The following is a 51,924-nucleotide window of genomic DNA, read 5'->3' on the forward strand; positions in this document are numbered from 1 at the left end:
AAACTCAGCTGGTGTTGCTAATGCACCAGCTGAGCCTAAACACACTGGCGCGGGTGCGGCTTAACCAGCTTCAGCCTGAAGCCAGATCGGTACGCGGTGCCGAGGCGACCGTTCAGGCACCCTTGACGTTTGATATTCCTGTGCGCCTAGACGGCCATTTATACCCGGCCCATATCGAGATCGAAGAATACGCGGATGAAGATAGCCCCCCGGAGGGCAGCAGTGAAACTGTGCGGGTATGGCAGGTTAATTTAACGCTCGAACCGCCCGGGATAGGTGAATTTTTTGTGCGATTGCGCCTGCGCGCCGAAAAGCTCAGCGTAGTTTTTTGGTCAGAGCAACCACAGGCGCTCGCAAAAGCCGAGGCCTCTTTCACTGGCATTCGTAACGCACTGGCAAAACACGATATCGATGTGCGCGATGTGCAGTTCCATCAGGGGGTGCCCCCTCACAAGGGCAACCAGCTGAGTTACCACTTAGTGGATATAACAACCTAAGTGAGCATTAAGAGCCTAAGCGGCTATGTTTGGAAATAAATGATGAGCGATGAATTTACCGACGCCGAGCTGCAAAAAGCCGTAGCCCTGTATTACGATGGCACCAGTGCACCGGTTATTAGTGCCACTGGCACAGGTGAGATTGCGCAGCAAATTATCGACCTCGCCGAGGCCCACGAGGTGCCGCTTTGCGATAATGCTACCCTGGTGGATTTTTTGATCACCCTGGAGTTGGGCGATGCAATATCAGAGAAGCTTTATCTGGCCATTGCCCACATCATTGCTTTTGCCTACGATTTACGGGGGATAATCCCGGAGGAGGCAACGCCCGCAGACGCCAACGACACTAACCCCGCTACTTAATGGCTTTAAACATCTCGATGGTTTCGGCGCGCGACGCTTTTAGATCCACCATCGGTGCCGGGTACTGAGCACAAGTTCCCGCCGGGTTATGAATTTTTTTACCTGTCACCGCTTGCAGCTCGGGGACAAACCGGCGAATAAACTCGCCCTCTGGGTCAAAACGCTCTGACTGGGTTTGCGGGTTCATAATCCTAAAATAAGGCGCCGCATCGGTGCCGGTAGAGGCACTCCACTGCCAGCCACCGTTGTTGGAGCAAAAATCGGCATCGATCAACTGCTCCATAAAATAACGCTCGCCCAAGCGCCAGTCGATGCGTAAATTCTTGGTCAGAAACATAGCGGTAATCATGCGTAAACGGTTATGCATCCAACCGGTTTGGTTGAGCTGACGCATCGCCGCATCGATGATGGGAATTCCGGTTTGTCCTTCACACCAACGGGCAAAATCCTTCTGATCCGTGCGCCAGGCAAAACCTTCGGTATAATTTTGCATGGGCTTGTGACGACTGAGCGCCGGAAACGCCGCGATGATATGCATATAAAAATCACGCCAAATCAGCTCGCCCACCCAACATGCGGCGCCCTCATCCTCCTGCCAGCTTCCCGGCGAGGCATCCCGTGCCGCGATAAAACACTGCTTAGGTGACAACACGCCAATGGCAAGATACGGCGACACCTTGGCCGTGCCCTTCACCGCCGGGTAATCCCGCTGTTGCTGATACTGCGCTATTCGCTCGCGGCAAAAGTCAGCCAAAATATCGTCCGCCGCCTGCTCACCAATAGGCCACAGCGGGGCCATGGCTTTTTCCAGCGGCGCATCCCAACACCCCTTAAAAACTTTTTGTATCTGTGCCTGGATGTCCGGGGGCAATTGCACCGGTGGCACAGCGGGCTTCATATCTGTTTCATAACTGGTAAACGCAACCGCTTTGATTTGGTCGCGCCAGGCGCGGGCAAAGGGTGTGTAAACTTTATAGGGCGTATCTTGAGCGGTGGTAACCATGCCCGGAGGCACCAGCGATCGGTCGTGATAGCGCTTGCAATTGATGCCGTCAGCCTCAAGCTGAGACACCACGGCTTTATCCCGGCGCAATTCATTGAGCGGGTATTCGGCGTTAAACACGAGCTTAGTAACACCCTGTTGTCGGCAAAGCTTGCTCAGAGTAGACGGAATGTCGCGGGCCCGCTTTACCCGCAACACCGTAAAGCTACGCCCCGCGTTGATAAATGCCTGCTGCAGCAGCTGTAGATGTTGCTGGATAAACCATAGCTGACGCGGGTTAATAGGATGTTCGTCAATAAACTGCTCGCACAGGATATAGCAGCCCATTAAATCGCCGGTGCAATGTTTTAAACCGTGATAAAGCGCGGGGTTATCCATCACGCGCAAGTCGTTTCGAAACCACATTAACGTGTTCATAGCAGCCAAATATTGTGTGTTGCACTCAGACAATAGCGTTACCGCGCAGGGCGCTACTCTTCATTGGTGTTGCGCAGCCCCAGCGTCTCGGGGTGTGGCGACCAAAATGTTTGTTGCTGTAAATAAGGGTCGTCCACTTTGCGCAAATGGTGTTTAAGCAGGGTCAGCGGCACCACAAGGGGAACCATGCCGGTGCGGTAATGCTCGATAAGCTCACCGATCTCGGCTTTCTCATCGGCGCTGGTGGTATTTTTTAAATAGCCGCGTAAGTGCATTAAGGCATTGGTATTGCCCTTGCGAGTCACTTTTTGCGCTAACGCCGTCATAAACAGCTCAAAAAAAGTGTCGCAGATTTGTGCGATGGGGGCCGCTTTTAAATTGGCGAGTACCGGGCCAATGCTCCGATAGGCCTGTAGGTCATGAGCCATTACCTGATATTTGTAGCGCGAATAAAAATCCAGTAATCGCTTGGCGCTTGGCGCACTGGCGACATTGGTGCGCCAGTCATGGTAAGCATACACCCGGGTAATAAAGTTTTCGCGCAAGCGGGCGTCGTTTAAGCGGCCCGCCTCTTCGACGGGTAATAGCGGAAACTCGCGGGTGATCACCTCGGCAAAGGCGCCGCGGCCATCGTTATCCACTAACTGACCGCTATTGTTGTAACGCTTTACCGAAAACACGCCACAGCTGGGCGATTTTTGCATAAAAATATAACCGCACAGCGGTTCTATTTGCGGTAGCACCCGCTCGGCATAGTCGGCCAGAGGCTCGGTAACATCCAGCGTGGTATCGCGGGTTCCCCGCACTAGAGTGCCCTGCTCACCGGCCACCAACCTAATGGGTTGACGCGGCGTGCCCAAACCAATAGCCACCTCCGGGCAAAGGGATAAAAACTCGAAATATTGACTGAGCTGGTCAGTCACATAACGTGAGCGCTTGTGGCCACCGTCAAAGCGGACCCGCTCGCCCATTAAACACTGGCTGACACCGACTGGAATTTTTTTGTTCATGGCGTAATTACGAGCCGGCGCGGCGAGCGGATCACCGCACTGGCAGGTAAAATTTCCTAATAGGAGGGAAGGTGCATAGTGCTAAACAGCTCATCCAGCTCTGCCCGGGAATGACAGCTGTAGGCTTGATCGACCACTTCACGGGTAAGGTGCGGGGCAAACTGCTGAATAAAATCGTACATAAAGCCCCGAATAAAGGTGCCCCGGCGAAAGCCAATTTTGGTAACACTGGCATCAAACAGATGATCGGCATCCAGAGCCACCAAGTCATTGTCGGCGGACTCCTCGAAAGCCATTTTGGCAATAATACCAATACCCAAACCAAGCCGAACGTAGGTTTTAATCACATCCGCATCGGCGGCGGTAAACACCACTTTAGGCGCAAGCCCTTTGCTGATAAAGGCTTCATCCAATTTAGAGCGGCCGGTAAAACCAAATACGTACGTCACAATCGGGTGCTTGGCCACCTCTTCCAGCGTTAACTCAGAAAGTTGCGCTAAGGGGTGGTTGCGGGGTACGACAATGCAGCGGTTCCAGCGGTAACACGGCATCATCACCAAATCGCTGAACAGCTCGAGAGCTTCAGTGGCGATCGCAAAGTCTACCGTACCGTCGGCGGCCATTTCAGAGATTTGCATCGGTGTCCCCTGGTGCATATGCAAAGAGACATCCGGGTACTGCCCAATAAACTCTTCAATAACGCGAGGTAGCGCATAGCGGGCCTGAGTGTGCGTTGTGGCGATAGACAGGCTGCCTTTGCGCTCATTGCTAAACTCCTGCGCTACCTGCTTGATGCTTTCTACTTTGCGTAAAATTTCACCAGCTGTCTTTAAAATCGCCTCGCCCGCCGGCGTAATACGCGTTAGATGTTTACCACTTCGGGAGAAGATTTCGACCCCAAGCTCATCTTCTAATAGCCGTATTTGCTTACTGATACCCGGCTGAGAGGTGTACAGGCTCTGCGCAGTCGCGGACACATTAAGGTCGTGGTGTGCTACTTCCCAAATGTATCGCAGTTGTTGCAGCTTCATAAGCCCTCCAAATGGCCAATCTATCTAGTGTTATAAAAATATAGTTGATTATTCACGTCAAGAATAGCTGATTTTCTTGAGAGCACCAAAAAAACCACCTGTAGAGGCCATAGTTGTGACCCTTTTGGATTATTACGCTTTGCCCGGCCGACTAAATTCCGGGGTATTGGCGATGCCGTGGGGCACGTGGCCGGTGGCTACATGCTCGCTGGCCGAGTCGATATGAGCCAGCTGATCATCAAAAAACACATCGGCACCGTAAGCCTTTAAGAACTCACCTTTGGGCAACCCCCCAAGAAACAGTGATTCGTCGATACGGATTTTCCAGGCCCGCAAAGTGCGAATCACCCGCTCGTGGGCGGGGGCCGACCGGGCAGTGACTAACGCCGTGCGAATGGGGCAATCTTTTGATTCGGCAAACTCGACCTGTAGTTTATGCAGCGCATCGAGAAAAGACTTAAAGGGCCCGCCGGTAAGTGGGGTCTTGGCGGCCGCTTTTTCACTTTCGGTAAAAGCACTTAAACCCTGGCGCTTAAAAATTTGCTCGGCCTCATCAGAAAACAGCACGGCATCGCCATCAAAGGCAAAGCGCAGCTCGTTGTTATTATCCGAGCGGTGCTTGGGCGCCATCAAAGTCGCCGCCGCAATGCCGTGGGATAGTGCACTGCGCACATCCTCGGCCTCGGTGGACAAAAACAAGTGGCAGCCAAAGGCCGCGGCGTAGCGATAAGGGCTTAAACCACTGCAAAAAGCCGCACGAGTGATATTCAGTTTGTAGTGCTCAATCGAGTTAAATACCCGCAACCCTGTGTCGCCGCTGTTGCGCGACAGCAAAATCACCTCGACTTTAGGCTCGCCGGGTAAATTTTCATTGAGACGCAAGAGCTTTTGCACCATGGGGAAGGCGTCGCCCGGCTCTAGCAGCTCGTCTTCGTGCTCAATTTGGTACTGGGCGTAGGCCTCGAGCCCGTCATTTACAAAGACTTGGTGACTGGCGTCGAGGTTAAACAGCGCCCGTGATGAAATCGCAATTACCAGTTTGTTGCCAAATCCGCTTGCCATAGGTGTCTCTCAGTTACGATTGCGCCGCTATCAGGTGTACTTTGGGTGCCTGCGCCAGTGAGCGGCCAAACAACGCTTTAATGGCCGCCCGCTAAGGGGCAAATGCCCCGCTATAGCTGCTTTCTAGCAATACAGTACACCGCTTAGAGTGTGGCGCCGCCGCCAGGCAAAAGCAAGATGGGGGCGCCGCCGCCGTTATAAGCTCTTTGTGACAATCTCGTAGCTGTCGCCCGAGAGCCCGGGTGCGGCCTGAATTCGCGCCAACTGGGCCCGCATCGCTTGCCCGCGCACCTCGCTGTAACGGCGCCAGCGCGTAAGCGGTGTAATCAGGCGCGCCGCTATTTGCGGATTTTTGGCGTCCAGTGCAATCACTTGATCGGCTAAAAAGCGGTAGCCGGCCGAGGGATCATCGAGCAACCCGGCGTGAAAGTTAATGGGGTTTGCCATGCAAAACGCACCGATAACCGCACGAATTTTATTGGGGTTGGCGCCATCGTACGCCGGGTGTTCAAGTAACGCTTTAACCCGCAGTAACGCGTTGGGGCGCGGGTCGCGCGCTTGCAATGACAACCACTGGTTGACCACCAAAGCCTCGTTTTGCCACTTGTTGTAAAACTCAGCCAGTGCCCGCTCGGCGTGCTCGGCGACTTGAGCCGACTCGGAGTAAAGCAGCGCACTTAGGGCGTTCACTTCATCGGTCATGTTATTGGCGTTACTAAACTGCGCCAATGCGTATGCGATATCGGCTTCAGCCGGCTCCAGCAGTAGGTAGCCAAGCGCGGTATTTTTTAAGCTGCGCGCGGCAATGGCGTCGGCATCGGCGCGGTAAGGCTGAGTGTTGTCATAACGCTTTAGCACCGCTCTAAAAGCATCACCCAACTCGCGGGCAATGGTTTTTGCCAACAGCCGGCGGGCGGTATAAATCGCCTCGACATCAACCACCTCGTATTGCTCGGCGATATAATCCTGCGAGGGCAAGGTCAGCATAAGCGCAACCATTGCCTGATCCAACTCCGCGTTGCCAAGTAGCTCGCGGTAACTGTCAATCAACATTGGATCAACGCTAAAGCTCTCGAGGCTACCGCGCTGGTATGCCACGATGGCATCATCAAGCACCGCCAGAGCTAAGTTTTGTGAGGCTTCCCAGCGATTAAAACCATCGCTGTCGCGCTGAATAAGCTCGGCCAGATCCTGCCGGCTGTAGGCAAAACTAAGTTTAACCGGTGCCGAGAACCCGCGTAACAACGACGGCACCGGGTGCTCTGGTACATCATTAAAGACAAAAGTTTGCTCCGCCTCGGTTAACTCCAGCACTTTGTGGGTGTTGTCCTCTGGCAAATCGGTTAGCTCTTCGCCCTCAAGTTTTAAAGCCAGCTCGCCGGCGCTGCCAAGTAAACCCATTGCAATGGGGATATGAAATGGCTTTTTATCTGAGCACTCGGGCGTGGGCGGCGTGCTTTGACTAAAGGTTAAGCTGTATTGCCGGGTATCCTCGTGATAGTGGTCTGTGACCTTAACCCGGGGGGTGCCCGCCTGATCGTACCAGCGCTTAAACGGCGTTAAGTCGCGGCCAGAGACATCGGCCATGGCCTGTACAAAATCCTCGGTGGTTACCGCTTGGCCGTCGTGGCGCTCAAAGTATAAGTCGGTGGCTTTGCGAAACTCGACTGGCCCCAGTAAGTTGGCCAGCATGCGCACAACTTCGGCGCCCTTCTCGTAAATGGTGACGGTATAAAAGTTAGAAATTTCAATAAAACTGGCCGGGCGTATGGGGTGCGCCATGGGGCCGGCATCCTCGGCAAACTGATAGGCGCGCAGTAGGCTCACGTCCTCTACCCGCTTAACCGTGCTAGAGCCCATGTCGGCTGAAAAACAAGCGTCACGGTAAACCGTAAAACCCTCTTTTAAGCTCAACTGGAACCAGTCGCGGCACGTAACCCGGTTGCCCGACCAGTTGTGAAAGTATTCGTGCGCAACGACGCCTTCGACCCGCTGAAAGCCCGCGTCAGTGGTTGTTTCTGGCTTGGCTAACACGCACGAGGTATTGAAAATATTGAGCCCTTTGTTTTCCATCGCGCCCATATTGAAATCGTCGACCGCGACAATCATAAAAATATCTAAATCGTATTCGCGGCCATATACTTTTTCATCCCACGCCATCGAGTGTTTTAGCGAGCTCATGGCGTGATCGCATTTGTCGAGATCTTTAGGCTCGACAAATATCTCCAGTGCCACACGGCGCCCGGATTGCGTTATAAACTCGTCTTGAATGGATGCTAAATCGCCGGCCACCAACGCAAACAGGTAGGCCGGTTTTTTAAACGGATCGTGCCAGGTGGCAAAATGGCGCCCGCCTTCCAGGGTGCCGCTATCGACCCGGTTACCATTAGAGAGCAACACCGGGCAACTTGCCCGGTCGGCAATAATGGTTGTGGTGAAATCACTCATCACATCGGGACGATCGAGAAAATAAGTGATTTTACGAAAGCCTTCGGCCTCGCATTGGGTGCAGTAAATGCTGCGCGATTTATACAGCCCCTCAAGCGACGTGTTTTGCTTAGGGTAAATATTCACTTCTGTTTGCAGGGTAAAAGACGCAGGCGGGTTAAGCAGTGTCAGCCCCTTGTCATCCACCCGATACTGATCGGCACTTAAGGTTCGGTCATTGATGGCAACACTGACAAGCTCCAGCGCTTCGCCGTGTAAAAACAGCTGCTCGCTAGTCGGCCCCTGCCGCTCCAGTGACAAACTACTGCTGACCCGTGTGGCTTGCTCGCCAATATCCACGCGCAGCTGGGTTTTCTCAATACGATAACCGGGAGGCTGATAATCTTTTAAGTAAACCGTATGTGGCGCGTCGGCCTGTTGCTCGTCGCTGGTCTGTGAGCTGACGGGTGCGTTCATAAAAACCTCGATCTCTGGTGCGCTGTATAGGTGGATCGGCGCCGTGACTATTGGCTGATATCAAGCTGCACTTGATAGCCGGAAAATTTTCTAACGTTAAATACCTGATCGCCAAACATAAGATACTGCCCTTTAATACCGGTTAAACGACCGGATACCACAGGTTGTTTATCAAGATTCAGCGATTTTACTTTAAGCGGGTACTCGGCCACCGGGTAGTTAATAACTTTAACTGGCTCGGCTTCGGTGTCATCCGTTATCACTGTCACCGAATCGCTGCCGTGCTGCGCCTTTAAGCTCGCAACATAGGGTTCGGCCAGCGTCGTAAGTTCGGTAGCCAAGCGGGTTAAATCTATATCGTCAGGGGTACCTTTTAGCATTGCCTGCCAGCGTGTTTTATCGCCAATATGGGGTTTTAGGTGTGACTCTATAAGGCCCGCTAATTGCCGCGTGGCCACCCGATAAACCGGTAGCGCCCAGCTGGCGCCCTGGTCAATCCAACGCGTGGGCACCTGGCTGGCGCGGGTAATACCCACTTTAGGGTCGGACGAATTAGCCAGGTACACCACGTGGTCGTTAAAGCAAAAACCTTGAGCCCACTCGGGCTCGCGACAGGTGCCCTGATCATAGTGGCATTTTTCAGGGCTAACCATGCAAATATCGCACGATGCCGAGCGGGTAAAACACGGGTAGCAATGCCCCTGAGAAAAACTTTTTTTGGTTTTGCGATCACACAACACGCAAAATATATCGCCGCTGGCGGTCAGGGTTATCTGATGATTCAGCAAGTCACTTAAGGGAATACGGCTGTCGCCCAGCTCTAGCTCGTAATGAGCGCGTCCCTCGCTGTCGAGCCGGGTGTGCATCTTTTTCAGTGAGCCGGTTAGCGATACGTTAGTCATAGACGAGCCTATTGCCATTTGAGTGGCGCTTCGGCATCGTGCCCGTCGCTGTTAGCGCCATCACTGCCACAATGCTGATGAGGCTTGGGTGGGATATAACCGGTGTGAGCGTCGGCCGGTAAATGTTGATGCTCGTACGAGATAACCGCCTGCATACACAGTTCGCGTTGCTCGGCTGTTAAGCGGTTGCCGTCAGGCCATTTGCCAATTTCTACCGCCAGCTTTAAGCGCTCATAAATATCCGGGGTAATACTCTGTAATAGTTGCTGCAAATTATTCATAAATCTTGCCTACTCAATCAAAAGCTCGCCCGGCCCGGGCGCAATAATCAGTGTCGAACAAACCCTGCTCGTTTTGCCGCGACAAAGGCCCCGGCGACCAACATGCCTGCGAGCAAACCACCCAGGTGCGCGCCGTTGGCGATACCACCGGCCATAAAAAAATCGATAACGCCGCTCATGCACAGCAACAGCCAGGCGAGCATAAAAATAATAATACCTTTAGGTACGGCCAGCACGGGGTGTGGGTCGAGCCACTGACGAATCCAAATATAGCCTACCAGGGCGTACACTACGCCCGACATGCCGCCAAAAATACTGATTTGGTCGGCCCAAAAGTACTGTGCCAAATTGCTCACTGCGGCGGTCATTAAGAAAAATACCGTGAAGTTGAGCGCGCCGACGACATACTCGATACGGCGCCCTAGATCCCACATCCAGAGACTGTTAAAAACGATATGAAACACCCCAAAATGTAAAAACGCCGGGCTCACCAGACGCCAGTATTCGTGCCGGGCAAGCGCCTCTGACAATGGCTGCCAGCGATACCCACCGGGTACGCTCTCGAGGGGAAAGAAGGTTAGGTACCCCAGCCACGACTGTAACATTTGCGTGCTCACCACCGCGTAGCCCAATACACTCAGAGCGATTAAGGCCAGGGTCACCGGAGTGCGCAGCGCCGGGAGCGTTTTGGGTTGGACCGGCTGTGCCGCCTCCAGCTGCGCCTGTGTTACTGGCGCCAATTCGCCACTGCGCCACTCGGCCACCAGCTGGGTAACGGGCTCCAGTAAGCGCGCATCCGGCACTTGCAACGACTGTTCACCACGCACCTCGACAATACGGTGCGGAACGTCTCGGGCACGCAGGGCGCGCGCCAGCTCTGACAAGTCATCGTTAAGGGGAAAAACACTTACAATATTCCAGGACACAGACTTCATCCGTTTCAGCCAATCAGGTTGGCGTATATGTGGGGTCGATCGGGCCTCAGATCAACCGTGATTGGGTTAGGGGTCGACATACACCCAGGCAAAATTTTGCGGTTTGATAATGCCTGAAGCATCCGTACGGTAGGCGACCAGGCGGCCAAACCGGACAGCGCTATAGTCGAGGCAGACCACGTTGCTCGCAACCGCAGCGGGCTTACCGGATAACCAGTAGTGCCCCACAAACAGTGGCGGTTGCTGACTATCATACACCACCAGTTGTGATCTCAGGGCCGGATCTATCGGCAGCCGGGCGACCTCAACCGGCAGCGCGTCGGGTTGAAACTCCAAATCGGCAAATGTGGCGGGGTTATCGACCCAAAACTTTGCTCTAAAGCTTCGCCGCCGGTAGCCCTCGGCACTAAACATGCGGCAGTGCTCGGGCAGTGCCACCTCAAAACCCGAGGTTAACCGCTTAACGGCGCGCGCCTCCGGGCAGGCCGGGTCTGCCATGGCGTTAAGTTCAGCGGCGCTTAGTTGTGCACGGCCACGGGCCGATATTATCGCCTCGTCCCAACAGGCATGCACCACCCGGTAGGCGCCAAAATCAAGATACAGGGGCAGCGTCTGCAGCCAGCGCAAATGATCTTGCCACTCATCGGGGTAGGCGGCAAACTGCGCCAGAGTTTCGGCGATAACTTGCGTGTTCCTGGGGGTATGCGGGCGCAGGTAATTGCCCGGGGCGTTGGGGTGCGGCGTGCAGTAGCACAGGGCGTGAATTTCGTGATTGCCCAAAATCATCCGCGCGCTGCCAGCCTCAACCATCGCGCGCACCAGCTGTAACGCCTCGCGAATACGTGGGCCACGGTCGATAATATCGCCCACAAAAACCGCTATCCGTTCGGGATGGCGAAATATACCCCGCTGTTTTTGGTATCCCAGCTGTATTAATAACCGCGTCAGAGTGTGCTCGCAGCCGTGAACATCACCAATAATATCCAACCGATCAAACAAACGCGCACCCGCGGGCTGACAGTCTAAAGTCATGATTTGTCCAGCAGGTGTCCCCCCCAGCCCAGCTTGGAGCGGCACCGCTCGTAAAAGTTGTGGTTGAGCGGGTGCAGCAACTGCAGGGTCTGAGGCTTCTTACTGATTATAATTTCATCGCCACCGGCGACCGCATCGTGTGTTTGGCCATCGCAGGTTACGTGGGGAACAGCCGTGTTGCCCTCGCCTACCAGTATCTTAATAATGCTGTCGCCCGCCACCACCATCGGCCGGCTGCTGAGCGTGTGGGGGTTCATGGGGACCAGCACAATGGCGTCAAGCTTAGGGTGCATAATAGGGCCGCCGCCGCTTAAGGCGTAAGCCGTTGACCCCGTCGGGGTCGATACAATCATGCCGTCGGAGCGCTGGCTGGTGACAAAGTAGTCGTCCACATAGAGCTCAAACTCGATCATGCGAATAAACTCGCCCGGGTGCAGTACCACATCGTTTAGCGCATCGCCGGTGGTTACCGGGTGGCCATTGCGCGACACCTGCATATCGAGCAAAAAGCGCTGCTCCATGACGTACTGACCGTCGAGAACCTCGCCCATTTTTTGCTCGATCGCGTCGGGAACGATATCGGTCAAAAAGCCCAGACGGCCACGGTTAACCCCCAGCAGCGGCACATCGTACTGAACCAGGTCCCGGGCGCCACTTAGCAAGCTGCCGTCACCGCCCACCACAATGGCCAGATCGCAACTGCTGCCCAAATCGTCCATATCGGCCACACGAATATCGGGCCCACTATAGCCACCACCGAGCAGCGCTGCGGTTTGCTCTTCAATAATCACCCGCACATCACGCGTGGCAAGGTAGCGCACCAAACGCTCAACGCTGTAACGGGCGCGGTCATTATCGAGCTTACCGATAAGGCCAATCGTCGAAAACTGTGTCATCATTTGCTCCTGTCAGGCCACCGGGGCAACCTGTGCGTGCCTGACTCCGTTGCAAGACCCAGGACACCGTTTTGTTTTTTGCTGACGCCATTATGCCCAAGCGCCTTCTAAAGGCCAATGATCAAGCTACTACAAGCTACTTAAGGGGAACCTCATATCGACCCGTTGCGACAATTTTGCTGGCAGTTACGCCACCGCTGCGTGCGTGATTTGGCCTTTAGTTTGTACAGCGAGTCACTCTTACACGCGATAGCAGACTCTCCGGCCACGCCCTACTCGCTACACTTTGACGCTAGCGCCAAAGCCTGGCTCACCGAGTTGGATAAAGAGCCCACAGCGTTATTAGCGCACTTGGCGCAGCGCACCAGCACCCGGCTGGGTCTGTATTTTGAAGCCCTGTGGTCGTTTTATTGGCGTTACATCAGTAGCCACCGCTTACTGGCGCACAACCTGCAGCTTAACCGTCAGGGTAAAACCCTGGGAGCGCTGGATTTTGTCATTGAACGCAGCGACGGGGCGCTGGTGCACATTGAAGCTGCAGCCAAGTTTTATTTGGCCAACCCCGCAAGATCGGGTCAAACCGATATCCGCTCTCCGTGGCAATCGGCCTGCTATGACTGGATTGGGCCCAATGCGAATGACCGCCTCGCCTGGAAGCTTGAGCATATGCGCCGGCATCAACTGCCGTTAAGCACCACGCCCGAGGCTTTAACCGCGCTGCAGAAGAAGCCGGGAAAGCCACCTGTGGTGCACTCACAGTTTTTATTGCGCGGCTGCCTGTTTTGGCCTGCGGTTACGCCCCCGGCGTTAGACGCCCAGGCCGTTTTGCCAGGTGACGACATTAGCCGTCTGGCCAATACCGGGCGGTGGTGGCATTTAGCCGATTTTTTAACGCAGAAGTCGCTGCCCGGTTGCGATGGGTTTACGCTATTGCCGCGCAATCACTGGTTGTCGCCGGCGTGCTACCCTAGCGCTGTCGTGCCCTTGAGCCTTGGCGGGCTTAAGCAGGCGCTGTTGGCGCAGATAACCCAGCGCCGCCAGGGGGTGATGGCAGTCGGCCTGCAACGCAGGGGCGAGCAATGGTGCGAATCTTACCGCCTGTTTGTCGTACCGAATCACTGGCCCGGAGCGGCCCGACCAGCACGCAGCACATAATTTTTATCGCTCTCGAGTGCAACGGGGGTATTGTGACTAAAAAGTTGCGCACAATCGCTGAGACACTTTACCCGGATGCCGTCTTCCTGCAGCAGGTGGGTCGCGGCCTCGGCCCGCCGCCCACTGCTGCAATACAAAACGTAATCGAGCGTGGGCGATAATAACCGCGCCTTTATGGCCAGCAGATGAAGCGGCAGATTGACCGAACCTGGGTAGTGCCCGGCGCTGTACTCAGGCTCGCTACGCACATCCACCACAACCGGCTCATCTCCGAGCTCAGAGAGCGCTGCCAGAGTAATCCGGGGCACATCCGGCGCCCGCAATAAGCGGTAAAAATCCTGCTTTGGCAGGCACATCAATACGCCCTTGCTGGTCATAGTGACAGATGCATTGCGCGGCGCATCGTTGACCAGTGCATCTTCACCAAAGCAGCGACCGGCGTGAATGTTGGCTATATGCCGGGTGCTATTATTGTCCTGCCGGGCGACCTCGGCACTGCCCTCTTTAATAAAGTAACACTGCTCGCCCACTTCCCCCTGGCGAATGATGCATTCGCCAGGCTCGACCAAGCGCACCTGCATATGCTCAAAAATAACTTTGACGTTAATGGGTGGCACCTTAAAAAACAGATTCGAGTGCAGCACCTGCATCATCCACTCAACATCCTCGTCCATATCGCGGTCACGGGCGATTTTGGTGTGTAAATAATCGGCCACCTGACTCCAGCAGAGCAACTTGTCCATTTGCGCCGCGTCAAGCGATAACAGCGCGCAGTCACTAAGCGCCGTAACATCGTGCTCGCGGGGCTCGTTTGGTGCAATCGCGGCCGTGCTATCGCGCCCTTTTAGGGTAATAGATGTGCCGCTGGCATTATCCAGCGCTAAATCGCCAAACAGCAGAAAATAACTGCGTCCATCCATGGTGCCGCGGCGCCAAACATTTTGCCCGGCATACAGGTATTGCATTTGCGCGCTGGCCAGCAGCACCTCTAAATGCGCCTCACTCATGTACTTCAGGGGCGTCAAAGAGCGGGTGTAGGCTAAATCGATCTCGGGATGGCTTGCAGAAAATAAGTTTGCGCTAGACATACATAGGTCCGAACGTTACACCGCACAACGCGCAGTGGTGGTATTTATTGTTGTATTGGGCTGTTGCCTAAAAGCTCGTCTGCCCTGCACGCCGCCAGTATGGATCGCCACCACTTTTGCTCCCCGGCGCCAGTAGCCCAGCCCAGCGAGCTGATTAACAGCCCATAGCATTTTAAGTGTGTAAACCGGGTCAATCAGGACATTATTGTTGTACTCGAACTCTTGCCAAAATGCCAGCATTGCGGCACTTAAGGGGCGCCCATAGCCTTTACCACAAAACCCCCAAAGCATTTTCCAACCGGGTTGCTGGCCCCGTCCGTTGCGGTACAAGCTGTCGCCTGCGGCGCCTTTTAACACACTGACACCAAGGGCCTGGGCGCACCCACCTAAACCTTGGGTAACGCCCGCCAAGGTGCTGCCCGTTCCCACCGCCATCACTACATCGTCCACGCCGCTGGCAAAACGCTCCCGTACCGCCCACCCCATATAGCTCGCGCCCCGCTCGCCCAAGGCATTGGCGCCCCCCTCGGGTAGAAAGTATTCATTGGGTTGGGTGCTAACCTGTCGCGTTTGGCACAGCTCCCGGTAGGCACTGTGGCCCACATACTCAATGCTCGCGCCGACGGCTTGTAAATCGTTTAGAGTGGGAGTTTCGGCCATGCTTGCGTATCCGCGCACCAATACCCGCAATTTGAGCCCCTGCTGTTTGGCAACCAGCGCCAAAGCATGAAGATGATTGGAGTGAGCCCCGCCCAGACTCACCAGTGTGTCGCAGCCGGCTGCACGCGCCGCCTCCAGGTTGAAGTAAAGCTTGTAAAACTTATTGCCCCCCGGCAGCGTATCGTCCCGCCGAAGCAGCAGCGCGACACCGGCGGCGGCACAGTTAGGCAAATAAAGTGGTTGGTACCCGACACCAAGAGCCTGTTGCAACAGCCCGGGACTCAGATCAGAGCGATCTTGCACGCTAACCTCGCTGCAAAGCCAGAGATGTGCTAATGGAGCGATGCTCGGCGCAGCGGTTAGACTCGCCATCGTGAAAATCACTGGGTTGCAGCACCCGGGGGACACCTACCCCGCACTCTTCGCCCTCGGCATCGGTCGCGGTGCAATAAGGCGATTTTGAATGATCGAGCCACAAGCGGTAGTGTGGCTCGCTCAAGCCGCACAGCTGCGCGACATAAGCGTCGGGGTTGGCTATGTAATCGGCAACTCCAGCGGCGGGCAACGTGGTTTGGCCGACACCCGGCGCAAATACGACAAAATTAATGCCGGCTTTTTGCAAAGGCGTCAAAATTTGTGTGGCGCCCTGCTCCAGCAAGCTTTCATGTTCGGTGCGCAACAGCTCAAGCTCTTCGCGTACAGCGGCCTCTTGTTGTTGCCGATAGTAGAGCTCAACCTCGCGCATATCCAACCGCTCTTGCAGCTCCTCGCGGGCCTCGGCCAAGGCTGCTTCGAGCCGACCATCGAACTCCGCTTCAAGCTCCCGTACCTGAGTGGCTTCATCCAGTTGGGCGCTGTTTAATTTGTGTTGGTAGTACTCGCGCAGGCCGTTTAGCCGACTCTCTTGCATGGCGAGCTGTTGTTGCAACTCGGCGTTTTCGGCCTGGGCCGAGGCAAGAGACTGCGCTTGCGCCTCTAACGCTTGTTGATACTCGCCAAGCCGCTCCTGGTGATCGCGCTTAAGCTCATCGAGCTTTAAGTTCATGCGGCTGCGCACCGTATTAATGTGCAAGCGCTGCTCTTTAAGGGTGTGCGCCAATCGCGTACGCATCGCTTGCGCGTATTCACGCTCCAGTGCGGCCTTCAGCTCAGACGCGGCCAGCTCTGAAGCCATCCCCCCCACCCCCGACTCTTCGGGCTCCGGATCCGGCTCGGGAAATATAAGCCCCAGGGTATTGCTGGCCACGGCTTTTTTCATCAACACAAAGCTGTTGCGGCCCGGCTCCATAATCGGGTCCCACAGGTTGTTTTTTTGCCACGCCACGGGACACTGACTGTAACAGGCCAGCGCAATCGGCCCCGCGCCCAGGTCGGGGCCGCGGCTCGCCGCTTCGGCTAACTGCTGAAAGGGAACATTCCAGCGCTTGACGATCATCCCCTTGGGGTCAAAATCGACATAAAAGAAAACACAGGTGGTAATGCGAAAGCTGGAGTTGATGCGCACGTACACGGCTTGCGCGCGGCAGCCGGAAAACTCTTGCATGGGAACGAAGCCGTCCATAACCGCTTCAAACTCTGGGTACTGCAACTGACGATCGATACGTCCATCAGCAAAGACAATCACTGCTTCAAGATCTGTATCGCTCTTGCTACCCATATAGTCCCCTGTGGATGGCGCGTTATTTTGCCCAATAGGCTTATATTGCCATAAGTATTGCGCTTAATAGCATCTAATGCCAAAAGTATAGGGGGAGTCAAAAAAGAAGTCAGTAAAAACGGAAGGAATATACAAATGAAGGGGAAATGTGAGAGTTAGTTCAGGTTTTTAGCCCTGCCGGCCCAAACGGACAATACCCGAGCCTGCGCCCGGATTGTCCGTCTTTAGACCTCGAAGTAGTCCTCACCGAACTCTTCGTCACAATCGTCGATTGGCTGCTCTAGCAGCTCCTCTAAATAGTCTTGCATCTTAATTACCTCTTTTCATAACACATTAGTGTGCTGTTTTCAGACATTACGCCGAGCACTTGGTTCGGCTAAGTTCAGAGTCCCACAGCTATATGACAATTATGTGATGATTTAAAAGGAAAAAAGCGGCTATCAAAGTCGTTGCGGACGGCTCTAGCGGCTATATCGCTTCACAGGTTCATCGTCCCGTCCGCTTACATGGCCCAATGCTGCAGGCATAAAAAAAGCCCCTCAAAGAGGAGCTTCTTTAAATAGTGGCGGACCGGATGGGAAACATTCGGGCCATCCTTGGCCCTTACCCTACGGGCAGCTCAAATTGGCTATCCTCGGAAATTGCTCCTGCATTGCTCTACCTCCTGCATCCATGCAGTCGTGCCAATTTGTCGAACACCGCTTCGCGGGTTCATCGTCCTGTCCACCTAAATGGCCCAATGTTGCAGACATAAAAAAAGCCCCTCAGGTGAGGAGCTTCTTTAAATAGTGGCGGACCGGACGGGACTCGAACCCGCGACCTCCGGCGTGACAGGCCGGCATTCTAACCAACTGAACTACCGGTCCGCAAAACTAACCCGGTTTGAACGCTTACTTAAATGGTGGGTGGTACAGGGATCGAACCTGTGACCCTCGCCTTGTAAGGGCGATGCTCTCCCAGCTGAGCTAACCACCCGCGTCGTTCAGAAGCTGCGCATTCTACTGGATCCGCGATTGGTGTCAAACTATTTTTCAAAATTCTTTTCTAAGTGTCTATTTTGCATACACTTTTTTCGATCTTTGTGCAGTTTGCACAAGCCTTGGCCAAGGTTTTTGAGCCAAGTGGGCATCGGGCTGTAACCTAAATTGAGGTGCCCGCATAAAAACACCAATAGAATTTCAGCTCGCCAGCCAATGGCGGGGGGTATAGCCTGCCTGGTGACGCTGTTGGTGCAAGGCTGTTGGTGCTAGACTTTTGGCCACACTTTTATGTATTGGATTTATCCCGGCATGACACCAGCCCGCTACCAGCACCACCCCGCCCTGCGTCATCTGCCGGCGGGAGTAACTTTACTGTTTTGCCTTAGCTGGCCCAGCCAGGCACTGGCGGCGGCGCCGTTATCGGAAAAAAACTGGCTGCTGATTATCATCATTATTCTCTTGGGGCTGCAGTCGGCCTTGATTATTGGTTTACAGCGCAGCCGACTCAACAATAAGCACGCCCGTCACGCGCTGTATCAGTCCCAAAAAGAGTTAGAAGCCAAAGTGCGCGACCGCACCGAGTCACTGCACCTGACTAACGATCAACTCTATGAGGAGATTGGCCGTCATGAAGCCACCGAGCTGCTGCTGCGCGAGACTCAGGAGTACCTACACAGCATTATTAACTCCATGCCTTCCGTGATTATTGGCGTCACCCACAAAGGCTTTGTCACCCACTGGAACGCCGCCGCCGAAGAGAAAACCGGTATCGGCTCGGCATCTGCACTGGGTGAGCACCTGCGCGATGTGTACCCGAGCTTACCCGTTGACGGCGACATCATCAGTGAAACCATTGAGGCGGGAGATCCCTACTTAAGCCAAAATATTCAGGAAACTTATGCCGGTGAGCTGCACTACAGCGATTTAACTATCTACCCGCTCATTGCCGCTCAGGCGATAGGCGCGGTGATCCGCATCGACGATGTAACCCTTAGGGTGCGGGTCGAGAACATGATGATCCAGAACGAAAAAATGCTCTCACTGGGTGAGCTCGCGGCGGGCATGGCGCACGAGATCAACAACCCGCTAAGTACTATTCTGCACGGTGTGCAAAATATCTATCGCCGCATATCACCGACACTGGCCGCCAACCAGACAGCGGCAGAGCGACACGACCTCACCTTAGATCAGGTTATCGGGTATTTGGATGACCGTCATATAAGCCAGTTTTTGGAGGATATCCGCGAGGCAGGTGAGCGCTCTGCGGATATCGTTACCAACATGCTGGATTTTTCTCGCACCAGCTCGCAAACTCAACGGCCGTTCGATTTAGGGCACGTTGTGCGACACGGTATAGAGCTGCTGGCCGCCGAGCGCGCCAACTTACCCGCCATAGAGTTGGATATTGACCCCTTACTGCCGCAAATTTATGGCAGCGCGGCAGAAATTCAACAGGTCTTGTTAAACTTAATCCGCAATGCCGCGCAAGCGCTCGGTGAGCACAGTAACGGGCCGCCAGTTATTTGCGTTAAAGTCAGCCAAACGGATAAACACGCGATAGTCACCGTCGATGACAATGGCGCGGGCATGGCAGATGAGGTTTCACGACATATTTTTGAGCCTTTTTTCACAACTAAAGAAATCGGTCAAGGTACCGGGCTGGGGCTTTCGGTATCCTACTTTATTGTTACCGAGCATCATGGCGGCAGCATCGATGTAGACTCGGTTCCCGGCGAGGGGACCCGCTTTACCATCAAGCTGCCGAAAGTCGCCGCCGATAAAAATTCGCCGGGCCCGCCGAGCTTGCACTAACCCATTGCAGTCATCCGGCGTGGCTAAAGCCTAGATAAAAGAGAAATTTTGCCTATGAACACTCCCCTTTCAATCGCAATGCGGGGCAAGCGTCTTGCTAGCACAGCTTTAGTTAGCCCCTTACTTCTCGTTTTGGGGTTAACCGCCTGCCAAACCACCGAGGTTATCCCGCCCACTGACGCCGAAGTAAAACAGCTGGCTCACGACATTGAGGCGGCTGCCGTGGCTGATATGATCGTGATGAACCGCTGTGGCGCGCTGGGAGGGCCCACCGGTGCTTATGCCAGCGCCGCCCGGGAGACATGGCAATTTAACAACCAAAATCTGATTATCGATGCCGAGCGCCTGTTAAACAGCCAGCGAAATGATCAGATTATTATTGATGCCATGCCCTACTCGCTGGCGGCCATCGCCCGGGTGCACGACTTATCGCTCAGCGCCGATGAGCGCCTGAACCTTGCCGGTCGCAGCCCCAACGGGCAAAAAACCGTCTGCGAGCGCGAGCTTAGCCAGCTAGAAACTCAAAGTTACGCCGCGCAGTTTGACTTAGCGACACTACAGGCTTTGGGCGAACGAGCCGAGTCTGCCCCGGACAGCGAGACCAGCGCGGCCGATATTTTGACCCGCTGGACTCACTGGCCCAAGCCCGGCCGTAGCTATATCTCGCTAACCGAATCTGCCAAGGCACAATGCCCGCAGCAATCGCGTATAATCACGCTGGAAAACAACTGGCCCACAGAGCGCTACGCAGTGTATTGCGCTGGCACGCCCCAGAACTTAGTGCAATGTGACTGGGGAGCCTGTGAGGCCGCACCCAACGAACTACCCGAGCGCCAATAGCGCTCGGTCAGCTTGAGACTGCGCATGACCGACCCACGCTTTAGCCCAGAAAACTATCAACAACAACTGCTCGATAAAACTCAGCATATTAAAACCCTGTTTGCCGCCTGCAACATTCCGGCTCCAGAGGTTTTTAGCTCACCTGCCACAGGGTTTCGCATGCGCGCGGAGTTTAAAATTTGGCACGAAGGCGATGAGTCGTACTACGCCATGTACCGTCAGGGTGAATACAAAACACCTTACCGCATTACCGAGTTTCCCCAGGCGCACGACAATATTCGCCGACTAATGCCGCTGCTGCTTGACGAGATTAATAGCAACGAGCTGTTGCGGCGCAAACTGTTTCAGGTTGAGTTTTTAACGACGCTCAAGGGCGAAACATTAATCACCCTGATATACCACAAAAAACTCGATGACACATGGCAGGCCGAGGCTGAAGCATTACGCGCGCGGCTTGGGGTTTTTATGATCGGCCGCAGCCGCAAACAAAAATTAGTGCTGGGGCAGGATTTTGTCACAGAGACCCTTGAGGTAAACGGCCGCCCGTACCACTACCAACAAATCGAAAGCAGCTTTACCCAACCCAATGCGCGGGTGTGCGAAAAAATGCTGGGCTGGGCAGTGCAGCATACGACACCTTGCACGGGTGACTTAGTCGAGCTGTATTGTGGCAACGGCAACTTCACTATCCCCCTGGCGGCTAATTTCAATCGGGTGATGGCCACTGAACTGGCAAAATCTTCGGTCCACTCTGCCCGTTACAATATGGCATTAAACAAAGTCGACAACATTGATATCGCCCGAATGTCCAGCGAGGAGTTTTCGGCCGCGCTCGACAAACAGCGCAGTTTTCGCCGCTTAAAAGATATCGATTTAGACAGTTTTAACTTCAGCACCATTTTTGTCGACCCACCACGGGCCGGGCTCGACCCTCACACCACAGCTATTACTCAGGGCTACCAGACCATCATCTACATCTCTTGCAACCCAGAGACCTTGCATCGTGATTTACAGACGATCACCCACACTCATGATGTGGCGGCATTTGCGCTGTTTGATCAGTTTCCGTTTACACACCATATTGAGTGCGGCGCGATACTTAAAAAGCGCAGCCAGGCTTAAAATGCCTGTCCGCGAATTCGCTCGGCGGCGGCAAGCACAAACGCACTGTAGGTTTGTTCGTGCTTTAAACGCTCTTTCTCAAATTTACGCCGCTCGGCCAGCGGCAGTTTGTTCCACTGCGCCAAAATCGGGATATGCGCGGTAGCGTCGCGCAACTGATAAAACGCCGAATACTCGTCGCGCACCTCGTCGCTAACGCCCAGCGAATCGAGCAACACTGAGATACGGATACTGGCCTCGGTTAGGGTTAAATCGTCGCGCCCTACGGATGCGGCAATGACCTGAATACTGGTATTAACTCGCTCGCGCTGAGCCTTAGAGTCTGCCGTCAACTTATCGAGCTGTGCTTTTTGCCTCTGGCGCAAGAGGCGCAACTGCCATAAATAGTAGCCTGCCACGGCACACAGCACCGCGATAATAACCACAGCCAATATCAGCAAAATCGTTGTAACCGAGCTACTCATTTTCATCCCCTGTTTGCGAATCATCATCGGCCAGCTCAAGCAGTGGCGAGTCGATGTTTTTTTTGGTTTTGGCACCCAATTTGCGAATATTATCAACCCGCTTTAGCAGATTGCCGCGCCCGGTTGCGAGACGTTTATGGGCGGTTTGGTAAGCATCTTGCGTTTTATTTAGCTGAGCGCCGATTGACTCCAACGCCTCGAGCAACAATACAAACTGATCGTGCAGCGAGCCCGCCTCTGTGGCGATTCGCTCCGCGTTTTTATTTTGTTTCTCGTAACGCCATACGTTATCAACCGTGCGCAGTATCGCCAGCAGCGTCGATGGGCTGGCAAGAATAATATGACGATCGTAAGCTTCTTTATACAAATTACCGTCATACTGCATGGCAAGCATAAAGGCCGCTTCAATCGGAATAAAAATAAAAACAAAATCGAGCGCTTTAATACCGGGCAAACGCTCGTAATCTTTTGCGCTTAGACCTTTAATGTGAGCGCGCAACGATTGAATGTGCTTATTTAGATGCAACTGCTTTTCAGCCTCATCATCACTGCTACAGTAGCGCTCGTAATCCGTTAACGAGACTTTCGCATCAATGACAATATCTTTGCCCTCAGGCAAGTGCACCACAACATCCGGCATCCGGCGGCTTCCGTCTCCCGCCGACAAGTTTACCTGTGTGTCGTATTCGCGCCCTTTTTGCAGCCCGGATTGCTCGAGCAAGCGCTCCAGAACTATCTCGCCCCAGCCGCCCTGAGCTTTATTACTGCCCTTTAAAGCCCGGGCTAAATTCACCGCGTCTTCGCCAATTTTATGCGCCTGCTTCTGCAGCTCGAAAATCTGCCCGGACAAACGGCTTCGCTCGGCGTTTTCTTTTTCGTAAACGTCCTCAACCTTTTTACGAAACTCTTGCAGCTGGGTTTTAAAAGGACTTAACGTGCCCTCTAACATGCCTTGGCTAGCGGCGCTAAACTGCTCGCTTTTACGTTCAAACAATTTATTTGCCGTGAGCTCAAACTCTTGTTTTAGCTCCGCTTTAGTGCGCTCCAGAAACCGGCTCTGCTGCTCCAGCGATTCACGCTCTGAGGCCAGTTGAGTTTGCAATTGAGTGCGCTCCTGACTCAGCTCAATAATCCGGGCTTCTTGCTCACTAACGCGCCGGTTAAGTTGCTCAAAATGGCTGAGGCGCTCTTGCAATCGGGCCGCTTGCTCCAGCGCCTGGTGGCGCGTTTGCTCTAGCTGTTGGCCGCGCTCGCGCCACTGGGTCAGCTCTTGCTCTTTGGCGGCTAATTCACGTTCGCAGCTGTGAACTTTATGACCCCATTCGCTCTCAGCCAGCGCCATGGCGTGTTGTAACCCGGCGTTTTGCGATTCAAGCGCGCGCAACTGCCTCGCAAGTGGTCTTTTAACAGCCACATAAGCAATCAACAGCGTGACACAAACCGTAACGAAAGCGACCAGTGCGGGAACCAGCGGCTGAGCGCTGGCGAAGAATTCAGACATCATTGAATTTAATTCTCGCCTTGAGATATATGACCCGGTGGCCATTACTGAGTTTGAGTGGTCGGCAACGGTATTCGCCCTCTTCACCCGGAAGGGAGAATATCGCTATACTATCAACAACCTATAGGTTGCCCCGCGCTCTGGCCGAACATTATTTAAGCACGGCAGAGATAACGCATGGCGGCAATTTATCATACTCAGATCGCCAGGACGCAGGTAAGCATTAGCACATGAGCCGTTCAGCAGACGACAGACCCAGTACCGGCAGCTCCGGCCGTTCGCCTGAGGCCAGCGGCCTCAGCCGTCAAGTGCGACGCCTGTGCGCCGATGGCTACCGGCTGTACGACAGTGGTGAATATCGCCTCGCACTGCGCTCATTCTACCAAGCTTGGTTGATAATCCCCAAACCACAAACGCAATACCCGGAGGCCGGTTGGGTACTAACCGCCATTGGCGATGGCTACTTTCGGCTCGGGCAATATGAACCGGGCGCCGAGTCTTTGCAGTCGGCCCTGTGCTGCCCCACCGCCGAGCAAAGCCCTTTTGTGCAGTTGCGTCTTGGGCAATGCCTATGGGAGCTAGGACGCCACGCCGAAGCGCGCAAGTGCCTCTACCACGCCTATCAATGCCAGGCCGGCTCACTGTTTGACAACGAGTTACCACGCTATCGCCAGGCCATCGAAGACCTTTTGCCACATGATTGATACGCCGCCAACGGCCGCGCCTCACATTGTCATTTTTGATTCCGGTGTGGGGGGGCTAAGCATTTTACAGGCGGCCCGGCAACAACTGCCCCACGGCCGGTTTAGTTACCTATCTGACAACGGCGGCTTTCCCTACGGCAACAAGCCTGCCCATCACGTCATTGATCGCGCCTGTCGGGTGCTCGAGTCGTTTGCCGCCGAGGTGGATGATGTCGACGTTTATGTGATCGCGTGCAACACCGCCAGCACCCTGGCCCTGCCGCGACTACGGCGACACTTTACCCGCCCGGTGGTGGGGGTTGTGCCCGCCATTAAGCCGGCCGCCGAACTCAGCCGCAATAAATATATTGGCTTGCTGGCAACGCCCGGTACGGTTAAGCGCAGCTACACCAAGCGCCTGATTGAGGAATTTGCCAGTGATTGCCATGTGGTAAGTGTTGGCTCGTCGGCGCTGGTCGAACTTGCCGAGCGCAAACTGCGCCAGGAATATATTAGCCCTGAGCAGTTGCAGCCCATACTGGCGCCGCTTATAACGCTTAGCAGCAGCAACCCAACACCAGCGCGACTGGATACCTTAGTGCTTGCCTGCACCCACTTTCCGTTACTGGCGGACGAAATAGCGCAAGCCTTGAGCCCCCGGGTGCAACTGGTGGATTCCGGCCTGGCTATCGCCCGCAGAATTGCGTATTGGACCGAGCGAATTCAACCGCTGGCGAGCCTGCCAACACAGCCCACCTATGCCTGGTTTACCAGAGCCGACAGTAGCACTGAGTCACTATCGGACACGCTCGCGCTGTTTGGCTTTGACGAAATCAGACTGCTGCATATCCCGACACCCTAGGGCTTAAGCGTTAGCGTCATCAAAAAGCAGGGCCATTAAGTGATCGGCCGGCACGGGCCGGCTGTACAAAAAGCCCTGCCCAAAATGACAACCGCATTCGGTTAAAAAGCGATGTTGCTGGTCGGTCTCGACGCCCTCGACCACCACTTTGTAGCGCAGTGAATTAGCCATCGCGACAATCAGCGAGGTAATAGCCCTATCCTCTTCATCATCCGGCAAGTCTTTAACAAAACTGCGATCGACTTTAAGGCTATTAATGGGTAACCGCTTAAGATAACTTAACGACGAATAGCCGGTACCAAAATCATCAATGGCGAGCGAACAGCCTTTAAGACGAAGCTTTTCCAGACGCGGAATAACGTTTTCCGAATCCTCCATCAGGGTGCTCTCGGTGACCTCAAGCACCAAGCTCTCGGGCGGGAGTGAGGTTACCTCTAAAACCCGGTCTAGATTGGCCAAAAAACCCGGATCATTAAGCTGCCTGGCCGACAAATTAACCGACATACTAAATTTGCGCTGCATCGATTTTTGTATAAGCCGCGCTTGATAACACGCTGTTTTTAGCACCCACTTACCGAGCGGTACGATTAAGCCGGACTCTTCAGCCGCAGGAATAAACTCCCCGGGAAGCACCAGCCCCCGGGTGGGGTGATTCCAGCGCACCAACGCCTCGGCGGCGACCATTTTACCGGTACTCAAATCAATAACCGGCTGATAGTAAAGCTCAAACTGGCCACTTTTTAGGCCGGCCCGTAGCTCACGCTCTACGGTTAAGCGCTGCTCCACGGCCAGGTTCATATCGGAGGTGTAAAACTGAAACGCATTGCGCCCTTTGTCTTTCGCCTGATACATCGCCAAATCGGCGTTTTTCATCAAAGTGTCAATATGACTGCTGTCATCTGGCGCCATGGTAATACCAATGCTAACGCCGGCAACCACCTCTTTACCCTGCAGTTCGATGGGCCGGTTTAATGCATTAATGATTTTATTGGCAACCACATAAGCGTACTGGGGACTTTCGACCTGATCGAGCAGCACTGCAAACTCATCGCCCCCGAGCCTGGCCACCACATCATCATCGCGCAACTCACGGGTTAAACGGCGCGCCACCTCGGTTAATAACTGATCGCCGGCCTCGTGCCCAAAAGTGTCGTTGATACGTTTAAAATGATCCAGGTCGAGGTAAAACAGCGCCACTTTAGTGTTGGCGCGCTGACTGCGAAGCAAGGCGCTACCCAACAGGCTTTTAAATTCGGTGCGATTTGCCAGCCCGGTCAGGTGATCATAGTAGGCGAGCTTTTCAACTTCTTGTTGCTTTTCTTTGAGATCCGTAATGTCTTGCCCAACACAGACATAAAACTCTGGCTTTAAGTCTTGCCCCATAATGGCCGTAATGGTTTGCATAATCCAAAAGCGCTCACCGCGGCCGGTAACGGCTAAATACTCGGCTTGCCACTGTCCCGTGTCCTCTCCTTCGAGACGCGGCTTGCCGGATAAAATTTCAGCTTTTATATCCTCAATAGAAATCTGTTGCGAGTTATGCTCGGGTAAAAGCAGTGCCTTGTAGCGCTCGCACTTGTCATCAAGGTTAAAACCGGTCACCTGCCAATACTGGGTATTGGCATAATCCAACTGCCAGTCTCGATTTAAAATGGCCACTAAACTCACGCTGTTTTCGATAGCGCTCATCAGTTTGCGCGACTCGGCACCCGCCTTGTCCAATAGCAAAATTTTATCGTCTAAGCCACGCACCAAATGGCGTATTTGATCGAGCATATTGTTAATGCTTTTGCCGAGCCGCCCAATCTCATCCTGCCCCACCTCAGGCACGCTTAAGTACCAGCGATCGCGGTCGATTTTTTCGGTGGCATCGGCCAAAGCCCGAATACGGTAAATAACAATACGGCGAATGCTAAAAAACAACACCACAAACAAAAACACCGCCAACATTAAAATGTTGACATAAACCGCCATCATCGACTCGCGAAAACTATTGCTGATCACCGATTGTGGGTAGTAAAAGCTAATGATCCAGTCCATTCGGGTGAGGCGGTTGGCGACAATATGCAAGGTACCGCTGGCGGACTCTTGGCGATAAATATTGCCCAGCGCTAAATCACCCCGGGCAATTTGCTGCATATAATTCGCTAGCGCGGCATCGTCCTTCAGGTGGGTTTCAAGCAGCGGGTAACTGGCGTCTTTATCATGACGCCGAGGCAAAGATTGACTGTGAAGGACTAGCTGACCCTCGCGGTTAAAAATAAACGCCTGAATCTGGTTTTTATCGGCATCCAGATCTTCGAGTTTATCGAGCAGGTAGGTTACATTGATATCGCCACCCACAACGCCTACAAACTTATCGTCAATGTAGACAGGCAAAACCAGCGACGTCATCCAAACCTTACTGTAGCTGTCAAAATAAATAGGGGTCCAGCGAGCTTCCCGGTTGGGGTTGTTGGTCGGGGCAGCCGCGCTAAAAAACACCTCTTGGGTGACGTCGTGATCGGGGCGATGATGGCGGACTATGGTGGCAGGCCAGGCCCGGGATACACGCTGCGAGCTAATAAAATACAAACCACTAAACTCATGGGATAACACCGGTGTGATGTAGTCCCAGGTTTTGCCGCTGGCCGCCACCTGCTGGTTTAGCGTCGGGTCAATCGGGGTATCGCGGTGTACAAATACCGCCGAGTGCTCAGAGTACAAACGGTAGGCGCCATCGGCGTCACGATGCTGAGCAACATTCACCTCACTTGCCGCACCTTGTGTGAGGTCGCTAATAAGAATCTGACGCACCGATTGTAACGCTTGCTGGCGATTGCCTAGCTCGTTCTCAAGGTAGCTGTTATAGCGTGTCGACAGCGCCTGCAGGCGATTGTCATAGAGGGCCTGAATTCGCTGAGTTTCGCCAAAGCCCACACGGATCGCGCCTATAACACCGCTGAGCACCACAAAGCCGATAACAATCAGCAATAGCTTTGCGTTTAATGAGCGGACAACAGGCTTCAATAGACCCCCTAAAAAAAGCAATTTCAAGCTCGTGTGGCAACGGCTTGGCGTGTTCATATGACAATTGGCGTCAGATGAATCATTCTACACGATTCACGCTTAATACAAATGCCCAATCAACCGCGCTTGCCGAGGCCACAGGCGACGACGTAAACTGCGGCTGCCCCTGCCTGCCCGAGCCCAAGGAGATATTATGGCGGCCGTGCTGTTTACCATAGAACCGCTGTGCGATGCACTCGAGCACAACACCCTGTTGCTCACTGCCAACAACCGTCAACGCAACCAAATTTTACGCGCCTACCACGAATTTCAGCAAACTGAAAAATCCAGCTGGCGCCAGCCGCGGATTTTTAGCCTGCGCCAATGGATCGAGCAGCAGTGGCAAGCCCTGTTATTGGGCGGGCATACAGAGATAACCGGCACCATAGCCAACAACTGGCAAAGCCTTGCTCTGTGGGAGCAAGTTATCGAGAGCAGCAGCGCCAGTCGCCTGCTGCGCCAGCGCGAACTTGCAAGTACCGCCGAAGCGGCGCGTAAAAACCTGGACGCCTGGCGCTGCCCCGAAGCCGAGCTTGCCGCGGCTTGCGCCCATCACCCAAACGGTGAGACCTACAGAGCCTGGCTTGGTGAATACCGCGCGGCACTGCAGCGCAACCAATTAGTCAGTGAAGAACACGCCCAGGAGCTACTGCGCCAGGCGTTTACCGCTAACGAGCTACCCACCGAGAACAACGCCCTACTCTATGGCTTTGACGATATTTCGCCGCTGGCCGAGTCGCTCCTCAGCGCGGCCCTACCAAGCGCGACGCGCGTGGCCACACAGCAACACGCTCACAGCCACCCAGTGCGAATCGCCCTTAGTGATCATGACAGTGAATTGCGCGCGGCGGCCCACTGGGCCGACACCATACTCGCCAGTGATCCAGCAGCGGTGATCGGTATCGTCGTGCCCGAGCTTGGCCAGCAGCGCCAGAGCGTCGAGCGGATATTTAAGGAGGTTTTTGAACCTTTAGCTTGCCAACCCGGTAAAGAGCGCACCGTAGCGCCCTTTAATTTTTCCAGCGGTACGCCCTTGGGGGCAGCTGTGGTGATTCGTACCGCGCTCGACTGGCTTGCCTTTACCCTGCAGGCGCAGCCCGTTGAGCGAGTGTGCCGTTTGCTCAACAATCGCTTTTGGGGCGACGCCGCACCAGAGCGTTTACTGCGCGCCGCCGCGAGCAAAAAGATCCGCCGTAGCGGTCGGCAAAAACTCACCGTGGCCAATCTCCGCTATGTGCTTGAGGGGCTTACCCAGCAACACCCTGAACTGGAGTCCGAGCTATCGCGCCGGCTGCAAATCGCCAGCGAGCTTGAGCGTGACCGCCAGCAAAAACACAGCCTTAACCACTGGCTGGAACGGGTTATGGTTCACTTAGAACAACTCGGCTGGCCTGGCACCCGAGCACTCGACAGCATAGAGTATCAACAGATTAAACAGTGGTACGGGCTGCAACAGGAGCTGGCGAGCCTCACCCAGATACAGCCAACCTTTACCTTGTACGAAGTCACTGACCTGCTGCGCCGCAGCGCCGATAAAACTCACTTTCAGGCACAGACGCCCGACTCTCCTATCCAGATTTTGGGCGCGCTTGAAGCCTCGGGCCTGAACTTTAGTCACTGCTGGGTACTCGGCATGAATCATCGCGCCTGGCCGCCGGCACCATCACCTAACCCGCTTTTACCCATAGCGCTTCAGCGTGAGTGGCAAATGCCAAATTCCAGTGCCGAGCGCGAGCTCATCTACGCCGAGCGCCTGACCGAGAACTTTAAACACTGCGCGCAACAGGTGGTGTTTAGCCACGCATCACACCAGGATGATCAACCGTTTAATCCCAGTAGTTTAATTGCCTCTTTGCCGCTCAGCTCACTTCAAGAACTGAACATTGCCGGTGAGTCGCCAAGCATTCGTTATTACCGGCAGTTGGCAAACTCGGCATCACTCGAAGCGGTCGATTGCCGGTATGGCCCGAGCTTAACTAACCCCGAGGTGCGCGGCGGTGCCGGCCTCTTTAAAGCTCAGGCGGCCTGCCCTTTCATTGCCTTTGCGCGCTACCGCTTAGGCGCTACTGGTACCGATGACCCGACACTGGGGTTCTCGGCCATCGAGCGTGGCAACGTGCTACACGAAGCGCTGGCTTTTATCTGGCAAAAGCTCGATAACGCCGACACCTTGCACCAGCTAGCCCCTTTGGCCCTCGAGGCACTTATTGGCGACGCTTGCAATGAAGCGGTAAACAATACCGGCCGCAGCCGCGGCGCTGAAATCGGGGCCACCTTCCGCCAACTGGAGATTGAACGCTTACAACAGCTGATTAGTCTTTGGTTAGCACTCGAGCGCGAGCGCGAGCCCTTTTCGGTGCAGTCTATCGAGTCCGGTCACACACTGAAGTTTGAAGGTTTAGAGCTAACGGTCCGGGTCGACCGCATCGATAGGCTGGCGAGTGGCCAGCCGCTAATCATCGACTACAAAACCGGTCAGGTTAAACCTTCCAGCTGGCGTACCGACAGTTTTACCGAACCCCAACTGCCCCTATACGCCTGCACCCTGGCCGACGATGGAGCGCAGGCCATCGCCTTTGCCCAAATCAACGCCAGCGATCAGTGTTTTGCCGGGCTCGGCACAGGTACCGCGATTACGGGTATCAAAGACATTCCCGAGGAGCAATGGCAACAACAACTGGAAGACTGGCGCCAGCGGCTGGCAGAGCTTGCCTGTGAGTTTCGCGAAGGCTGGGCCACGGTCGATTATCAAGGTAACCAGGCGCGTTTATTCGACGCCGAGTTTGAAGGTTTAACCCGTGCCGATGAACAGACCGAGCTAAGCCAATGGCTGAGACAACAGGAGGGTGGCCAATGAACGACCCAATCGCATCCACCCAGCCCCGTGACGCCGGTGTGCGCGCCCTGGCGCTCGAGCCCGCGCAATCGTTTGCCGTGGCGGCGCCGGCCGGCTCTGGTAAAACCGGCCTGCTGACCCACCGCATCCTTAAACTGCTGCTCACCGTTGACGCCCCTGAGGAAGTGCTTGCCATTACCTTTACCAATAAGGCGGCGAGTGAAATGCAAGAGCGTTTACTGGCAGCACTTGAGCGGGCCTGTGATGACGAGCCGCCCGGCAGCGAGCATGAACTCGCCCTGTGGCATAGCGCCCGGGCGGTGATCCAGCGCGACCAGCAACTTAACTGGCGCCTGCTGCATAACCCCAACCGTTTGCGGGTGCAAACCATCGACGGCCTGTGCCGCTCGATCGCTTCGCAGTTGCCGTTTGACAGTGAGTTGGGGGCCATTCCTCCGACTCTGGACGACGCCGAAGCCGCTTACCGTGATGCGGCGCAGACTTTTATCCAGTCAATTGAGCGCGACTGTGACTACCGCGACGATTTAATACACCTGTGCCGCCACCTCGACAATAATTTAACGGGGTTACAGGCGTTGTTCGTCGCCCTGCTGCAAAAGCGCGAACAGTGGCTAGGGCCGGTCTTTTTAGCGTCCAGTGCCGAGGCGCGTCGTTTTCTCGAGGCGACGCTTGCACAAGTGGCCAGCGAGCACCTTGCGCGTCTAACGCGGATCCTACAGCCTGTCGCCAGCGAGCTTTGCCTGTTAATAGACGCCAGCGCCACTTACCTGGCCGAGCACAAACCGGACAACCCACTGACGCAACTGCAGGGAATAACCAGCCTGCCCGAGGCCGATTCGGCGGCGCTATCGCAATGGCTGTTAATCGCGGATTTTTTGCTAACAGGCAAAGGCGAGTGGCGTAAAAGTGTCACAGTCGCACAGGGCTTTGCCAGCGGCAAAGCCGGCAAACCACTCAAGGATCGATATCAGGAGTTGATAGCGCAGCTCACCCTCGCCCCGGATGCCTTACAGCTTGTCAATGAACTGCGAACGCTGCCACCGGCGCGCTACAGTGAGGCCGAGTGGCAGCTGCTGGCCTGCCTAACGCGCCTGCTGCCGCAGTTGGCGGCGCAGCTGTGGCTTAGCTTTGCCGAGCTGGGAGCCACCGACTTCACCCAAGTGACACTGGCGGCATTGCAGGCGCTGGGCGACAGTGACGATCCGTCGGACTTAGCGCTTAAACTCGACTACCAAATCAAACATATTTTGGTGGACGAGTTTCAGGACACCTCGTTACCGCAACTGCAATTGCTGGAAAAACTCACCGCCGGATGGCAGAGCAACGATGGCCGCACCCTGTTTATTGTCGGCGACGGCATGCAGTCATGTTACGGCTTTCGCAACGCCAACGTCGGGCTATTTTTGCAAGCTAGGCAGCAGGGCATTGGACAGGTGGCACTGAATGCTGTCGACCTCGAGGTAAATTTTCGCTCTTATGGCGGCGTTGTAGACTGGGTTAACCGGGTGTTTCAGGACGCCTTTCCGGCGTCCGACGATATTTCCCGGGGCGCGGTCAGCTACACCCCCTCCTGCGCCTTTAAACCCCCGCAAGAGGCTCCGGCCGTGGAGGTTTACCTAAGCACAGCCTCGCCCAAGGCAGAGCTGGAAAACCCGGGCGCGCGCGATTTGGATGCGGCCCGCCTGCACGAAGCCCGCGCGGCGGTAGAGCTGGTGCGTCAGGCACAAGTGCGCAACCCACAAGGCAGTATTGCGATATTGGGGCGCGGCCGCAGCCACTTGCAGCAAATTATCAGCGAGTTAAGCCGCGCCGACATCCCCTTTCAGGCAAACGCTATCGACTCACTCGCAAGCCGCATGGTGATACGCGACTTAACCACCCTCACCCGTGCGCTGTTGCGCCCGGACGACCGCATTGCCTGGTTGGCGCTTTTACGCACCCCCTGGTGCGGCCTGGACTTGCACGATCTACACGCTCTGACTCATGCGCTTGATCCGACGCCGGGGCCGCGGGATACCTGGGAGCTGCCCTTTATTTGGCAGCAGCTTCGCAGCCCCGACGCCGCCGCGTTACTCAGCGCAAACGGCCAGCACGCCCTTAACCGCTTAACCCATATCATCGAGCAGGCGCTAAACAGCGCCGGCCGCTTGAGCTTACGCGAATGGCTTTGGGGAGTATGGCTCGAGCTTGGAGGCCCCGCGGCCCTGTTAAACGACTCCGACCACGAGGATGCGCAAGCTTTCTTCAAACTGCTGGATAAGTTTGATTGTGGCGGCGCCATTGAGGATTGGGCGGGGCTCGAGCGAGGCCTGAAACAACTGTATGCCGCCCCCATGAGCCTCGAGTCGGAAGCGCAAGCGGTGCCACCGGTACAGATCATGACGCTGCACAAATCCAAAGGGCTGGAGTTTGACACTGTGATCATTCCGGGACTCGATCGCCCGACCCAGTCCGATGGCAAATCACTGTTGCTGTGGCGGGAGCGTTTATCGGCCGCAGGCGAGCCGCAACTGCTGCTGGGCCCTCTGGCACCCGCCGGCGAAGACCACGGGGCACTCTACCAGCATCTTAAATATGAGCAGCGGCAACAGGACTCTTACGAGGCAACACGCCTGCTTTACGTCGGCTGCACCCGCGCCATCGAGCGGCTGTATTTACTCGGCTGCACCACACAAAAACAAGAGCAAAGCCTCGCCGAAACTTCTCCCGGCGGCATGCTGAAAGAGATTTGGCCGCAAGTGGCAAGCTCAGCCCAAAGTGTGACCGAGCTGGTAAACAATGAAGCTCAGGCGAGCCAGCAAGAGACTCACGCCCGCGGCTATATTCGTCGCCTGTCGGCCAACTGGCAGGCGCCACCGGCGCAAGACAACCCGCGCCTGGCACATTTGCGCGGCCGTGTGCGCACCGAAGAAGACAATATCCCCCCCCGGGAGGCGCGCGACCAGGCGATCGCGAGGCACACAGGGACGGTTATCCATATGGTATTTGACGCTTTGACACAGCAACCACTGCCAGCGGATACCGAGCACTACTGCCGCACCCAGGCGCCGCGCTGGAGGCTGTTACTACAGCAGCATGGCGTGGGGCACGATCGTGTGGACGATGCACTCGCCCGGGTGCAGCGGGCCATCCGGGCGACACTCGGCAGCACCGTGGGCCGCTGGGTGCTGGCACAGCATCCGCAAGCGGCCAGCGAGGCGGGTTACATAACCGGACGGGGCGGCGCTTTTCGGCAGCACATTATTGATCGCACTTTTGTCGCCGACGGCCGGCGCTGGATTATTGATTACAAAAGCTCCGAGCCCACCGACGCACAGCGCCCGGAAAGCTTTGCCGAGCAGTTGATTGCGGAGTATCGCGAGCAGCTGGAGCGCTACCGGAGCCTGTTTGAGCACGATCCCCTACCCGTAACGATGGCGCTTTACTGCCCATTTCTGCCCGAAGAGGATCAACTGCTAGAAATCCCCACGCGTTAAAAACAAAGGATTTAGCCTCGCTATGGCTGCAATAACAAAAAACATCGGCAACAGCCCCAAAAAGGTGAGAAGTTTCAGTACAATAGCCGCTCATAACCAGAAACGGGTGTAAAGAGCCCGATTAACGACCACATATTTAATGACTGGAACGCTGATGTCTAATGCAACGCAAGATGCTGCCGTCGACGATTTAAACGTCGTCTCGCAAGAGCTGCTGATCTCACCGGCAGAACTCAAACGCGAGTTGCCGTTAAGCGACAATGCTCGGCAGGTGATTACCAAAGGCCGCGAAACCATTCGCAATATCCTCGATCGCAAAGATCACCGTATCTTTGTGGTGATCGGCCCCTGCTCTATTCACGATGTAGAGGCGGCCAAAGATTATGCCGCGCGCCTTAAAAAGCTCGCCGACGAAGTCAGTGACACTATCTATGTGGTTATGCGTGTTTATTTTGAAAAGCCACGCACCACGGTTGGCTGGAAGGGCCTGATTAACGACCCCTACCTAAATGACTCTTTTAAGATTCAGGAAGGGCTACACATCGGCCGCAAGCTACTGCTCGATATCTCCGAGCTGGGCCTGCCCACTGCTACCGAAGCGCTCGACCCGATTTCGCCGCAGTACCTGCACGATCTGATCAGCTGGTCGGCCATCGGCGCCCGCACCACCGAATCGCAAACCCACCGCGAGATGGCCAGCGGCCTGTCGTCGGCCGTTGGCTTTAAAAACGGCACCGATGGCGGCCTGACCGTGGCGATCAACGCTTTGCAGTCGGTTTCCAAGCCTCACCGTTTTCTGGGTATTAATACCGAGGGGCAAGTGTCCATCGTACGCACCCGCGGCAACAGCTACGGCCATGTTGTACTGCGCGGCGGCAACGGCAAACCCAACTACGACTCTGTCAGTGTCGCTATGTGTGAAGAGGAGCTGGAAAAAGCGAAAGTCACCCCGAACATCATGGTGGACTGCAGCCACGCCAACTCCAATAAAGACCACAACCTGCAACCGCTGGTTATGGAAAATGTCGCCAATCAGATCGTCGAGGGCAATAAATCGATTATCGGCCTGATGGTAGAGAGCAACATCGGCGCGGGCAACCAGAGCATCCCCGAAGATTTAAGCATGCTGGAGTACGGCGTATCGGTGACTGATGCCTGTATCGATTGGGCCAGCACCGAAAAAGCCCTGCGCGACATGCGAGATAAAATTAAATCCGTGTTGCCTAGCCGTAACGGTTAATCACGGCTGGCAGCTCGCCCACAAAAAAGCCTCGCAATGATGTTGCGAGGCTTTTTTGTGGGCGGCTTTTAAAATGCGTCGCCTAGTAATCCCACGCTATGCCTAAGTTGAGCGCGTAATCATCCGCCTCTGGAATAATGCCGTCTTCATCGGCCTGGGGGTTAGAGGTTCGGTTCCACTCGTAGGTTAGGGTCAGCTCTAAGCGGTCAGTTAAATCAACGTCAACGCCCGTCTCGATAAAATGCTTATAGCTGCCGGTGGCCTCGTTGGTAAACTGCGCCTGATAACTCAAGGAGTAAGTGATATCGCTGGTGATGTCATACTCTAGTTTAGTATCGCCCAGCAGTGCCGGAGTCTCCTCGGTACGATCTGAGCCCACCGGAGCCGTTGTGTACTCCTGATACTGATAGCCCGGACCGCCACTGATGGTCCAGGTCACACGTTGACTATCGGCGATGTAATAACCAAAAAACACACCCACGGTTCCCCGGTGCTCAATGTTTTGAAAGCGATCCCGGTAGTACTCGAGATAAGTCGGGGTCCAATAGGTGCGGGCGGTAATAAAGATGTCGTAGCGGCCATTGGCCCGGTGGCTTTCCTCGGTGCGCACCCCCTGAACCTCAGTTGTGCCCGAGTCATAGGTAAAATTAAAACGCGAACGCGCAGAGCGCCGGGTTAAATCGATATCTGTGTCAAACGAGCGCTCATCGACATTACCGCTTTTAACACTGCCGGAAAACCCCGCATGAAACTGCCACAGGTCTAATTCACGTTCGCCGCTGGCCGACATAGAGACAATGTCACTTCTCTTGTACTGGCTTTTTACGGGCCCGGCAAAGGCTAAGGTGTCTTTGTCTATTCTCACCGGGCCTATTACGGTGTCATTTGACTCCAGACGAATGCTCATGCTCTGGGACGACAACACACGGGCAATATCTTCCCAGTCGATGCTAAGCTCATCGAGCTGGTCGGAATCAAAGTCAAATACTTGGTCGTAGAGACCGATAATTTCGCCTTTTAACCACTCACCCGAGGTAAATTGAATCCAGTCCCAGCCGTCCAGATACTCGGGTTCGGCGGGCCATTTACTGGGCTCTTTTTTCTTGCTGGGCACTAAGGTTTCAGCGGCGGGAGCATCCGTGGCCTTGATCGGCTTACTAGCGGGCACGGCTTGCTGCGCGAAGATGGCGCCTGAAAAAAAGGTAAAAATTAGCAGGGTTGCAATAAGCGATGCTGAATGCAGGAGCGAAGTGTTAAGCGCGAGCCGGGCCGGCGTTATGGGCCGTTGTCTTGGGCAGTTTTCCATTGCCAGTCCTTAACACGTATAAAGAGTGCGAGCCTGCGCGGTTACCCCGCAGGCTCGCTACCACATCAATAATAGGCCTGGGTGCGATCGGTATGGTCGGTGATGTCCCGAATACCTTTAAGCTCAGGCAACTTATCCATTAAAGCTACCTCGACCCCATTTTTCAAGGTCATATCCACAGCGCTACAACCCTGACAACCGCCGCCAAAACGCAAAATGGCAAAGCCATCGTCGGTAATCTCGACCAGACTTACCTCACCACCGTGAGCGGCAAGCCCCGGGTTCACCTCGTTATAAAGTACGTAATTAATACGATCTTCAAGGGGGCTATCATCGGTCACCTGAGGCATTTTAGAGTTAGGCGCACGTATCGTCAGCTGCCCCCCCATGCGGTCGGCGGCGTAATCAACTTTGGCGTCTTTTAAATACGGCAGGCTACGCTCTTCAAAATAAGCGTTAAATGACTCGAGCTCGAGCGTCACATCACCCTCTTTTACCTCTCCTGGCCGGCAGTAGGCAATACAGGTTTCAGCCTGGGGCGTGCCCGGGTTTGCGACAAACATACGAATGCCAATATCGGCGTTATCGTCTTGTTTGTCGAGCAGCTCGCTAAGGTAGGTTTGGGCGGACGGGGTAATTTCTACATTGGCCATATCGGTATGTGCTACACCTTTGTATACCTGATTAATTTACTCAAGTATTTTACCCCATATGGCCTTCAAATAAAAACACCCGCCCGCCAAACAGCGGTAAAGGCAAGACCACAGCCTAGAAATTACACAAAGTTAATCATCTAAGTGTTTGTTTTTATTTTCTTTGTTCTGACGATCAGGCACCTCGTCGTCCAGCTCGTGTCGGCCACGCTGCATGGCGTCACTAAAAGCCGCCGCCATAATACCTGTGGGCATGGCAACCAGGGCCACACTGGCAAGGGCCGCGAGCCCCGCCAAGAGCCGCCCCATTTGCGTCACCGGATAAACATCACCATAACCGACGGTCGTAAAGGTAATGACAGCCCACCACATGGCACGCGGAATACTGCCAAAAGCTTCAGGTTGGGCGTCTTTTTCAACCAGATAAAGCAAAATGGATGCAAACATAATCACAGTGGCCGCAAGCACCATGCTAATAGACAGCTCGTAACGCCGGGAAATTAGCGCGTCTGCTAGATAGCGCACCGATCTGGAAAGTTTACCGAATTGCGCCAAACGGGCGATGCGCAGCAGTCGAATAAAGCGCAGCATAAGTGTCTGGGCACCCAACACTCCAAACAGCAACGGCAATACCGCCACCAGGTCAATCAAAGCCGCCGGAGTGATCAAGTAGCGCAGGCGCCCCAGTACCGGGCTGCGATAGCGGCGATCTTCAACACACACCCACGCACGGATGACATACTCAACAATAAAAGCCGCACTAAAAAACAGCTCAAGCACCCGAATAACGCGTTCTTCACCGCTAGAGATGCTCGGCTCGGTCTCCAGTATCGCCCCGACAAACGACAATAAAATGAGTGTGCAAATTATCCAGTTGGTCGGTGACAGGCCATACCCCCAGGCAGCGGGCTCTAGCTGTAAGTACAGACGATGGCGAAGTGGGTGTTTAAGCATGCGCGTCCTCAATACACATCGTTGTTGTCTATAAGCGGCATCAAAACGGGCACGGCGACCGACCAACCACGCGAGCGCCGTCATCCGGACTGGCAAACTCCAGCTCCTGAGCGTGCAACAACAGGCGCGGGGCCGCATTTTGGATGACCTCCGGAGCGTAGAATTGGCAGCCCAAAATCGGGTGACCAATAGCGCTGAGGTGAACTCGCAGCTGGTGTGAGCGCCCTGTCACCGGCATTAGCACCAGCCGGCTAGTGTCGGTTGCGGCGTCGTAGCTAACCACGCGGTAGCGCGTTAACGAGGGCTTGCCATTTTTTTCGCATACTTTATAGCGCGGGCGCCGCTCTTTATCCGGGGCGATCGCCATAGCAATCTCGCCATGGGGGGCGGATAACTGGCCTGACACTATCGCGATATACATTTTACGTGTCGTACGCTGCTCAAACTGGCGGGAGATAGCGGCGTGCGCGCGCTTGTGCCGAGCTACCACCATAATCCCAGAGGTATCAAAATCCAGCCGGTGGACCATGGATGCATGTGGATACTCCAGCTGGATGCGCCCCAGTACGCAGTCGTAATTGGCCCGGTTACGCCCCGGCACACTCAGCAGTCCAGCCGGCTTTGCCAGCAGCACAAACCCCTCCTCCTCACGCACAATATCCACCGGTTCGTGACACTTGGGCAACACCACCAAACCTTCGCTTGAGTTATTCATAAACATTGACCAATCAGGGGCAAAAGCGGTTAGTATAAGGCCAGACACGTCGGAAGGTAACAGTGGGCTACGCTTTCAGAATCAATCAGAAACAAAGGTTTACTTGTCAGGCCTGCGGTTACCAACAAGGGTTATCTTCATGAGCGACCAAAATAACGAACCCCAAAAGCCCACCAATAAAGCGAACATCCTGCAAATTATCGGTAGTACTCTGGCCGCGGCTGTGGGGGTGCAAAGCAATCGAAATCGCGAGCGTGACTTCAGCGGCAACAACTTAGCCGCTTATGTAGTGGCAGGTCTTATATTTACAGGGGTATTTGTCGCGGGGCTTATTTTCTGGGTACAGCACTTACTGGCTAACTCGTGACGGACACCCGGGCTTACCGGGATTAATCTAAGCTCCGCCACACGGTGGCGGTCTCGACACCCCCTGCCCGCAGCAACTTTTGCAAGTTACCCTTAAAGGCTCTTACTTCGGTAGCAGGTAAATGGCTTAAAAAATTGCTCTGATGCTGGCGCGCCGCCGCATCGATGGCGGTCATTTTGTCGCTGCCCACCGCCGTAAGCGAGACCCGAATGCTGCGCCGGTCTCCGTCATCGTGATCTCTGACCACCAGGCCTTTATCGGCAAGTCGATCCAGCAGGCGGGTAATTGCCGAGCGGTCGACCCCCAGGCATTCCGCCAAAGCAGCCGGCGTCTGGGCCTGCCGATGGTGCAGGCAGTTTAGCGCCATCCATTGAGGCCAACTGACCCCGGCGTCTTTTAAAGCGGCGTTAAAACTTTCACGCATCACACTTGCCAGACGGCTAATCCAGTAGGTGTAGCTGCCATGCAGCTCAAAGTTGTGCGGCATAAACCACCCAAGTCTAGTAAGCACTCAGCAAAAGGCAACCGCCGCAACACACTCTGGCTGTCGCGCAAGGCATATCGATAGAGTTCGACCCCGGGCACAGCCGGAGCCGCCAATCAGGCAACTAGTGTTGACCCGACGCTATTTTGCACTCATCAATAGGCGCTGTTACCGCCATAGGAATAAAGCTTTAGCCTAACCGCGGGCTGCGTGGCCGAGTCTTTTAATGCGAACGCGGGGCCAGATTACTGACCACTGATCCAGAAAATACAGGTTGCAACAAAGATCGCCACCAGTGAGACGGCCGCAATGGCATCCGCTACGCTATCGCCTTGATCTTGCATTTCGATTTGATCGTTCATTATTTTTATTCTCCCGCAAAGGTTGCTGTTAGCACCTTAACTCTTTTTGGTCATGATTTGTGGAGCGCACGTCAGACCGATAAGAAATCAGCCCTCAATCGTGCCGGCTGCCCCGTTAGCGCGAAAGCCAACGCGAGCAAACAGCGATCCCTGCGTTACCGTTACCAAATGGGTCATTCTCTTATACCGGAAACAACCAAATGTCGCAACCCCCCACCCTCTTTTTATAACCAAATGATGTTTCGTTAGACATAACAATTCGTTTGCAAGCGGACGCAGAGTTGTTAATGTGCCGGCCTTGGCCCGCGCATCTCGCGATATTCAGCGATTTCGTGTATCCTTGCGCGCCTGCCAGATCTGAGGATTGACCTCACATTCTCTCTACGTAGACGGTAAACGATTTATGTATATTTACGACGAGTATGATCACGCAATTTTAAAGCAGCGTGTCGCCCAGTTTCGGGATCAGACCGAACGTTATTTAGAGGGCTCGTTAACAGAACAGCAATTTCTGCCGCTGCGCTTGCAAAACGGCCTGTACATTCAGCGCCTGGCGCCCATGCTGCGCATCAACGTCCCTTACGGCATGCTTAACACCACGCAATTGCGTCGTTTGGCCCGCATCGCACGCGATTACGACAAGGGCTATTGCCACGTCAGTACGCGCCAAAACATCCAGTACAACTGGCCCGCCCTCGAGCAGGTGCCGGATATCCTGCATGAGCTGGCCGAAGTAGAAATGCACGGCACCCAGTCGAGCGGCAACTGTATCCGCAACATAACCTCCGATCAGTTTGCCGGTATTGCCCCCGACGAAATAGTCGACCCACGCCCCTACTGCGAGATTATTCGCCAGTGGTCGAGCTTTCACCCGGAATTTGCCTTCTTACCACGCAAGTTCAAGATCGCCATCTCGGGCTCCGAGAGTGATCGCGCCGCCATCGCGGTACACGACATCGGCTTGCAGCTGGTTAAGAATGACGCAGGCGAGATTGGCTTTAAAGTTCTGGTGGGTGGCGGCCTGGGCCGAACCCCCGTTATCGGCAGCGTAATTCGCGAATTCTTACCCGAAGCGCATATTTTGACCTACCTCGAAGCTATTTTGCGGGTTTACAACCTGCACGGTCGCCGGGACAACAAGTACAAAGCTCGCATCAAGATATTAGTGCGCGCTATGAAGCCGGAAGTGTTTGCCGAGGCGGTAGAAAAAGAGTGGGCCCACTTAAAAGACGCCCCTAGCACCTTGCGCGCCGAAGACATTACCCGCGCAAAAGGCTTTTTTACCGAGCCGGCCTACGAAGCTCTGGACGACAGCGCCGCGCAAACCCAGCTCGACAGCGAAAAAGCTGACAATATCGCCTTTAGCAAATGGCTGGAGCGCAACGTACGCGCCCACCGCGTACCTGGCTACGCCGCCGTAACGCTGTCACTGAAGCCTACCGGCATTGCCCCGGGCGACGTCACTGACACCCAACTTGAAACCATCGCCGAGCTGGCTGATCAGTACAGCTTTAGCGAAGTTCGCACAACCCACGAGCAAAATATCGTACTCGCAGACGTTAAAAAGTCCGAGCTTTTTGCCCTGTGGCAAGCCGCCAAATCGGCCGGCTTTGCCACGCCCAACATCGGCACCTTAACCGACATTATCTGCTGTCCCGGTGGCGACTTTTGCTCGCTGGCGAATGCCAAATCGATCCCTATTGCCGAGGCCATTCAGCGTCAGTTTAGCGACCTGGATTACGTCTACGACTTAGGTGAGCTGGATCTCAACATCTCGGGCTGCATGAACGCCTGCGGCCACCACCACGTGGGTCATATTGGGGTGCTTGGTGTGGACAAAAAAGGCGAAGAATTTTACCAGGTAATGCTGGGCGGTAACGCCGGCAACAGCACATCACTGGCAAAAGTGCTTGGCCCGGCTTTTGACGCCGAGCAGATGCCCGCCGTCGTGCAAAATGTCGTTAACGTTTATCTCGAAAACCGCACCGAAGAAGAGTTGTTTATCGACACCTACAACCGCATTGGTATCTCGCCATTTAAGGAGCGCGTCTATGCAAAAGCTAGTTAAAGATGGCGTCATTATCGAAAACCAATGGCACATAATGCCCAAACCAGAAGCGGATCAGACCGCCGAGGTACCGGCCGGCCCCACCATCGTTCCGCTTAGCGTATGGCTTGAGCAGCAAGATACCCTGCAGCAGCGCGACGACATTGGTGTGTGGCTCGACAGTGACGAACTCGCCGAGCAGATTGGTGATCAAGCCAATAAGCTACCCTTAATTGCCGTTAACTTTCCGGGCTTTATGGATGGCCGTGCGTTCTCGATTGCTCGCTTATTGCGCGAGCGTTTTGGTTTCACGGGCGAGTTGCGCGCCATTGGCGATTTTATGCGCGATCAGCTGTGCTATTTGAGCCGCTGTGGCGTCAATGCGTTTCAGTTTGCCAGCGACGACATTAACCTTGAAGAAGCTAAAAAGTCACTGAACGACTTTACCGAGTTTTATCAGGCCGGCGTCGACCAGCCGATACCGCTTTTTAGACGTCGCACCGCATAGCACACCCATAAAAAAAGCCCCAAAAATGGGGCTTTTTTTATGCTCAAAACATTGTACTACCAGCTTTACTTAAGCGGTTTCGGCGGGGCCGCTGTGAAACCGAAACTCGCTGTCTACCTCTTGCACCAAGCGCTTTTCTCGCTCCAAAAACAACATCACCCGGTCGTCTATTGAGTCGTTGCCGGCGGATTTTTGTGCGAGCTTTAAGTAGTCTTTAAAGTGACGCGCCTCGGACTTTAGCAGCGATAGATAAAATTTTTGCAGCTCATCGTCTAAATGTGGTGCCAGTTTCGCAAAACGCTCGCAAGATCTCGCCTCGATAATCGCGCCCACGATAAGCGTATCCACTAGTCGGGCCGGCTCATGGGTGCGCACGGGTTTACGCAGCTCAGCGGCATAACGGGCCGCATTAATTTGCTCGTAGGCAATACCGCGGCTCTGCATAATGGCTATCACCTGCTCGAAGTGGCGCAGCTCCTCGCGTGCCAGACGCGACATTTTATTAAGCAGCTCAAAGTCGTCCACATACCGATACATTAAGTTCAATGCGGTGGAGGCCGCCTTTTTTTCGCAATTGGCGTGATCGAGCAGCAATAGCTCGGGGTTAGCCAGTGCGCCGGCAATCCAGGAGTCCGGTGTCTCGCACAGTAAAAAGTCGTTTATTGCCTGTAAATCATTCATAAAATGCCTGCTTACTCCGCTAACCCCGGAGCAATGTAACGCTCATAATAAGCACAAGAGAGCGCGTAAAAGTCTTTATCGATATCATCACGAATGGTGGTGAGCGGGCAATCGCGCCACTCTCGCCGCAGGCCAAGACCATAATCGGCCAGGCAAGTGATTTGACTGGCGCCAGCGCGAAGCAAATCAAACACCCAGCACTGGGGCGACTGCTCGGGCTTAAACTGAATTTGCTGATGCTCAATTTGTGCCAACAACAATGCCCGATCCAACACTTCGATACGGTTATCTACTACCTGCGTGAGGTAGCTCTCTAGGCGCTGAGCGATAATGCGACGCTGACTTTCAGTGTAGCCATTCCAGTGAATTACTTCATGGGTAAAACGTTTGCAACCACGGCACACGCTATCGCCTATGCCAGTTGAGCAAATGCCAACGCAGGGTGTTTTTACGGGTTTAAAAGCAACCATCAGAGTCCGGCCGATAAAATCAGGGGGCTATTTTACACGGTAAAACAGGTTTAGGTAGGCACGCGGCCAACTAATGGCCGCGTTATTAAAAGCAATATTGATTAATAAGGCAGCCCGGCCACATCCAACTGAATCGACCAAAGTGCGCCGGCCCCCGTGAGGTATAAGGTTTTACCGTCTTGTCCACCAAATGCGCCGTTGGTCACATTGGCATCGACGTTAATAACAGCGAGCTCTTCACCCTCAGGTGAAACCACCCGAACCCGACGCTCGGTATGCTCGGTCACGTAAATATTGCCGAGACAATCAATGGCCATACCGTCGGGCACAGCAACATCGGCCAGTAGTGTTTTACCGGGGCCGGGGGCCCCGTCCTGCAGCTGATAGGCCCGTACAAAACCTTCACTGCCACCCCCGGCCACATAGAGCGTTTGCTCATCCGGCGACAGTGAGACGCCGTTGGGGTTGGCAATGCTGTCATCTACCACACTGACCCGCCCCTGTGCATCGACCCGATAAACACGAGTCGCGTCCTGCCCGCCGGGGGCGGCCGCTCGCTGAAAATCCGGGTCCGTAAAGTAAATGTCACCCGTGCTACTCATGGTTAAGTCGTTGGGAGAATTAAAAACATGGCCTTCGTACTCACCGGCCAAAACGTCGTGCTCGCCTGAGGGCAGCAGGTACCGGACCACCGCCTTGTACTTGTGAGCGCCGGCGATCAACTGGCCTTGATTGTCGAGTGCTAAACCGTTGGTGCCGGTATCTGCCGCCGCCACTGAGACATCGCGCCCATCAAAACCCATAATGCTCGAGGGAAAGCCCTGCTCAAACCCAAAACGAGAAAAATATAAATGGCCATCACGCCACACCGGCCCTTCATATAAGCCCGGCTCACTAAAGCTTGCCTCATCAATCCGACTGGCCTTGAGCGTACCTGTTGGCGCCCGGTAGTGATCACCTGAACAATACTGATCGGCGCGAACCGCTGGTGACGTGCCCTCTTTGGCAGGCTGAGATTGAGTGCAGGCCGAGACGGCCAAAACAAGCGTTAAGGTACTGGTTATTTTTTTCATGAAGGCCCCGTGACTGGGTACTGATGTGACTCAGAACTGATTGTGAATAAACCATAGTAATGGGTGTTTTCTGCCATCTTAGCAGAAATGATTGCGTTACCACAGCAATCAAATGCCACCCTAGCCAAGCCTCGGCAGTTAACAGTTGGGCCTCTATGATGTATAATTCGCGCCCGATTCGCCCCGTTGGGCACCTCATCCATGTGGGTCATGGATAGCCTCCAAAGCAGCGATCCTGCTAGCGGAGTACATCAATTAAAATCAGAGGATCACAATCGTGCTTGAAGCCTACCGCAAACATGTTGCAGAACGCGCTGCAGAAGGAGTTCCACCTAAACCGTTAAACGCTGAACAAGTTGCAGGACTTGTTGAGCTATTAAAAAGCCCGCCCGCGGGTGAAGAGGATTTTCTGCTAGAGCTGATCACTGACCGTGTTCCTCCAGGCGTAGACGAAGCCGCCTACGTTAAAGCGGCGTTTTTGAGCGCGCTGGTAGACGGCGAAGCTCAGTCACCTCTGATTGACAGAGCTCACGCCGTTAAACTGCTGGGCATGATGCACGGCGGCTACAACATCGAAACATTGGTTAAGTTGCTCGATGACAGCGAGCTAGCGCCACTGGCGGCCAGCGAATTAAAGCACACCCTGCTGATGTTTGACGCCTTCCACGACGTGGAAGAAAAAGCCAAAGCCGGCAACGATATTGCCAAAGAAGTCGTGCAATCCTGGGCCGATGCCGAGTGGTTTACCGGCCGTAAAAAAGTGCCCGAGAGCATTAAGCTAACCGTATTTAAAGTCACCGGTGAAACTAACACCGATGACTTGTCTCCCGCTCAGGATGCCTGGTCACGCCCCGACATCCCGCTGCATGCCCGCGCCATGTACAAAAATAGCCGCGAAGGCATTACCCCCGAAGAAGAAGGTAATGTTGGCCCCATCAAGCAAATCGATGAACTGCTGGCAAAAGGCAATCCGCTCGCGTTTGTCGGCGATGTAGTCGGCACCGGCTCCTCACGTAAATCAGCCACCAACTCGGTTTTGTGGTACATCGGCGAAGACATCCCGGGTGTACCCAACAAGCGCACCGGCGGCGTGTGCATTGGCGGCAAAGTAGCCCCGATTTTTTACAACACCATGGAAGACGCCGGCGCACTGGTTTTTGAGGCCCCGGTCGACGATCTGAACATGGGCGATGTGATTGAAGTACGCCCTTACGAAGGTAAGATTCTGAACGCCGACAGCGGCGATGTTATCTGCGAATTTGGCCTTAAATCCGACGTATTGCTGGATGAAGTGCAAGCTGGCGGGCGTATTCCGCTGATCGTTGGTCGCGGCTTGACCACTAAAGCGCGCACCTCACTGGGCCTTGATGCCGGCGACATGTTCCGCCTGCCCGAGCAGCCAGCCGACTCTGGCAAGGGCTATACCCTTGCACAAAAAATGGTCGGTAAAGCCTGCGGCACTACCGGCGTCCGCCCGGGCACCTACTGCGAGCCACAAATGACCACTGTGGGTTCGCAAGACACCACGGGCCCAATGACGCGCGACGAACTGAAAGATCTGGCTTGCCTCGGCTTCTCGGCCGACTTAACCATGCAGTCTTTCTGTCACACCGCGGCTTACCCCAAGCCCGTCGACATTGAAACTCAGCACACCCTGCCCGACTTTATTATGAACCGCGGCGGTGTATCTTTACGCCCGGCTGACGGCATCATTCACAGCTGGCTTAACCGCATGCTGCTGCCTGACACCGTAGGTACCGGTGGCGACTCACACACCCGCTTCCCGCTGGGCATCTCGTTCCCAGCCGGTTCTGGTCTGGTGGCATTTGCCGCGGCCACCGGTGTTATGCCACTGGATATGCCAGAGTCGGTACTGGTGCGTTTTAAAGGCGAAATGCAGCCGGGTATCACACTGCGTGACCTGGTTAATGCGATCCCGCTGTACGCCATTAAAGATGGCCTGCTAACCGTCGACAAAAAAGGCAAAAAGAACATCTTTTCTGGTCGCATCCTGGAGGTAGAAGGCCTACCCAACCTTAAAGTTGAGCAAGCCTTTGAGATTTCTGATGCATCTGCCGAGCGCTCGGCCGCTGGCTGTACCATTAAGCTTGGCGAAGAGCCCATCATTGAGTACCTGAAGTCAAACATCGTTATGCTGCGCTGGATGATCGAGCAGGGTTACGGTGATGTGCGCACCCTGGAACGCCGCGCTCAAAAGATGGAAGACTGGCTCGCCAACCCAGAGCTGATGGAAGCCGACGCCGACGCCGAGTACGCCGCGGTAATCGACATTGACCTGGCCGACATCAAAGAACCTATTTTGGCCTGCCCGAACGACCCGGACGATGTAAAAACCCTCGCCGAGGTTCAGGACACAAAAATCGACGAAGTGTTTATCGGCTCGTGCATGACCAACATCGGTCACTTCCGCGCCGCCGGTAAATTGCTGGATGCCTCTAAAGATGAGCTGGCAACCCGCCTGTGGATTGCACCGCCCACCAAAATGGACGAGCACCAATTGATGGAGGAAGGCTACTTCAACATCTTTGGCCGCAAAGGTGCGCGCACCGAGATGCCCGGCTGCTCTTTGTGTATGGGCAACCAGGCGCGGGTAGCACCTGGCTCCACAGTGGTTTCTACCTCGACCCGTAACTTCCCCAACCGTTTGGGTCAAGGTGCCAACGTGTACCTGGCCTCAGCTGAGCTTGCAGCGGTAGCGGCAATTATCGGTAAGATCCCGAACAAAGAAGAGTATTTAAGCTACACCAACGACCTCAACAGTATGAGCGCGGACATTTACCGCTACCTCAACTTTAACGAGATCGAGCAATACCAAAAAGCCGCTGACGAAGGCAAGCGCATTGCCGCGGTAGAAATTCAAAACGTGGCGGTTTAACCCAGCTAAGTTTTGAGCAAAAAGCCCGCCTTTTGGTGGGCTTTTTTGTATCTATAACCTTAAGGACGCAGCATCATGAGCCAACAACCCAGCATTCTCATTACCGGCTGCTCCACCGGTATCGGTTATTACTGTGCTAAATCGTTGCAGCGCGATGGCTGGAAGGTGATTGCCAGCTGCCGCCAAAGTGACGACGTGTCGCGGCTGCAAAACGAAGGCTTAACCTGCATCCAACTTGATGTAGCCAGCTCCCAAAGCATCAAAGACGGACTAAAAAAAACACTCGAGCTTACCGGCGGGACACTGGATGCGCTGTTTAATAATGGTGCCTATGGCCAACCGGGAGCGGTTGAAGATTTAACCCGCGACACGCTACAAAAGCAGTTTGATACCAACTTTTTTGGCTGGTGCGAGTTAACCAATGCCGTCATTAAAGTGATGCACCAACAAGACGCCGGCCGCATCGTGCACAACAGCTCAGTGCTCGGCTTTGCAGCCATGCCCTTTCGCGGCGCCTACAACGCCAGCAAGTTTGCCCTGGAAGGAATTACAGACACACTGCGTCTGGAGCTTGCCGACACCAACATATCCGTCTCGCTAATCGAGCCCGGGCCTATTCGCAGTGAGTTTCGCGCCAATGCGCTGCGTGCCCTAGACAGCAATATCGACATCAACAGCAGCCGCTTTGGCTTTCAGTACGCCTCGGCCATTGCCAGGCTGAGTAAGCCCGGCCCCGCCTCACGCTTTACCCTAGAGCCGGAGGCAGTCTATAAAAAGCTGAGACACGCGTTAACGGCCAAAAAGCCCAAACCGCGCTATTATGTAACCTTTCCGACCCACCTTATGGGCGCCTTAAAGCGAATTTTAAGCACCCGAGCCATGGATAACATACTGGGCCGCATAAAAAGTTAGGAGCAATAAAACATGCAATACAAAAAAATCAGCCTTCCGGCCAATAAGTCGATCGCACTGGTGGCACACGACAATAAAAAGCCCGACATCGTCCGCTGGTGTGAAAAGCACCGGGACGATTTAGCCAACCACAAGCTGTATGCGACCGGCACGACTGGCACTGTGATTAACAAGGCTACGGGGCTCGAGATTGAGCGTCTTATTAGCGGCCCACTAGGGGGAGATCAACAAGTCGGCTCGCTTATTACCGAAGGAAAAGTGGATTTTCTGATCTTTTTTTGGGACCCGTTTGAGCCTATGCCGCATGACCCGGATGTGAAAGCGCTATTACGTATTGCGGCGGTCTGGAATATTCCCGTGGCCTGCAACCCTATCAGCGCCGACTTTATGGTTGCCTCGCCACTCTTTAATGGGGAGTTTGAGCGCTATGTTCCCGACTATGAAGGTTATATGAAAGCGCGCGCTAGTCTGGATTAATCAAAAGCCACACCTGTGCCATTTAAAAAGCCCGCATTGCTGTGCAATGCGGGCTTTTTCTGGCTCACCACACAGCGTTTAGTGGCTTAACTCAAGCAGCAGCTTATTGAGGCGCTGAACATAAGCCGCCGGGTCGCTCAAGTGACTACCTTCGGCGAGGTTTGCCTGATCGAACAGCACTTTACTCAAATCCACAAAGCGGTCTTCGTCCTGCTCCTGATCCAGCTTTTGCACCAGCGGGTGATCGGGGTTAACCTCAAAGATTGGTTTAGACTCTGGCACAGCCTGACCGGCCGACTCGAGCAGGCGACGCATCTGTGCACCCATCTCGTGCTCTGGCACCACAACACAGGCTGGCGAATCTGTAAGGCGGTGCGTTAAGCGAACCTCGGCCACCTCATCACCCAGAGCAGTTTTAACACGCTCCAACAAAGGTTTGAGGGCTTCGGCGACTTTTTCTTGCGCCTCTTTGTCTTCGGCGGTATCAAGCTCACCCAAATCAAGCTCGCCTTTACCGACGTCCTGCAAGCTCTTACCGTCGAACTCAGCCAGGTGGCTCATTAGCCACTCGTCTACACGATCTGACAGTAGCAACACCTCAATGCCCTTTTTACGGAACACTTCGAGGTGGGGGCTGTTTTTCGCCGTATTGTGGTTTTCGGCGGCGATGTAATAGATTTTATCTTGCCCTTCCTGCATGCGAGACACATACGCCTCGAGCGACTGATCTTGAGTCGGTGTGTTGTTTAAGGTGGTCGCAAACCGCAGCAGCTTGGCGATTTTTTCGCGGTTAGCGAAGTCTTCGGCCGGCCCCTCTTTTAGCACTTCGCCAAACTCATTCCAGAAACTGGCATATTCTTCTGGCTTGTTTTTAGCAAGCTTACCCAGCATATCCAGTACACGCTTGGTTAATGCTGAGCGCATGCTGTCGATATTAGGGTCTTTTTGCAAAATCTCACGCGATACGTTCAGGGAGAGATCATTTGAATCAACCACGCCCTTAATAAAACGCAAATACAAAGGCAAAAACTGTTCGGCGTCATCCATAATAAAGGTGCGTTGCACGTACAGTTTTAAGCCGCGGGCACCTTCGCGGTTGTACAAATCAAACGGTGCTTTCGCGGGCACATACAACAAGCTTGTGTAATCCAGGTTACCTTCTACCCGATTATGGCTCCAGGTCAAAGGGTCGGCAAAGTCATGACTCACATGCTTATAAAACTCTTTGTACTCATCCTCACTCACCTCTGAGCGCGAGCGGGTCCACAGCGCTTTAGCCGTGTTTACCACTTCGTCTTCCGGCGCTGGAGGTTCTTGACCTTCTTCGGCAGGCGCCTCCTGCTTTTGCATAACGACCGGAATGGCAATGTGATCGGAGTATTTTTTAATGATAGAGCGCAGACGATAGTCGTCCGCAAATTCTGTGGCGTCGTCTTTCAGGTGCAGCTCAATGCTGGTCCCGCGCTCTGCCCGCTCGATGGTTTCAATATCGAACTCAGCTTCGCCATCACACTCCCAGCGAACGCCTTGATCTAGCGGCGCACCCGCTTTACGCGTAGTCACCACCACTTTATCGGCAACAATAAATGAAGAGTAAAAGCCAACCCCAAACTGACCAATCAATTGGGCGTCTTTTTTCTCGTCGCCGGTCAAGTTTTGCACAAAGGCGGCAGTGCCAGACTTGGCAATAGTACCTAAGTTCTCGATGACGTCGTCGCGGCTCATGCCAACGCCATTGTCGCTAATGGTGATGATTTTGGCGTCTTTATCGACACTAACACGCACTTTAAGGTCGCTGTCGCCCTCATACAGGCTGTCATCTTTTACCGCTGCAAAGCGTAGCTTGTCGGCGGCATCGGATGCATTAGATACCAGCTCACGGAGGAAGATCTCGCGATTGGAGTAAAGCGAGTGAATCATCAGGTGCAAAAGCTGCTTAGCTTCGGTCTGAAAGCCCCGGGTTTCTTTTTGCGCTTCGACGGTCATGGGTTACGACTCCTGTATACAAAATAACCAGCCGCATCTACGGGCGGCGATGTTCAGTTCAGGTTCAGTAACTTGGGGCTATTCTAGGGTTTTCAAGCCAGACACCAGAAATTTTCAAGCCGGACGGCGCCTCGGTTACGGCGACAAGATCTAGCCAGGTGCTTGATTAAACGAGGAAAATTGGTACGACCGAGTGGACTCGAACCACCGACCCCTACCATGTCAAGGTAGTGCTCTAACCAACTGAGCTACGGT

At 54.5% G+C, this 51,924-nt stretch carries 42 protein-coding genes and 2 tRNA genes (1 of these 44 cut by a window edge); 17 read left to right on the top strand and 27 right to left on the bottom strand.

The features are described 5' to 3' along the window. Together AAC019_RS07205 and AAC019_RS07210 are read left to right on the top strand one after the other, a co-directional pair. A protein-coding gene (locus AAC019_RS07205) for a flagellar hook-length control protein FliK (protein WP_339897968.1) crosses the window boundary here: on the top strand, positions 1-497 show its end. 961 nt of this gene lie to the left of the window's left edge; 497 of the gene's 1,458 nt are visible here — the last part of the coding sequence; its start codon lies beyond the left edge, outside the window; it ends in the stop codon at positions 495-497. 42 nt (positions 498-539) lie between these two features. Next, positions 540-860, top strand: a complete 321-nt coding sequence (locus tag AAC019_RS07210) for an EscU/YscU/HrcU family type III secretion system export apparatus switch protein (protein WP_339898010.1) — start codon at positions 540-542, stop codon at positions 858-860. On the opposite strand, the gene phrB is transcribed toward AAC019_RS07210, so the two are convergent. The 10 genes from phrB to AAC019_RS07260 form a co-directional block, all read right to left on the bottom strand. Beyond that, positions 853-2,268 carry a deoxyribodipyrimidine photo-lyase gene (gene phrB / locus AAC019_RS07215; protein WP_339897969.1) on the bottom strand — a complete coding sequence of 472 codons (1,416 nt, stop codon included), beginning with the start codon at positions 2,266-2,268 and terminating at the stop codon, positions 853-855. The genes AAC019_RS07210 and phrB overlap by 8 nt on opposite strands. Before the next feature lie 65 nt (positions 2,269-2,333). Then, positions 2,334-3,290: a DUF523 and DUF1722 domain-containing protein gene (locus AAC019_RS07220; protein WP_339897970.1), complete on the bottom strand. Its 957-nt coding sequence runs from the start codon at positions 3,288-3,290 to the stop codon at positions 2,334-2,336. A gap of 56 nt (positions 3,291-3,346) precedes the next feature. Further along, on the bottom strand, positions 3,347-4,321 hold the full coding sequence (cysB, locus tag AAC019_RS07225) for an HTH-type transcriptional regulator CysB (protein WP_339897971.1): 975 nt from the start codon (positions 4,319-4,321) through the stop codon (positions 3,347-3,349). A 132-nt stretch (positions 4,322-4,453) separates the two neighbouring features. Continuing rightward, the gene (locus tag AAC019_RS07230; protein WP_339897972.1) at positions 4,454-5,383 is read right to left on the bottom strand and encodes a 5'-nucleotidase; all 930 of its coding nucleotides are present in this window, start codon (positions 5,381-5,383) and stop codon (positions 4,454-4,456) included. A gap of 195 nt (positions 5,384-5,578) precedes the next feature. Continuing rightward, positions 5,579-8,287, bottom strand: coding sequence for an aminopeptidase N (gene pepN, locus AAC019_RS07235; RefSeq protein ID WP_339897973.1), 2,709 nt, complete (start codon positions 8,285-8,287; stop codon positions 5,579-5,581). 47 nt (positions 8,288-8,334) lie between these two features. Beyond that, on the bottom strand, positions 8,335-9,189 hold the full coding sequence (locus AAC019_RS07240; RefSeq protein WP_339897974.1) for a DUF2797 domain-containing protein: 855 nt from the start codon (positions 9,187-9,189) through the stop codon (positions 8,335-8,337). Between the two features lie 8 nt (positions 9,190-9,197). Beyond that, positions 9,198-9,470 carry a YeaC family protein gene (locus tag AAC019_RS07245; RefSeq protein ID WP_339897975.1) on the bottom strand — a complete coding sequence of 91 codons (273 nt, stop codon included), beginning with the start codon at positions 9,468-9,470 and terminating at the stop codon, positions 9,198-9,200. Positions 9,471-9,517: 47 nt separating this feature from the next. Further along, positions 9,518-10,396: a rhomboid family intramembrane serine protease gene (locus tag AAC019_RS07250; RefSeq protein WP_339897976.1), complete on the bottom strand. Its 879-nt coding sequence runs from the start codon at positions 10,394-10,396 to the stop codon at positions 9,518-9,520. 75 nt (positions 10,397-10,471) lie between these two features. Beyond that, positions 10,472-11,437, bottom strand: coding sequence for a metallophosphoesterase (locus AAC019_RS07255; protein ID WP_339897977.1), 966 nt, complete (start codon positions 11,435-11,437; stop codon positions 10,472-10,474). Then, complete coding sequence (locus AAC019_RS07260) at positions 11,434-12,333, bottom strand: NAD(+) kinase (protein WP_339898011.1); 900 nt, start codon at positions 12,331-12,333, stop codon at positions 11,434-11,436. The genes AAC019_RS07255 and AAC019_RS07260 overlap by 4 nt, the downstream gene beginning before the upstream one ends. Before the next feature lie 201 nt (positions 12,334-12,534). On the opposite strand from AAC019_RS07260, the gene AAC019_RS07265 reads away from it, so the two are divergent. Continuing rightward, the gene (locus AAC019_RS07265) at positions 12,535-13,488 is read left to right on the top strand and encodes a DUF1853 family protein (protein ID WP_339897978.1); all 954 of its coding nucleotides are present in this window, start codon (positions 12,535-12,537) and stop codon (positions 13,486-13,488) included. On the opposite strand, the gene AAC019_RS07270 is transcribed toward AAC019_RS07265, so the two are convergent. From AAC019_RS07270 to AAC019_RS07290, 5 genes are all read right to left on the bottom strand, one after another. Then, positions 13,449-14,576, bottom strand: a complete 1,128-nt coding sequence (locus AAC019_RS07270) for a cyclic nucleotide-binding domain-containing protein (protein WP_339897979.1) — start codon at positions 14,574-14,576, stop codon at positions 13,449-13,451. The genes AAC019_RS07265 and AAC019_RS07270 overlap by 40 nt on opposite strands. 15 nt (positions 14,577-14,591) lie before the next feature. Continuing rightward, positions 14,592-15,539, bottom strand: a complete 948-nt coding sequence (locus tag AAC019_RS07275; RefSeq protein WP_339897980.1) for a pyridoxal-phosphate dependent enzyme — start codon at positions 15,537-15,539, stop codon at positions 14,592-14,594. A 1-nt stretch (position 15,540) separates the two neighbouring features. Beyond that, the gene (locus tag AAC019_RS07280) at positions 15,541-16,893 is read right to left on the bottom strand and encodes a hypothetical protein (protein WP_339897981.1); all 1,353 of its coding nucleotides are present in this window, start codon (positions 16,891-16,893) and stop codon (positions 15,541-15,543) included. Between the two features lie 789 nt (positions 16,894-17,682). Continuing rightward, a tRNA-Asp gene (locus AAC019_RS07285) sits at positions 17,683-17,759 on the bottom strand. Positions 17,760-17,792: 33 nt separating this feature from the next. After that, a tRNA-Val gene (locus tag AAC019_RS07290) sits at positions 17,793-17,868 on the bottom strand. Positions 17,869-18,182: 314 nt separating this feature from the next. On the opposite strand from AAC019_RS07290, the gene AAC019_RS07295 reads away from it, so the two are divergent. Genes AAC019_RS07295 through trmA form a run of 3 tightly spaced genes read left to right on the top strand, consistent with a single transcriptional unit; the run spans position 18,183 to position 21,647 of the window. Then, complete coding sequence (locus AAC019_RS07295; protein WP_339897982.1) at positions 18,183-19,685, top strand: ATP-binding protein; 1,503 nt, start codon at positions 18,183-18,185, stop codon at positions 19,683-19,685. A gap of 54 nt (positions 19,686-19,739) precedes the next feature. Then, positions 19,740-20,525 carry a hypothetical protein gene (locus AAC019_RS07300; protein WP_339897983.1) on the top strand — a complete coding sequence of 262 codons (786 nt, stop codon included), beginning with the start codon at positions 19,740-19,742 and terminating at the stop codon, positions 20,523-20,525. Between the two features lie 24 nt (positions 20,526-20,549). Then, positions 20,550-21,647 carry a tRNA (uridine(54)-C5)-methyltransferase TrmA gene (gene trmA / locus AAC019_RS07305; protein ID WP_339897984.1) on the top strand — a complete coding sequence of 366 codons (1,098 nt, stop codon included), beginning with the start codon at positions 20,550-20,552 and terminating at the stop codon, positions 21,645-21,647. Here the strand turns inward: trmA and AAC019_RS07310 are convergent. Next, a complete protein-coding gene (locus AAC019_RS07310) occupies positions 21,644-22,111 on the bottom strand; it encodes a DUF2489 domain-containing protein (RefSeq protein ID WP_339897985.1) in 468 nt (155 codons plus the stop codon). The two genes, trmA and AAC019_RS07310, sit on opposite strands and share 4 nt — an antisense overlap. Further along, positions 22,104-23,615 carry a DNA recombination protein RmuC gene (gene rmuC / locus AAC019_RS07315; RefSeq protein ID WP_339897986.1) on the bottom strand — a complete coding sequence of 504 codons (1,512 nt, stop codon included), beginning with the start codon at positions 23,613-23,615 and terminating at the stop codon, positions 22,104-22,106. The genes AAC019_RS07310 and rmuC overlap by 8 nt, the downstream gene beginning before the upstream one ends. Positions 23,616-23,842: 227 nt before the next feature. Here rmuC and AAC019_RS07320 point away from each other — a divergent pair, with 227 nt between their 5' ends. Both AAC019_RS07320 and murI read left to right on the top strand, forming a co-directional pair. Next, the gene (locus tag AAC019_RS07320) at positions 23,843-24,316 is read left to right on the top strand and encodes a hypothetical protein (protein WP_339897987.1); all 474 of its coding nucleotides are present in this window, start codon (positions 23,843-23,845) and stop codon (positions 24,314-24,316) included. Then, entirely contained in the window at positions 24,309-25,157 is an 849-nt protein-coding gene (gene murI / locus AAC019_RS07325; protein ID WP_339897988.1) for a glutamate racemase, read from the top strand. Before AAC019_RS07320 ends, murI begins: the two co-directional genes overlap by 8 nt. 3 nt (positions 25,158-25,160) lie before the next feature. On the opposite strand, the gene AAC019_RS07330 is transcribed toward murI, so the two are convergent. Next, complete coding sequence (locus AAC019_RS07330) at positions 25,161-28,166, bottom strand: EAL domain-containing protein (protein ID WP_339897989.1); 3,006 nt, start codon at positions 28,164-28,166, stop codon at positions 25,161-25,163. A gap of 193 nt (positions 28,167-28,359) precedes the next feature. On the opposite strand from AAC019_RS07330, the gene AAC019_RS07335 reads away from it, so the two are divergent. The 3 genes from AAC019_RS07335 to AAC019_RS07345 all read left to right on the top strand — a co-directional run bounded on the left by AAC019_RS07335 (position 28,360) and on the right by AAC019_RS07345 (position 35,778). Next, on the top strand, positions 28,360-31,062 hold the full coding sequence (locus AAC019_RS07335; protein WP_339897990.1) for a PD-(D/E)XK nuclease family protein: 2,703 nt from the start codon (positions 28,360-28,362) through the stop codon (positions 31,060-31,062). Beyond that, on the top strand, positions 31,059-34,538 hold the full coding sequence (locus AAC019_RS07340; RefSeq protein WP_339897991.1) for a UvrD-helicase domain-containing protein: 3,480 nt from the start codon (positions 31,059-31,061) through the stop codon (positions 34,536-34,538). Before AAC019_RS07335 ends, AAC019_RS07340 begins: the two co-directional genes overlap by 4 nt. Positions 34,539-34,692: 154 nt before the next feature. Continuing rightward, positions 34,693-35,778 (top strand): 3-deoxy-7-phosphoheptulonate synthase, encoded by a 1,086-nt coding sequence (locus tag AAC019_RS07345; protein WP_339897992.1) that lies wholly within the window; start codon positions 34,693-34,695, stop codon positions 35,776-35,778. An 82-nt stretch (positions 35,779-35,860) separates the two neighbouring features. Here AAC019_RS07345 and AAC019_RS07350 read toward each other — a convergent pair whose 3' ends face one another. The 4 genes from AAC019_RS07350 to AAC019_RS07365 form a co-directional block, all read right to left on the bottom strand. After that, complete coding sequence (locus AAC019_RS07350; RefSeq protein WP_339897993.1) at positions 35,861-36,946, bottom strand: DUF481 domain-containing protein; 1,086 nt, start codon at positions 36,944-36,946, stop codon at positions 35,861-35,863. Between the two features lie 203 nt (positions 36,947-37,149). Continuing rightward, entirely contained in the window at positions 37,150-37,737 is a 588-nt protein-coding gene (gene nfuA, locus AAC019_RS07355) for a Fe-S biogenesis protein NfuA (RefSeq protein ID WP_339897994.1), read from the bottom strand. 132 nt (positions 37,738-37,869) lie between these two features. Continuing rightward, positions 37,870-38,691: an ion transporter gene (locus tag AAC019_RS07360; RefSeq protein WP_339897995.1), complete on the bottom strand. Its 822-nt coding sequence runs from the start codon at positions 38,689-38,691 to the stop codon at positions 37,870-37,872. A 40-nt stretch (positions 38,692-38,731) separates the two neighbouring features. Next, complete coding sequence (locus AAC019_RS07365) at positions 38,732-39,406, bottom strand: RluA family pseudouridine synthase (protein WP_339897996.1); 675 nt, start codon at positions 39,404-39,406, stop codon at positions 38,732-38,734. Positions 39,407-39,545: 139 nt separating this feature from the next. Here AAC019_RS07365 and AAC019_RS07370 point away from each other — a divergent pair, with 139 nt between their 5' ends. Further along, positions 39,546-39,773: a DUF2970 domain-containing protein gene (locus AAC019_RS07370; protein WP_339897997.1), complete on the top strand. Its 228-nt coding sequence runs from the start codon at positions 39,546-39,548 to the stop codon at positions 39,771-39,773. Between the two features lie 22 nt (positions 39,774-39,795). On the opposite strand, the gene AAC019_RS07375 is transcribed toward AAC019_RS07370, so the two are convergent. After that, on the bottom strand, positions 39,796-40,260 hold the full coding sequence (locus AAC019_RS07375; protein ID WP_339897998.1) for a MarR family transcriptional regulator: 465 nt from the start codon (positions 40,258-40,260) through the stop codon (positions 39,796-39,798). Between the two features lie 762 nt (positions 40,261-41,022). Between AAC019_RS07375 and AAC019_RS07380 the strand changes: the two genes are divergently transcribed. Together AAC019_RS07380 and AAC019_RS07385 are read left to right on the top strand one after the other, a co-directional pair. Then, entirely contained in the window at positions 41,023-42,687 is a 1,665-nt protein-coding gene (locus AAC019_RS07380; RefSeq protein ID WP_339897999.1) for a nitrite/sulfite reductase, read from the top strand. Beyond that, positions 42,671-43,174: a DUF934 domain-containing protein gene (locus AAC019_RS07385; RefSeq protein WP_339898000.1), complete on the top strand. Its 504-nt coding sequence runs from the start codon at positions 42,671-42,673 to the stop codon at positions 43,172-43,174. Before AAC019_RS07380 ends, AAC019_RS07385 begins: the two co-directional genes overlap by 17 nt. A gap of 69 nt (positions 43,175-43,243) precedes the next feature. Here AAC019_RS07385 and miaE read toward each other — a convergent pair whose 3' ends face one another. From miaE to AAC019_RS07400, 3 genes are all read right to left on the bottom strand, one after another. After that, positions 43,244-43,855 (bottom strand): tRNA isopentenyl-2-thiomethyl-A-37 hydroxylase MiaE, encoded by a 612-nt coding sequence (miaE, locus tag AAC019_RS07390; protein WP_339898001.1) that lies wholly within the window; start codon positions 43,853-43,855, stop codon positions 43,244-43,246. Positions 43,856-43,866: 11 nt separating this feature from the next. After that, positions 43,867-44,325: a DUF1289 domain-containing protein gene (locus tag AAC019_RS07395; RefSeq protein WP_339898002.1), complete on the bottom strand. Its 459-nt coding sequence runs from the start codon at positions 44,323-44,325 to the stop codon at positions 43,867-43,869. A gap of 101 nt (positions 44,326-44,426) precedes the next feature. Next, positions 44,427-45,398 (bottom strand): SMP-30/gluconolactonase/LRE family protein, encoded by a 972-nt coding sequence (locus AAC019_RS07400; RefSeq protein ID WP_339898003.1) that lies wholly within the window; start codon positions 45,396-45,398, stop codon positions 44,427-44,429. Between the two features lie 277 nt (positions 45,399-45,675). On the opposite strand from AAC019_RS07400, the gene acnB reads away from it, so the two are divergent. The 3 genes from acnB to AAC019_RS07415 all read left to right on the top strand — a co-directional run bounded on the left by acnB (position 45,676) and on the right by AAC019_RS07415 (position 49,683). Then, the gene (acnB, locus tag AAC019_RS07405) at positions 45,676-48,294 is read left to right on the top strand and encodes a bifunctional aconitate hydratase 2/2-methylisocitrate dehydratase (protein ID WP_339898004.1); all 2,619 of its coding nucleotides are present in this window, start codon (positions 45,676-45,678) and stop codon (positions 48,292-48,294) included. A 75-nt stretch (positions 48,295-48,369) separates the two neighbouring features. Then, positions 48,370-49,206, top strand: a complete 837-nt coding sequence (locus tag AAC019_RS07410; RefSeq protein ID WP_339898005.1) for an SDR family oxidoreductase — start codon at positions 48,370-48,372, stop codon at positions 49,204-49,206. Positions 49,207-49,218: 12 nt separating this feature from the next. Next, the gene (locus AAC019_RS07415; protein WP_339898006.1) at positions 49,219-49,683 is read left to right on the top strand and encodes a methylglyoxal synthase; all 465 of its coding nucleotides are present in this window, start codon (positions 49,219-49,221) and stop codon (positions 49,681-49,683) included. Positions 49,684-49,761: 78 nt separating this feature from the next. On the opposite strand, the gene htpG is transcribed toward AAC019_RS07415, so the two are convergent. Further along, on the bottom strand, positions 49,762-51,669 hold the full coding sequence (gene htpG, locus AAC019_RS07420; RefSeq protein ID WP_339898007.1) for a molecular chaperone HtpG: 1,908 nt from the start codon (positions 51,667-51,669) through the stop codon (positions 49,762-49,764). Positions 51,670-51,924: the final 255 nt, after the last annotated feature.

Origin of the sequence: uncultured Gilvimarinus sp., from assembly GCF_963975215.1 — a bacterium.
Lineage (GTDB): Bacteria > Pseudomonadota > Gammaproteobacteria > Pseudomonadales > Cellvibrionaceae > Gilvimarinus.

What these genes read in the sequence shown, in the direction of transcription:
- AAC019_RS07210 (WP_339898010.1), top strand. Translation starts at nt 540, where the DNA reads ATGAGCGATGAATTTACCGACGCCGAGCTGCAAAAAGCCGTAGCCCTG.
- phrB (WP_339897969.1), bottom strand. Translation starts at nt 2,268, where the DNA reads ATGTGGTTTCGAAACGACTTGCGCGTGATGGATAACCCCGCGCTTTAT.
- AAC019_RS07220 (WP_339897970.1), bottom strand. Translation starts at nt 3,290, where the DNA reads ATGAACAAAAAAATTCCAGTCGGTGTCAGCCAGTGTTTAATGGGCGAG.
- cysB (WP_339897971.1), bottom strand. Translation starts at nt 4,321, where the DNA reads ATGAAGCTGCAACAACTGCGATACATTTGGGAAGTAGCACACCACGAC.
- AAC019_RS07230 (WP_339897972.1), bottom strand. Translation starts at nt 5,383, where the DNA reads ATGGCAAGCGGATTTGGCAACAAACTGGTAATTGCGATTTCATCACGG.
- pepN (WP_339897973.1), bottom strand. Translation starts at nt 8,287, where the DNA reads ATGAACGCACCCGTCAGCTCACAGACCAGCGACGAGCAACAGGCCGAC.
- AAC019_RS07240 (WP_339897974.1), bottom strand. Translation starts at nt 9,189, where the DNA reads ATGACTAACGTATCGCTAACCGGCTCACTGAAAAAGATGCACACCCGG.
- AAC019_RS07245 (WP_339897975.1), bottom strand. Translation starts at nt 9,470, where the DNA reads ATGAATAATTTGCAGCAACTATTACAGAGTATTACCCCGGATATTTAT.
- AAC019_RS07255 (WP_339897977.1), bottom strand. Translation starts at nt 11,437, where the DNA reads ATGACTTTAGACTGTCAGCCCGCGGGTGCGCGTTTGTTTGATCGGTTG.
- AAC019_RS07260 (WP_339898011.1), bottom strand. Translation starts at nt 12,333, where the DNA reads ATGACACAGTTTTCGACGATTGGCCTTATCGGTAAGCTCGATAATGAC.
- AAC019_RS07270 (WP_339897979.1), bottom strand. Translation starts at nt 14,576, where the DNA reads ATGTCTAGCGCAAACTTATTTTCTGCAAGCCATCCCGAGATCGATTTA.
- AAC019_RS07280 (WP_339897981.1), bottom strand. Translation starts at nt 16,893, where the DNA reads ATGGGTAGCAAGAGCGATACAGATCTTGAAGCAGTGATTGTCTTTGCT.
- AAC019_RS07295 (WP_339897982.1), top strand. Translation starts at nt 18,183, where the DNA reads ATGACACCAGCCCGCTACCAGCACCACCCCGCCCTGCGTCATCTGCCG.
- AAC019_RS07300 (WP_339897983.1), top strand. Translation starts at nt 19,740, where the DNA reads ATGAACACTCCCCTTTCAATCGCAATGCGGGGCAAGCGTCTTGCTAGC.
- trmA (WP_339897984.1), top strand. Translation starts at nt 20,550, where the DNA reads ATGACCGACCCACGCTTTAGCCCAGAAAACTATCAACAACAACTGCTC.
- AAC019_RS07310 (WP_339897985.1), bottom strand. Translation starts at nt 22,111, where the DNA reads ATGAGTAGCTCGGTTACAACGATTTTGCTGATATTGGCTGTGGTTATT.
- rmuC (WP_339897986.1), bottom strand. Translation starts at nt 23,615, where the DNA reads ATGATGTCTGAATTCTTCGCCAGCGCTCAGCCGCTGGTTCCCGCACTG.
- AAC019_RS07320 (WP_339897987.1), top strand. Translation starts at nt 23,843, where the DNA reads ATGAGCCGTTCAGCAGACGACAGACCCAGTACCGGCAGCTCCGGCCGT.
- murI (WP_339897988.1), top strand. Translation starts at nt 24,309, where the DNA reads ATGATTGATACGCCGCCAACGGCCGCGCCTCACATTGTCATTTTTGAT.
- AAC019_RS07335 (WP_339897990.1), top strand. Translation starts at nt 28,360, where the DNA reads ATGGCGGCCGTGCTGTTTACCATAGAACCGCTGTGCGATGCACTCGAG.
- AAC019_RS07340 (WP_339897991.1), top strand. Translation starts at nt 31,059, where the DNA reads ATGAACGACCCAATCGCATCCACCCAGCCCCGTGACGCCGGTGTGCGC.
- AAC019_RS07345 (WP_339897992.1), top strand. Translation starts at nt 34,693, where the DNA reads ATGTCTAATGCAACGCAAGATGCTGCCGTCGACGATTTAAACGTCGTC.
- nfuA (WP_339897994.1), bottom strand. Translation starts at nt 37,737, where the DNA reads ATGGCCAATGTAGAAATTACCCCGTCCGCCCAAACCTACCTTAGCGAG.
- AAC019_RS07360 (WP_339897995.1), bottom strand. Translation starts at nt 38,691, where the DNA reads ATGCTTAAACACCCACTTCGCCATCGTCTGTACTTACAGCTAGAGCCC.
- AAC019_RS07365 (WP_339897996.1), bottom strand. Translation starts at nt 39,406, where the DNA reads ATGAATAACTCAAGCGAAGGTTTGGTGGTGTTGCCCAAGTGTCACGAA.
- AAC019_RS07370 (WP_339897997.1), top strand. Translation starts at nt 39,546, where the DNA reads ATGAGCGACCAAAATAACGAACCCCAAAAGCCCACCAATAAAGCGAAC.
- AAC019_RS07375 (WP_339897998.1), bottom strand. Translation starts at nt 40,260, where the DNA reads ATGCCGCACAACTTTGAGCTGCATGGCAGCTACACCTACTGGATTAGC.
- AAC019_RS07380 (WP_339897999.1), top strand. Translation starts at nt 41,023, where the DNA reads ATGTATATTTACGACGAGTATGATCACGCAATTTTAAAGCAGCGTGTC.
- AAC019_RS07385 (WP_339898000.1), top strand. Translation starts at nt 42,671, where the DNA reads ATGCAAAAGCTAGTTAAAGATGGCGTCATTATCGAAAACCAATGGCAC.
- miaE (WP_339898001.1), bottom strand. Translation starts at nt 43,855, where the DNA reads ATGAATGATTTACAGGCAATAAACGACTTTTTACTGTGCGAGACACCG.
- AAC019_RS07395 (WP_339898002.1), bottom strand. Translation starts at nt 44,325, where the DNA reads ATGGTTGCTTTTAAACCCGTAAAAACACCCTGCGTTGGCATTTGCTCA.
- AAC019_RS07400 (WP_339898003.1), bottom strand. Translation starts at nt 45,398, where the DNA reads ATGAAAAAAATAACCAGTACCTTAACGCTTGTTTTGGCCGTCTCGGCC.
- AAC019_RS07410 (WP_339898005.1), top strand. Translation starts at nt 48,370, where the DNA reads ATGAGCCAACAACCCAGCATTCTCATTACCGGCTGCTCCACCGGTATC.
- AAC019_RS07415 (WP_339898006.1), top strand. Translation starts at nt 49,219, where the DNA reads ATGCAATACAAAAAAATCAGCCTTCCGGCCAATAAGTCGATCGCACTG.
- htpG (WP_339898007.1), bottom strand. Translation starts at nt 51,669, where the DNA reads ATGACCGTCGAAGCGCAAAAAGAAACCCGGGGCTTTCAGACCGAAGCT.